Origin of the sequence: Aeromonas sp. R7-1, from assembly GCF_040908115.1 — a bacterium.
Classification (GTDB): Bacteria; Pseudomonadota; Gammaproteobacteria; order Enterobacterales; family Aeromonadaceae; genus Aeromonas; species Aeromonas caviae.
Map to the genome: position 1 here is coordinate 1 of NZ_JBFODD010000030.1, position 57671 is coordinate 57671.

47 protein-coding genes and 1 pseudogene (1 of these 48 running past the window's edge) are annotated in these 57671 nt (G+C 63.0%); 25 read left to right on the forward strand and 23 right to left on the reverse strand.

All coding sequences use genetic code 11. From position 1 onward, the window contains the following. Positions 1–260: pseudogene (gene flaB, locus AB5Y51_RS06475) on the reverse strand (flagellin B); the annotation flags it as partial. Between the two features lie 607 nt (positions 261–867). After that, positions 868–1773: a flagellin gene (locus AB5Y51_RS06480; RefSeq protein WP_368178181.1), complete on the reverse strand. Its 906-nt coding sequence runs from the start codon at positions 1771–1773 to the stop codon at positions 868–870. A gap of 382 nt (positions 1774–2155) precedes the next feature. Between AB5Y51_RS06480 and AB5Y51_RS06485 the strand changes: the two genes are divergently transcribed. Both AB5Y51_RS06485 and AB5Y51_RS06490 read left to right on the forward strand, forming a co-directional pair. Next, positions 2156–2788, forward strand: coding sequence for a trimeric intracellular cation channel family protein (locus tag AB5Y51_RS06485; protein WP_368178182.1), 633 nt, complete (start codon positions 2156–2158; stop codon positions 2786–2788). A gap of 101 nt (positions 2789–2889) precedes the next feature. Beyond that, positions 2890–3282 (forward strand): hypothetical protein, encoded by a 393-nt coding sequence (locus AB5Y51_RS06490; RefSeq protein ID WP_039038657.1) that lies wholly within the window; start codon positions 2890–2892, stop codon positions 3280–3282. Between the two features lie 75 nt (positions 3283–3357). Here AB5Y51_RS06490 and thiI read toward each other — a convergent pair whose 3' ends face one another. Continuing rightward, complete coding sequence (gene thiI / locus AB5Y51_RS06495) at positions 3358–4806, reverse strand: tRNA uracil 4-sulfurtransferase ThiI (RefSeq protein WP_198497997.1); 1449 nt, start codon at positions 4804–4806, stop codon at positions 3358–3360. A gap of 163 nt (positions 4807–4969) precedes the next feature. On the opposite strand from thiI, the gene AB5Y51_RS06500 reads away from it, so the two are divergent. Further along, positions 4970–5929 (forward strand): hypothetical protein, encoded by a 960-nt coding sequence (locus AB5Y51_RS06500; protein ID WP_277856816.1) that lies wholly within the window; start codon positions 4970–4972, stop codon positions 5927–5929. A gap of 88 nt (positions 5930–6017) precedes the next feature. On the opposite strand, the gene pbpC is transcribed toward AB5Y51_RS06500, so the two are convergent. The 3 genes from pbpC to AB5Y51_RS06515 all read right to left on the reverse strand — a co-directional run bounded on the left by pbpC (position 6018) and on the right by AB5Y51_RS06515 (position 13701). Then, positions 6018–8339 (reverse strand): penicillin-binding protein 1C, encoded by a 2322-nt coding sequence (pbpC, locus tag AB5Y51_RS06505; RefSeq protein ID WP_368178211.1) that lies wholly within the window; start codon positions 8337–8339, stop codon positions 6018–6020. A gap of 52 nt (positions 8340–8391) precedes the next feature. Continuing rightward, entirely contained in the window at positions 8392–13236 is a 4845-nt protein-coding gene (locus AB5Y51_RS06510) for an alpha-2-macroglobulin (RefSeq protein ID WP_368178183.1), read from the reverse strand. Positions 13237–13566: 330 nt separating this feature from the next. Further along, a complete protein-coding gene (locus AB5Y51_RS06515; RefSeq protein ID WP_010674281.1) occupies positions 13567–13701 on the reverse strand; it encodes a hypothetical protein in 135 nt (44 codons plus the stop codon). Positions 13702–13731: 30 nt separating this feature from the next. On the opposite strand from AB5Y51_RS06515, the gene AB5Y51_RS06520 reads away from it, so the two are divergent. From AB5Y51_RS06520 to AB5Y51_RS06540, 5 genes are read left to right on the forward strand one after another with little or no spacing between them, the layout of a single operon-like run. Continuing rightward, positions 13732–14826, forward strand: coding sequence for an AI-2E family transporter (locus AB5Y51_RS06520; protein WP_042865259.1), 1095 nt, complete (start codon positions 13732–13734; stop codon positions 14824–14826). A gap of 4 nt (positions 14827–14830) precedes the next feature. Further along, positions 14831–16348, forward strand: a complete 1518-nt coding sequence (locus tag AB5Y51_RS06525) for an efflux transporter outer membrane subunit (protein ID WP_368178184.1) — start codon at positions 14831–14833, stop codon at positions 16346–16348. Then, on the forward strand, positions 16341–17432 hold the full coding sequence (locus AB5Y51_RS06530) for an HlyD family secretion protein (RefSeq protein ID WP_368178185.1): 1092 nt from the start codon (positions 16341–16343) through the stop codon (positions 17430–17432). Before AB5Y51_RS06525 ends, AB5Y51_RS06530 begins: the two co-directional genes overlap by 8 nt. Before the next feature lie 8 nt (positions 17433–17440). Then, positions 17441–18469 (forward strand): hypothetical protein, encoded by a 1029-nt coding sequence (locus AB5Y51_RS06535; RefSeq protein WP_368178186.1) that lies wholly within the window; start codon positions 17441–17443, stop codon positions 18467–18469. Between the two features lies 1 nt (position 18470). Then, positions 18471–18899, forward strand: a complete 429-nt coding sequence (locus tag AB5Y51_RS06540; RefSeq protein ID WP_039038648.1) for an ion channel — start codon at positions 18471–18473, stop codon at positions 18897–18899. 109 nt (positions 18900–19008) lie between these two features. On the opposite strand, the gene AB5Y51_RS06545 is transcribed toward AB5Y51_RS06540, so the two are convergent. Next, complete coding sequence (locus AB5Y51_RS06545; RefSeq protein WP_323923127.1) at positions 19009–20697, reverse strand: FAD-dependent oxidoreductase; 1689 nt, start codon at positions 20695–20697, stop codon at positions 19009–19011. A 134-nt stretch (positions 20698–20831) separates the two neighbouring features. Here AB5Y51_RS06545 and AB5Y51_RS06550 point away from each other — a divergent pair, with 134 nt between their 5' ends. The 3 genes from AB5Y51_RS06550 to AB5Y51_RS06560 all read left to right on the forward strand — a co-directional run bounded on the left by AB5Y51_RS06550 (position 20832) and on the right by AB5Y51_RS06560 (position 25425). Next, positions 20832–23771 carry a GGDEF and EAL domain-containing protein gene (locus AB5Y51_RS06550; protein ID WP_302097579.1) on the forward strand — a complete coding sequence of 980 codons (2940 nt, stop codon included), beginning with the start codon at positions 20832–20834 and terminating at the stop codon, positions 23769–23771. Positions 23772–23846: 75 nt separating this feature from the next. Then, positions 23847–24689: a pyruvate formate lyase 1-activating protein gene (gene pflA / locus AB5Y51_RS06555; RefSeq protein WP_081332104.1), complete on the forward strand. Its 843-nt coding sequence runs from the start codon at positions 23847–23849 to the stop codon at positions 24687–24689. Between the two features lie 94 nt (positions 24690–24783). Continuing rightward, the gene (locus AB5Y51_RS06560) at positions 24784–25425 is read left to right on the forward strand and encodes an energy-coupling factor ABC transporter permease (RefSeq protein WP_048207373.1); all 642 of its coding nucleotides are present in this window, start codon (positions 24784–24786) and stop codon (positions 25423–25425) included. A 58-nt stretch (positions 25426–25483) separates the two neighbouring features. Here the strand turns inward: AB5Y51_RS06560 and AB5Y51_RS06565 are convergent, their stop codons facing one another. From AB5Y51_RS06565 to AB5Y51_RS06580, 4 genes are all read right to left on the reverse strand, one after another. Continuing rightward, positions 25484–26176 (reverse strand): ABC transporter permease, encoded by a 693-nt coding sequence (locus AB5Y51_RS06565; protein WP_010674270.1) that lies wholly within the window; start codon positions 26174–26176, stop codon positions 25484–25486. Positions 26177–26179: 3 nt separating this feature from the next. Then, a complete protein-coding gene (locus AB5Y51_RS06570) occupies positions 26180–26920 on the reverse strand; it encodes an ABC transporter permease (RefSeq protein WP_010674269.1) in 741 nt (246 codons plus the stop codon). Positions 26921–27025: 105 nt separating this feature from the next. After that, positions 27026–27799 (reverse strand): ABC transporter substrate-binding protein, encoded by a 774-nt coding sequence (locus tag AB5Y51_RS06575; RefSeq protein ID WP_010674268.1) that lies wholly within the window; start codon positions 27797–27799, stop codon positions 27026–27028. A 65-nt stretch (positions 27800–27864) separates the two neighbouring features. Further along, positions 27865–28635, reverse strand: coding sequence for an ABC transporter ATP-binding protein (locus AB5Y51_RS06580; protein WP_010674267.1), 771 nt, complete (start codon positions 28633–28635; stop codon positions 27865–27867). Between the two features lie 532 nt (positions 28636–29167). Here AB5Y51_RS06580 and AB5Y51_RS06585 point away from each other — a divergent pair. After that, complete coding sequence (locus AB5Y51_RS06585) at positions 29168–30070, forward strand: lysine exporter LysO family protein (protein WP_041215456.1); 903 nt, start codon at positions 29168–29170, stop codon at positions 30068–30070. Positions 30071–30152: 82 nt separating this feature from the next. On the opposite strand, the gene iadA is transcribed toward AB5Y51_RS06585, so the two are convergent. Further along, a complete protein-coding gene (gene iadA / locus AB5Y51_RS06590) occupies positions 30153–31283 on the reverse strand; it encodes a beta-aspartyl-peptidase (protein WP_368178187.1) in 1131 nt (376 codons plus the stop codon). A 58-nt stretch (positions 31284–31341) separates the two neighbouring features. Further along, complete coding sequence (locus AB5Y51_RS06595; RefSeq protein WP_368178188.1) at positions 31342–32121, reverse strand: ABC transporter substrate-binding protein; 780 nt, start codon at positions 32119–32121, stop codon at positions 31342–31344. A 65-nt stretch (positions 32122–32186) separates the two neighbouring features. Here AB5Y51_RS06595 and AB5Y51_RS06600 point away from each other — a divergent pair, with 65 nt between their 5' ends. Together AB5Y51_RS06600 and AB5Y51_RS06605 are read left to right on the forward strand one after the other, a co-directional pair. Continuing rightward, positions 32187–32510, forward strand: a complete 324-nt coding sequence (locus AB5Y51_RS06600) for a hypothetical protein (protein WP_201894842.1) — start codon at positions 32187–32189, stop codon at positions 32508–32510. Continuing rightward, complete coding sequence (locus AB5Y51_RS06605) at positions 32507–33118, forward strand: ACP phosphodiesterase (protein ID WP_139700976.1); 612 nt, start codon at positions 32507–32509, stop codon at positions 33116–33118. The genes AB5Y51_RS06600 and AB5Y51_RS06605 overlap by 4 nt, the downstream gene beginning before the upstream one ends. Before the next feature lie 38 nt (positions 33119–33156). On the opposite strand, the gene AB5Y51_RS06610 is transcribed toward AB5Y51_RS06605, so the two are convergent. The 3 genes from AB5Y51_RS06610 to arsC form a co-directional block, all read right to left on the reverse strand. Beyond that, positions 33157–34227 carry a linear amide C-N hydrolase gene (locus AB5Y51_RS06610; protein ID WP_053059802.1) on the reverse strand — a complete coding sequence of 357 codons (1071 nt, stop codon included), beginning with the start codon at positions 34225–34227 and terminating at the stop codon, positions 33157–33159. 248 nt (positions 34228–34475) lie between these two features. Further along, positions 34476–34850, reverse strand: coding sequence for a DUF2069 domain-containing protein (locus AB5Y51_RS06615; protein ID WP_010674261.1), 375 nt, complete (start codon positions 34848–34850; stop codon positions 34476–34478). After that, positions 34847–35197 carry an arsenate reductase (glutaredoxin) gene (arsC, locus tag AB5Y51_RS06620; protein WP_048207368.1) on the reverse strand — a complete coding sequence of 117 codons (351 nt, stop codon included), beginning with the start codon at positions 35195–35197 and terminating at the stop codon, positions 34847–34849. Before arsC ends, AB5Y51_RS06615 begins: the two co-directional genes overlap by 4 nt. 60 nt (positions 35198–35257) lie before the next feature. Here arsC and AB5Y51_RS06625 point away from each other — a divergent pair, with 60 nt between their 5' ends. Then, complete coding sequence (locus AB5Y51_RS06625) at positions 35258–35737, forward strand: TlpA family protein disulfide reductase (RefSeq protein WP_368178189.1); 480 nt, start codon at positions 35258–35260, stop codon at positions 35735–35737. 133 nt (positions 35738–35870) lie between these two features. Here AB5Y51_RS06625 and AB5Y51_RS06630 read toward each other — a convergent pair whose 3' ends face one another. After that, entirely contained in the window at positions 35871–37325 is a 1455-nt protein-coding gene (locus AB5Y51_RS06630; protein WP_223918331.1) for a M48 family metalloprotease, read from the reverse strand. 127 nt (positions 37326–37452) lie between these two features. Here AB5Y51_RS06630 and AB5Y51_RS06635 point away from each other — a divergent pair, with 127 nt between their 5' ends. The 3 genes from AB5Y51_RS06635 to AB5Y51_RS06645 all read left to right on the forward strand — a co-directional run bounded on the left by AB5Y51_RS06635 (position 37453) and on the right by AB5Y51_RS06645 (position 39799). After that, complete coding sequence (locus AB5Y51_RS06635; protein WP_183148679.1) at positions 37453–37722, forward strand: sulfurtransferase TusA family protein; 270 nt, start codon at positions 37453–37455, stop codon at positions 37720–37722. 22 nt (positions 37723–37744) lie between these two features. Next, positions 37745–38815 carry an AI-2E family transporter gene (locus AB5Y51_RS06640; protein WP_029314318.1) on the forward strand — a complete coding sequence of 357 codons (1071 nt, stop codon included), beginning with the start codon at positions 37745–37747 and terminating at the stop codon, positions 38813–38815. Positions 38816–38989: 174 nt separating this feature from the next. Continuing rightward, positions 38990–39799, forward strand: a complete 810-nt coding sequence (locus tag AB5Y51_RS06645) for a MipA/OmpV family protein (RefSeq protein WP_368178190.1) — start codon at positions 38990–38992, stop codon at positions 39797–39799. 66 nt (positions 39800–39865) lie between these two features. Here AB5Y51_RS06645 and AB5Y51_RS06650 read toward each other — a convergent pair whose 3' ends face one another. Continuing rightward, on the reverse strand, positions 39866–40672 hold the full coding sequence (locus AB5Y51_RS06650; RefSeq protein ID WP_368178191.1) for an alpha/beta fold hydrolase: 807 nt from the start codon (positions 40670–40672) through the stop codon (positions 39866–39868). A 156-nt stretch (positions 40673–40828) separates the two neighbouring features. Here AB5Y51_RS06650 and ppk2 point away from each other — a divergent pair, with 156 nt between their 5' ends. Then, positions 40829–41659, forward strand: coding sequence for a polyphosphate kinase 2 (gene ppk2 / locus AB5Y51_RS06655; protein ID WP_368178192.1), 831 nt, complete (start codon positions 40829–40831; stop codon positions 41657–41659). Between the two features lie 125 nt (positions 41660–41784). Here ppk2 and AB5Y51_RS06660 read toward each other — a convergent pair whose 3' ends face one another. From AB5Y51_RS06660 to yejK, 5 genes are all read right to left on the reverse strand, one after another. After that, a complete protein-coding gene (locus AB5Y51_RS06660) occupies positions 41785–42921 on the reverse strand; it encodes an ABC transporter ATP-binding protein (RefSeq protein WP_039038631.1) in 1137 nt (378 codons plus the stop codon). 70 nt (positions 42922–42991) lie between these two features. Further along, positions 42992–43882: a maltose ABC transporter permease MalG gene (gene malG, locus AB5Y51_RS06665; protein WP_010674251.1), complete on the reverse strand. Its 891-nt coding sequence runs from the start codon at positions 43880–43882 to the stop codon at positions 42992–42994. 12 nt (positions 43883–43894) lie between these two features. Beyond that, positions 43895–45550 (reverse strand): maltose ABC transporter permease MalF, encoded by a 1656-nt coding sequence (gene malF, locus AB5Y51_RS06670; RefSeq protein ID WP_039038629.1) that lies wholly within the window; start codon positions 45548–45550, stop codon positions 43895–43897. 73 nt (positions 45551–45623) lie between these two features. Continuing rightward, positions 45624–46805 carry a maltose/maltodextrin ABC transporter substrate-binding protein MalE gene (gene malE / locus AB5Y51_RS06675; RefSeq protein WP_010674249.1) on the reverse strand — a complete coding sequence of 394 codons (1182 nt, stop codon included), beginning with the start codon at positions 46803–46805 and terminating at the stop codon, positions 45624–45626. A gap of 395 nt (positions 46806–47200) precedes the next feature. Then, on the reverse strand, positions 47201–48250 hold the full coding sequence (gene yejK, locus AB5Y51_RS06680) for a nucleoid-associated protein YejK (protein ID WP_368178193.1): 1050 nt from the start codon (positions 48248–48250) through the stop codon (positions 47201–47203). A 73-nt stretch (positions 48251–48323) separates the two neighbouring features. Here yejK and AB5Y51_RS06685 point away from each other — a divergent pair, with 73 nt between their 5' ends. The 6 genes from AB5Y51_RS06685 to AB5Y51_RS06710 all read left to right on the forward strand — a co-directional run. Beyond that, the gene (locus AB5Y51_RS06685) at positions 48324–48551 is read left to right on the forward strand and encodes a YejL family protein (RefSeq protein ID WP_039038627.1); all 228 of its coding nucleotides are present in this window, start codon (positions 48324–48326) and stop codon (positions 48549–48551) included. Positions 48552–48594: 43 nt separating this feature from the next. Continuing rightward, a complete protein-coding gene (locus tag AB5Y51_RS06690; protein ID WP_010674246.1) occupies positions 48595–50442 on the forward strand; it encodes a DUF3413 domain-containing protein in 1848 nt (615 codons plus the stop codon). A gap of 250 nt (positions 50443–50692) precedes the next feature. Then, positions 50693–52861 (forward strand): TonB-dependent hemoglobin/transferrin/lactoferrin family receptor, encoded by a 2169-nt coding sequence (locus AB5Y51_RS06695; protein ID WP_368178194.1) that lies wholly within the window; start codon positions 50693–50695, stop codon positions 52859–52861. Further along, a complete protein-coding gene (locus tag AB5Y51_RS06700) occupies positions 52861–54903 on the forward strand; it encodes a prolyl oligopeptidase family serine peptidase (RefSeq protein ID WP_368178195.1) in 2043 nt (680 codons plus the stop codon). The genes AB5Y51_RS06695 and AB5Y51_RS06700 overlap by 1 nt, the downstream gene beginning before the upstream one ends. Positions 54904–54932: 29 nt before the next feature. Continuing rightward, positions 54933–57344 (forward strand): proprotein convertase P-domain-containing protein, encoded by a 2412-nt coding sequence (locus tag AB5Y51_RS06705; RefSeq protein ID WP_368178196.1) that lies wholly within the window; start codon positions 54933–54935, stop codon positions 57342–57344. A gap of 50 nt (positions 57345–57394) precedes the next feature. Further along, positions 57395–57671 carry the start of a DUF1566 domain-containing protein gene (locus tag AB5Y51_RS06710; protein WP_039038622.1) on the forward strand. Its footprint extends 1091 nt past the window's final position, so 277 of the gene's 1368 nt are visible here — the first part of the coding sequence; it begins with the start codon at positions 57395–57397; its stop codon lies off the right edge, out of view.

Consider the following 57671-nt stretch of genomic DNA (forward strand, 5'->3'; position numbering starts at 1 on the left):
CCTGTCACTTCGTCCATGGCCCCTTCAGCGGTCTGCGCCAGAGAGATGCCATCGTTGGCGTTGCGGTTGCCCTGGTCCAGGCCGTTTACCTGGGAGGTCAGACGGTTGGAGATCTGCAGACCCGCCGCATCATCCTTGGCGCTGTTGATGCGCAGGCCGGAGGCCAGACGGGTGTAAGAGGTATCCAACGACTTGGTGGTGTTCATCAAGTTACGCTGGGCGTTCAGTGATGAAGTGTTGGTGTTGATAAACATGGCCATAAAAGGTCTCTCCTGATGAACAAGGAACTGCGGGCCCTGTGTGTTGTGTCATACACAATCAGGTTCCCACCGTTCAGATGGACAGATTGAACGGTCTGTCTCATCTGGCGGGTCAGCTGTTTGAACGGACATCGGACCCGCAGTTGCGCAAATGTTGGTTTTCCGAACACCCCTCGATTTGCTTCATCTTCTGTAACGGCCTGCCTCTCAGAACCTTTAAAACAATTTATGCATACCAGATCACTAAAGTGAGAAAGCGGAGCCTTGGTAGCCCATCGGCCACTTCATTTCCCCCTCCCTTGCTCCTCTCCCGCCTTTTTCATATCTGATGCCATAAATTGGCATGGGTTGTGCAGTGTTCTCTGTGTCGCCATTTTTTCGGCGCCCATAAAAAAGGCCGACAATGTCGGCCAAAGAAGAGCTTACGCTCAGGAGAACAACCTCGAGGGTGACAGAGTGAACGATCTGCGCAACACTCGAGGGGTATACCAATAAGAGAACTTCTCTTTCGATAGAACAAGGCGTAAATCCGAACACCCCATTGTTCCATCTTGTTTACCAGGGCGGCCTGAACAACCGCCCTTTTCTTTTTCTCGGCATCAGGACCTTAGTTCTGCAGCAGGGAGAGTGCAGACTGGGGACGCTGGTTGGCCTGGGCCAGGATGCTGGAAGCCGCCTGTTGCAGGATGTTCTGCTTGGTCATGTTGGCGGTCTCGGTCGCAAAGTCTGCATCGCGGATACGGGAGCGAGCGGCAGAGACGTTTTCCGAGATATTAGCCTGGTTGCGAATGGTGGAGTCCAGACGGTTTTGCACCGCACCCAGTTCGGCACGCTTGCTGTCGACCACGGTCAGCATGGAATCAACCGCAGCCAGCACGTTTTGGGCGTTGGTCTGGGTACTGATGCTGATACCGCCAGCTGCAGCTCCGTTAGTGAAAATGGCATCGACCGCAAGGGTACCACCACTTGCTGCCGTTACCGTGGTGTTCGCTGCCGCTGCGATTCCAGAGATACTGAAACCGTTGGCCTGACTCAGGCTGAAGCTGATGGTCTGGTTGGCATCAGCACCTACTTGGAAAGTACCGCTAAATGAACCATCAAGCAGCTTGGTCCCTGCGAAGGTGGTTGCAGAGGAGATACGGTTGATCTCGGCCCCCAGCTGATCCACTTCTTTTTGCAGGGCTTCACGATCCTTGGCGGAGTTGGAACCGTTGGCGGATTGTTGAGCCAGGGTACGCATGCGTTGCAGCATACCGGTCACTTCATCCATCGCCCCTTCAGCAGTCTGAGCAAGGGAGATGCCGTCGTTGGCGTTGCGGTTGCCCTGGTCCAGACCGTTGATCTGGGAGGTCAGACGGTTGGAGATCTGCAGACCTGCCGCATCGTCCTTGGCGCTGTTGATGCGCAGGCCAGAGGCCAGACGGGTGTAGGAGGTATCCAGGGATTTGGTGCTGTTCATCATGTTACGCTGAGCGTTGAGCGATGAAACGTTGGTATTGATATACAGACTCATGATTTTTCTCCTAAGCTATTAAAATTTAACTTTAATTCACTCAGGCTTTATTGTGTTTTGTGCCTGATATGTTTAGTTAACGGCGCCTTTTCACAAGACTTTAATTTCTTTTTTCTGCCTTTATGGCAGTAATCGCCGCCTAACCTATATATCGGCCTCTATTCCTCACCCTTGAGAAAAAAATCGGGATTTTTTGTCACCTGACAGCCCGCCCCCCGGGCCATAGTGGCCGCAGCCCGCATCAGACAAGGCGGGAGCGTGATCTTCACCCAGCCTTCAGAAACCGGCGCTGGCTCCCACTTTTGCACGCCAGCATTGCTCATCCCCACACCTTGCCCCTAAAATCGCCGCCCCATCATCTATTGGACGTGAGTTGTTCTCCATGCAGACACTGGTTGAGCAGATTGTTTACATCAGCGACATGTTTGGTACTGCGGTATTCGCGTTTTCGGGCGTATTGGTGGCGGGCCGCCTCAGGATGGACGGCTTTGGTGTCATGGTGCTGGCGGCGGTTACCGCCATCGGGGGGGGCACCATCCGCGACATGATCCTGGGGGCAACCCCGGTCTTCTGGGTGCGCGACCCCCTCTATATCTGGGTGGTCATTGCCACGGCGCTCATCGGCATGTGGATGGTCAAACGGCCCCGCCGCATGCCCTGGTATGTGCTGCCGGTGGCGGACGCCTTCGGGTTGGCGCTCTTTACCGTGATCGGGGCACAAAAAGCCCTCAACTTTGGTACATCTGGGCTTATCGCCGTATTGATGGGCACCATGACAGGGGTCGCTGGGGGCATGATAAGGGACGTGCTGGCCCGGGAAGTGCCCATGGTGCTGCAAAAGGAGATCTACGCCACCGCCTGCATTCTGGGCGGTATCCTCTATACCCTGTCGCTGGAGGTCGGGGTAGAGAGGGTCAGCGCCATGCTCATCAGCATGCTCGGGGTGTTTGGTCTGAGGGTGGCGGCCATCTACTGGCACCTCTCCCTGCCCACCTTCTCGCTGCAGCGCAACTGAGAAGCCTCAGAGTGGGCGAGATCCCATCCCGGCAGGGACAAGATTGAACCAAGCCGGCTTTTCTGTTGTCATACAGGGGTCGTTTCAAGCCGGAAAACCTCATGCAAAAACTTGGGCTCATTACCACACTTGTTCTGATGATGGTGGCAGCGGCTCATGCGGGGGCACAGGCCCTGTTCGGGCGTCTGGCATCCACCCCGGTGCAGCAGTTCAACCAGCAGATCCGTCAGGCGAGCAGCAGTCAGCAAGGCTGGGTCAACGACTATCGCGAAGTGGCTCGCCGCTTCGTGGGCCATAAAGATGTACCCACCCGTATCCATGCTCAACAGCTGGACAACGATCTGGTGCTCTCGGTGGCCCTTGATGGCCAGCGTAGCGACATGCTCTACATCCTGACCCTGTTTCGCAGCAACAACCTGTGGCAGATGCGTCAGGCCGAGATGGGCTGGCGCTGTCAGGGTCAGGAAACCTTCACCCCGGTCCCCTGCCCCTGAGCGTCTACCTTCATCCGAGTGAAATAAAAAATCCGGCGCCTTGGCCGGATTTTTTATACGCGTCTTGCCGTCACATCACGGACGGTAGACCTTGACGTTGGCAAAGCCCTTCTCTTTCAGGTAAAGCGCCTGCAGTTTGCTCATCACGCCACGATCGCAATAGAGCAGGTAGGTCTTCTCTTTCGGCAGGTCACCAAAGGCGGTAGCCAGCTTGAAGAAGGGGATATGAATGATCTCGCGCCCTTCCACCACCAGCGGCTTGTCGTCATGCTCCTCCATGGAGCGAATGTCCAGGATCACCTCGTCGTCACCGCTCTCGGCGGTGGTCTCCACCTCCTGCACCTCGGCGGCGGTCTCTTCACCGATGCGACGAATGTCGAGGTAACGGGCCTCGGCCACCACCTTGTCCAGAATGGCAAAGTCGAAGTTCTCCTCTTCCGCCTCGATGCGGGAGAGCTCGGCCTTCACGGTCGGCTTCTTGGAAATCACGCCGCAATACTCCGGCATGGTCTCCGCGAACTCCAGGGTGCCGATGCGGCGGGCTTCGCTGATGATGTCCGGCTTGTCCCAGGTGATGAGCGGGCGCAGGATCACCTTGTCGGTCACCCGGTCGATGACGTTCAAGTTGGTGAGGGTCTGGCTGGAAACCTGGCCAACGCACTCGCCGGTCACCAGGGCCGGGATCTGGAACTCGTCGGCCACCTTGGCAGCGGCACGCATCATCATCCGCTTGAGCACCACCCCCATCTGGCCGTTGTCGATCTTCTCGAGGATCTCGGCCACCACGGGCTCGAAGTCCACCGCGGTGAAGCGCACCCGGTGGGAGGAGCCGAAACGGTTCCACAGGTGATAGGCCACCTGCTTGACGCCAATCTCGTGAGCCGCCCCACCCAGATTGAAGAAGCAGTAGTGCACCCGGCAGCCGCGCTTGATGAACTGGAAGGAGGCGACACCCGAGTCAAACCCGCCGGAGAGCAAGCTCAGCACATCTTCCTGGGTGGCGATGGGCATGCCGCTCAGCCCCTGGTGGATGGCGCTGACGATGAAAAGCTCCTCGCCATCGATCTCGAGGTTGATCTTCACATCCGGGTTCTTGAGGCGCACGCCGTTGCTCACGCAGTGCTGGTTCAGACCGCCGCCCACGTAGCGTTCAATCTCCAGCGAGGAGAATTCGTGCTTGCCGTGGCGCTTGGCACGCACGCAGAAGGTCTTGCCCTCGAGCTGATCACCCCAGACGGCTTTCACCTGCTCGAAGATGTCGTGCAGGTCGGTAAACTTGCTGGCCTGCACCTCGAGGAAGGCCTGAATGCCGGGGATGCAGGCAAGGGCTTCGATGGCCTGCTCGCGGAACTGGTCATTGCGGGAGCTCACGATCAGCTTGTCCCAATCCATCCGCACCCGGGCATCGTCGTCGAAGCGGCGCAGGACATTGCGGATATTGCCCTGCAGGATCTTGATAAAGCGCTGGCGAACCGACTTGCTCTTGATGGTGATTTCAGGGAACAGCTTGATAATGAACTTCATGGTAATGACTCGGTGGCCTTGATTTAAGGGCGCGAATTATATCAGAACTTTGTGACCAGCGCCTACTGCATGAGCGGCCGCTCACATTCCCCCACGCAAAGTTTGCCGCATCCGGGCAATCATGCGTATATTCCCACCCCTGCATCCTGGCAACACAGCATCCATGAAAACCCATATCTACTACCCCGGCATGGAGGTACGCGACGAGCTCTGGCTCAAGTTTGCCCTGCTCTATCTGGAGCGGCTCGCCTTCGTCTTCACCGTCAGTGAGAAGAGCGGTCTCACCGCCCTGCTGGAGACCCTGCGCCAGCAAACCGACCTGCTGGCCGAGCCGCCACGACCCGCCTTCTTCGCCCATATCACGCCCCAGGTGGAGAGCCAGATTGCCGGCCTGGTCGCCCCCGATTTTGTCCGCCACAAGGTGTTTGGCAACAGGGAGCTCATCGCCCGCTGGCGTTCAGCCCCCAACCACGACTGCTTCTGCCCGGTTCAGGCGGGACTGGAGCGGCTGCACGGGTTTTGTCTGACCCACGGCTTTGCGACGCAGGATGAAGGGGGGATCAGAATGGCGCGCCGCTTTGCCAACCTGCTCTCCATGCGCCTCGCCCGTGAGTGGGCACTCGCCAATGACGGGGCGCTGATTACCGATCACGACTATCTGGATCGGCTGCTCCATCTGCTCGAATCCCGCTACCACAACCGGGGCGGCCAGGACTGCTTCCACCTCGAGATCCCGCTGCAAGTGCCCACTCACCTGGCCGACATCCCGTTTGCAGAGCTCATTGCCCTGCGGGGGCGAAGCGGCTTTCGTCAGCAGCTCGCCGAGTTCCATCAGGCCCTCGATGCCCTGCTCGCCATGCTGGGCAGCGGCTACGCCGAACCCGCCGTGTTGACCCGCTTCGAGCAGGCCCAGCAGGGGTTCACACCCTTGCTGGGACCCGAGACCGTCACCCTGCCGCTCACCACGCTCGTCAGTACTGGCTTACCGGCCATGGCGATGATCCACCACCTCAAGGGGAGTCACCCACAGAGCGACCTGGTGTTTCATCCCATCAAGAAGAGCCACTTCCACCAGCGCAAGAGCCGGCATTTCTTCACCCGGCTGGGGCAGGTCAAGCCCTGACTCCCCGCCTCTGCCGGGGAATCGACAATCAACTGACGGCATCGGGACCATCACCGATGCCGTCAATATTCTGGCGCTCACCACGCCCTCAGGAGGGGTTTTCCAGCCGAAACTCGATGCGATCGCTGTTTCCCGCCTCATCCACCACCACCAGCTGATAGCGGCCCGCCTTGCTCACTACTTGATCCCCGTCCCAGCGCAGCCGCTGGCCGTTGAGAAACCAGGCCGGCTTGCCGACACCGCCGAGCACCTTGGGCTGCAACCGATAGCGCTGACTGCGGATAAGGTTGCCCTCCCCCAGTGCCAGGATGCGGATGGGGGCCTGCTGCTCGGCGCTCTGTCCCTCCCCCGCGCAGCCCCTGGCAAGCAGCGCCTGACGCCGCTCGCCCGGTGAGCGCCATGGCTCCAGCGACAGCGGCCAGAGCGCTCTAAAAGCGGATTGTGCCGCATCGTGGCAGCGGGTCAGCGTCGGCTTGCCGTCGACAGTGAGCGCAACCTGGCGCAGCGGCGAGGGCCAATCCATGGGATCCGGCAAGGTGGGAGGGTCGCGCCCTTCCAGCAGCCAGGCGCTCTGATGCTGCAAACAGGCCTCTGGCAGGGTCGCGCTCGTCTTGCGCCCCAGCGGCCAGCAAACTTCGGCCTCGCTCACCGTGTTGGGTTGTGCCGGCAGGGGGCTGTTGTCCGAGAGCCGCGAATAGACAGAGAGCAGCAGCGGCACTGCCGCGCTCTGTCCATAAAAGCCGGGCATGGGGGTGCCATCGGGGCGCCCCAGCCAGACGCCGATGGTCCAACGACCGGAGACCCCCATGGCCCAGCTGTCGCGATAGCCATAGCTGGTGCCGGTCTTCCAGGCCAGTCGATTGACCCGGCCAGTCGCCTCACTGGCAAAGGGCTGATCCGCGCGCCCCTGGGCGCTCAATATCTGCCAGATGATCCAGGCGGCCCCCGGGCTCAGCAAGGGGCGTGACACCGCCTGCTGCCCCGCCAGCCAGACCGGCATCGCCACCTGCCCCTGCCGGGTCAGTGCGCTGTAGAGCGCCACCAGCTGCTCGAGCCGAATGCCCGCCGCCCCCAGCGCAATGGCCGGATTGGGCTTGCCTACGAGCGCCAGCCTCACCCCGGCGTTGTCGAGACGGCTGACCAGTTTGTCGGGCCCGAGCGCCTCCAGCACCTGCACCGCCGGCACGTTGAGGGATTGCTGCAGCGCCTGAGCGAGCGTCACCGGCCCCTGAAAGGCACCGGAGAAATTGGCGGGGCGATAATCAGACCCCAGTCTCGGCGCATCGGAGAGCAGGGAGGCCGAGTGCATCAACCCCTCGTCCATCGCCAGACCGTAGATAAAGGGCTTCAGCGTAGAGCCGGGGGAGCGGATCGCCTGCACCATGTCGAGGTAACCGTGGCGGCGCAAATTGCCATACTCGGCGCTGCCCACATAGGCGCGCACCGCCATGGTTCTGTTGTCTACCAGGAGCAACGCCGCTGAGGTCTGCTCGGGGAAGCGGCGGATATAGCTCGCCACCCGCCCCTCCAGCCAGCGCTGCAGATCGCCGTCGATGGTGGTATGCACCAGGGCCCCGGCCTGATGGTCGGCGGCGAGGCGGGCAAAGAGCGGCGCCTCCATCGGCGTGAAGTGACCGCGGGCCAGCACAGGCTCGATGCGTCCCTCCAGCCACACCTGTTCGGGCCAGACCCCCTGCGCCACCAGCCGCTGCATCACCTTGTCGCGAGCCGCGCGAGCCCGTTCGGGATGCCGGTCCGGCCGGTTGCGGCTGGGGGCCTGAGGCAGCACCGCCAAGAGCGCCGCCTCGGCATGGGTCAGCTTGGCCGCGCTCTTGCCGAGATAGGCAAAACTTGCGGCCTGCACCCCCTCCAGATTGCCGCCAAAGGGTGCCCGGTTGAGGTAGACGGTAAGCAAGGTGCGCTTGTCGTAGTGCCACTCCAGTTGCAGCGCGCGCGCCATCTGGCGCAGCTTGCCGGGCACGCTTCTGTGGTAGGGCTCGATAAGGCGTGCCACCTGCATGGTGAGGGTCGAGCCCCCCGACACGGCGCGCCCATAGCGCAGCCACTGCCAGACCCCGCGCACCATGGCCACCGGATTGACCCCGGGATGGTGCCAAAAGTAGCGATCCTCGTAGCCCAGCAGCGCCTCGATATAGCGGGGGGAGACCTGCTCCAGGGTCACGGGGTAACGCCACACGCCGCTGGTATCGGCAAAGGCACGCAGCGGTCGCCCCTTCATGTCGAGCACCACCCGTGCGTAGGCAGGGTCGAGCGGCGGCGGCGGGAAAATACGATCCAGCGCCAGCAATGACAGGAGCAGTGCTACAACACCCAGCACCGAAAAGCGCAGCCAACGTGGCAGGCGACCAAGCCAACGCAAGCCAGCGTGGCCAGTGCGACCCAGGCTCAGCCAGCCACGCTGCCAGAAAGTGAGCGGGCGAACCCGCTCAAGGGAGGGTTTGTTACTCAGAGATGATCACCTCATGGATATCCTCACCCACGGCACGCAGCTCGGGTCGGTACATATCCTCCACCTGGGTCGGCGGCACCTGATAGCGACCCGGCGTCACCGCCCGCATCAGGTAGACCAGTTGCTGGTTACTCCCAGCGCTCAGATCCAGCGCCGCCGTGTAGCGGTCATCGCGAAACTCCTGATGCTTGAGGTAGTCGTTCCACTCGCTCTGCCACGCCGGTTTCCCCTCGATGGAGAGCTCTTCGAGCTTGATGCTGTTGCCAAGGGCCGGATTCTCCAGCTCAAAGCCGGCGGGCACCATCTCCACCAGCAGGGCATCGGGCACCGCCGATTCACTGCTGACATTGAGCCGCACCACCACCAGATCGCCCACCTTCACCTTGGTGGGATCAAACGGCTGACCGTCGCTGTTGAACCAGCTGCGGGTCACGCTTATCCCCTGACTCAACCGGGTAGGAGCCTGTTCGGGGTAGCCGATCACAGTGCGCTGCACATAGAGGGAGCCCTTGCCCTCGTTGGTGACGGCGCTCGCCGCCAGCGCCTCAGGGGTGCCCTGCTGCAGCGGAGCCGAACCGCTCAGGGATCCACTGCCAAGAGAGGAAGCCACCCTGGCCTGCCAGTCGACGGCCGGATCGACGCGGGCGAGTCGCAGCAGGGCGAGCCGCTCCTGAGTGCTGAGCCACTGACGATGGGCCAGGGTATCGGCCACCTTGGCACTGAGGGCCGGCCAGCGCTCCGCAGCCAGCTTGTGTTGGCGCAACAGGGAGAGCTCAAGGGCCTGATCGCGCAGCGGCGAGCCGTAATCCCCCAGATAATCGTCCCCGCGCTCGGTCGCCAATGCCCGGCTGAGGGCCTTGGCGGCATTCTGCTCATCCCCCATGGCCGAGAGCGCCAGCGAGAGGTGCAAGAGTGGCAAACCGGAGCGGGCGTGATCGGCCTGCTGCTCCCAGATAAGGCGCAGGGTAGCGAGCGGCGCCTTGCCCACCCGGGCCAGCACATAGGCGCTGTAGGCCTGATAGGCCAGCCGGCTGTGCTCGGGGGCACTGCTCCAGCGCTCGCCATACTGGCTGTCGGTGAGATAGCTCTGCAGCCGGTTCAGCGCCTGATTGAGCATCACCTCCGGCACGGCATCGCCCGCCTCCTTGCGCGCCAGCAGGTAATCGGCGGCATAGGCGGTGAGCCACTGCTCCTCGTCGGAGCGGCCATCCCACAGACCAAAGCCGCCGCTCGGCAGTTGCAACCGCTGCAGCCGTTGCAGCAGGGCGCGTTGCACATCCGCCTCGCTCGCCGCTTTCTTGCCCTCTGCGGGTTTGCTCCATGCGATGCGCTCATCCGCCGTGGTCAGCAAGTAAGGCCAGGCACGGGACAGGGTCTGCTCCAGACAGGCATAGGGGTAGTCGGCCAGCGCCTGCCACTGGGCTGCTGGATCCCAGGGCGGGGTGCCGGAGAGGCTGAGCAGCCCCTGCAGGTTGGCGCGATCCAGCCCGGCCAGCTCAGCTGGCGCAAAGCTCATCTGCTGACCAGGAGCCAACATCTGGTAGCGCTGGCGAGTCTCGGCCGGCCAGGGGGAGCGCAGCGGCAAAGTCCAGTCGCGGCTGATGGCAAAATCCTTGCCGCTGGCCGCCAACTGCAGGCTTGCCACACCGCTCGCCCCGGTCACGGTGAGCGGCAGGGTCAGCCACTGCTCTTCGCCATTTTTAAGGGAAAGGGTGCCGGGCAGCTCGCCGTTTGCTTTCAGCCCGCCGTTGAGGGTCCAGACAAGGGAGAGGGTCTGATCCTCACCGCTCATGTTGCGCAGCTGCACCAGGGCCCGGGTCTCATCCCCTCTGGCGCCAAAGCGCGGCCAGCCGATCTCTGCCACCAAGGGCGCCACCACCTTGACGGCGCGCTCGGCCTCACCGACCTGCTGTTCGTTCCAGGCCAGCGCCATCAGCGCCAGCTCGCCGTTGAAGTTGGGCAGCTCGAGCGGGATCACCGCCTTGCCACTCTCATCAAAACTCACCTCGCCGCTCCAGAGCGCGGCAATCTCGACCCGGCTCTCCAGCGCGCCGCCCTTTTTCAGCGGCGCCCGGTCACCCCCGTAGTTGAGGCGAGCCAGCTTGCCATCCTGCGGCGGGATCACCTGGCCGTAGTTGTCGAACAAATCCTGGGCGTAGCGCTTGCGACCAAAGAAGATCTCGAACGGGTCGAGGGGTTGATAATCGCTGATATTGAGCACACCCCGATCCACCGCCGCCAGCACCACGCGGCCCTGACTGTTGGGGGTGGAGGTGGCGGTCACTTCCAGCCGGGTGAGCGGCACCGCTTTGTCCGGCGCGCTCAGGGTAAGCGGCAGACGGCGCGCTTCCCGATCCAGGGTGAACGGCACCAGCCCGACCGAGCGCAGGCTCTGCACACTCTTTTGGCTCACCGGCTTTGAGTCACTGTCTGGCGCGGCGATCTGGGCCGAGATATGCAGGTCATGGCGCTGCCACTCGGGGCTGACCGGGATCTCGAATTCGCCTCGGGCATCCTTGGCATCGTTGCCGGCCCCCTTGAGCTCGATGCGCTGCCACCAGCGCAGGCCGTCACCATCTTCCACAAGCAGCAACCCCTTGCCGGGGCGCGGGGCCACCAGGGTCACTTTGGCCTTGTCACCCGCCTGATAGGCGCGCTTGTCGAGGGTGATGGCAATCTTGTCGGGCCGTGCCTGCTCGCCACCGCCGCCCCAAGCGTAACTGCCTATCTCCACCCGCAGGCTGGATTGATGGCCCTGACTGTTCTCCACTTCCAATCGATACCAGCCCGCCGCCAGTTGCAGCGTGAGCGGGGTCGGCCCCTTGCCATCCAGCTGCAGGGTCTGCTCCTGTTCCAGATAGGGCTGGCTGTTGAACTCGTACTTCCACCCCTCCCCATCGGCGTAGTGCCAGTAGTAGTCGCGGTACTCGTTGATGAGGCGCACCTTCACCGACCCCGCCACCGGCTGGCCTTGCTCATCGAGGTTGAGGATCTGGAAGGGGAGCGGCTTGCCCCCTTCCACCCGCTCCGCCACGAAATCGGCCTTGAGCGCTGGCCACTGGCTGCCCGCGGGCCAGCCATACTGGGTGCGGCTGCGATTGACGGCGCGGCCACCGGGTTCGGAGAGCGACACTCGATAGGCCACCTCCAGCGGCCCGAGGGCGCGCACCCCATCGAGCTCATCAGCTAACGAAAACGTCCCCTGCCCCTGCGCATCAAGGGTGAGACTGAGGGGCTCAAGATCCCTGGCCTGCTCGGCGAGCAGCACGTCACCCAGAGTGAACTCCTGCCACTGGGTGAAGGGCATGGTGGCGCGGCTTAACTTCACCTCCGCCTTGGCTTTGGTGGCACTGGCTGGTGCGCCGTAGAGATAGTCCCCTTGCAGCGGCAGAGTGAGGGCGGCGTCCAGACTCGTCACTTCCCCATCCGGCCCCTTGCCAAGCTGCAGTTTCAGGCGCTCCGGCAAAAACTCCTCCACCAGGAAAGGCCACTCGAAACGGCTGCCGGCGGCAGTCTTGAGGTTGATGGTCCAGCGCCCGAGCGGCGCATCATCCGGCAGATGCAGGCCGTAGTGGGCCGCGCCCAAATTGTCCGGCAGCAGGCGCTTTTGTTCGAGCAGTTGGCCGTCCGGCTGTTTCACCTCCAGCTCCACCGCCATGCCCGGCAGCAGCTGGCCATCCTGCCCCTTGAGCAGGATCTCGCTGTCGAGCCGCTCGCCGGGGCGATAGAGATCGCGCCCGCTGAACAGATAGAGCTGTTGGGCCTGCCAGGGCTGGGTGCCGAGATCGAAGGTGGAGAGATCGAGGGCCGCCCCATCGAGGCGCAGCACCGCCAGATGGTTGCCCTGCTCGGCCAGCAGCAGGCGAGCCCCCTGCACCTGATCGAAGCGGCGATGACCTTGGGGGTCGGTGGTTTGCACCTGCAGCCGGTTGCCCTTCTGGTCGAGCAGGGAGAGCTGCACATCCTTGAGGGGGTCGGCGCTGGCCAGGGAGCTGACGAACACCTCCAGCTCATCGCGGTAACGGCGGGCACTGAGCCCCATGTCGCTCACCGCAAAGTAGGTGGTCTCCTTGCGCCAGTCGTAGTTGCCAAGGGGCGACATCACCGCAAAGTAGACGCCAGCCTCCGCCAGCTGCGGCTCCTTCACATTGATGAGGCGGGTCTCGCGCCGGTTGGCATCGAGCTCCAGCGCATAGCGGCCGCTGAACACCCGCTTGGCCCGCTTGGTGATCTGCTCAAGCTCCCAGTTGCCCATGCCGGCACCGGGGCGATACTCGGCCAGGAAACGGGGCAGATACTCCGCATCGACCCGGAAGAAGTCGATATTGACCTCATCCACATTGACCGCGCTGATGGGCAGGCGCAGCTCGTCGCGCAGCGGCAATACCATGCCGCTCGCGGTAAACGACGCCCCCGCCTCCAGCGGCCGGGTCTTGAGGGTCCAGCGCTGGGGGGATGGGCCCAGCCCAGCCTTGAGGCTCACCTCGTAGCGTTTGTCGGGTTGCACGTTCGGGAAATAGAGGGTGCGACCATCGTCGGCGAGGATCCACTCCCCCTGCACCTGCTTGCCCCCTTCACTCACAGAAAGCCAGCTCTGCCAGTTTGCCTTGGGCGCCAATGGGCCGGAGAAGACCAGCGCCAGCGCCGGGGCATCGCGATATTGGCGAGCATTGGCTTGCACGACTGAACTCGGCTCCCCCGCCTCCTGCCGGGCAGTGGAGCCGGTGGTCGGAACCTGGCTGACAGGCTTGTCGGGGCCGCAACCGGCCAGCAGCAGCGCCGCCAGCCAGGCCACACGGGGAAGACGAGTCACGGGGCAGGAGAGAGAGAGGTGCATGGTGTTCATCCCGGGTTGGATCGCCGCAGCGCAGGAGCCAATAGAATAAAGCGTCACTCCCGGGAACACCAACTGCCATATCGGGCGGCATCGGCCAACAGAGATGGGCGCATCGCCTCGAACGGGAGCGCGACGCTCCGTGAACCGCGAGGTTTATTCGAGACCCTGCATGCGATGTCCTGTTCCATGAAAGAGGATTGTCGTGATTTTCTGAACCCAGGCTAAACCGGGCACCACTGTTCACTTGTGCGTGATCGGGCCATTCATTATGCTCGGCCCTGCTCAATGCAGGCCTTCCAATCAACGACATATCAAGCAGATAAATATGTTTTAAGCCTTGAACACCTGTGCCATACATAACGTGCAGGTGCGCTCGATGTATGCCTCAACCATTGAAAACAAACTTATTAATTGTCCATCGACCAGAATGCCGACCTTGAGTTCACACAGGGTCAGCGGGGTCATGCATCCATCCCTCTCTGGAGTCATATCAGCATGGAAAATAACGATCTGTCCCTCGTCGAAAAAAGATTGGTTGCCAGATTCCTGGACATGTTCATCAAATTTGGCCTTATTCTGGCGCTAGGCTCGTTCTGCTTCACCGTGTTCTCCCCCTTCATGAACATGATGCTGTGGGCCCTGATCCTGGCGGTCACCCTTTACCCCCTCCATCAGCGCTTTGCCGCCCGACTCGGGGGAAAACAGGGCCAGTCGTCCACCCTGCTGGTCCTGCTGGGCATCCTGCTCATCGTGGCCCCCACCGTGGCCATGCTCGGCTCCCTGGGAGACAGCGTCAGCGCCCTGATAGACAAGGTAAACAACAACACTCTAGTGATTCCGGCGCCTTCCGCCGACATCGCCAGCATCCCGCTGATCGGTGCCAAGCTGCACGCCTTATGGACCAAGGCATCCGTGGATCTGCCGAGCCTCCTCATCAGCTACAAGCCGCAGCTCGGCGACATGGCCAAGCAGACTGTCACCATGCTCGCCAGCATGGGGGGCGGCCTGCTGGGCTTCGTCGCCTCTTTCATCGTGGCCGGCATCATCATGGCCTGGGGTGCACCGGGTGCCATCAGCGCCGAGCGCATCGCCATGCGCATCACCGATGAGCGCAAGGGCCTCGCCCTCACCAAGCTGTGCACCAGCACCATCCGGGCCGTGGCCATGGGGGTCATCGGGGTCGCCTTCATCCAGGCCCTGCTGGCCGGCGTCATCATGTCCCTCGCCGGGATCCCGGCGGTCGGCATCTTCTTCGTCCTGGCGCTGATCCTGGGCATCGCCCAGGTCCCCGTCATCCTGGTCACGGGACCGGCCATCGCCTTCATGTGGATGTCGGGGGATCACGGCACCCTGCTCAACGTCATCTACTCAGTGCTGCTGGTCGTGGCCGGCATGGCCGACAACGTGCTCAAGCCGCTGCTGCTGGGGCGTGGCGTCGATGCGCCCATGCCGGTAGTGCTGCTGGGGGCCCTCGGCGGCATGGCCACCAACGGCATCCTCGGCATGTTCATCGGTGCCACCCTGCTCTCCATCGGCTATCGCATCTTCATGGCCTGGGTCAACGACGGTCTGGCCAACGCGGAAAAATAACCCCATGGCCGACGCACTTTCTCTCCTTCGCCCCCTGTTTGCAGGGGGCACCTGCCTGCTGCTCGGTGCCTGTACTCTGCTCGGGCCCGATTATCAGGCCCCCGGTGTCGAGGAGATGGCCAACTGGCACAGCGCCAGCGAGGGTCAGCAGGCGGTGACGGTGACCGACTACCGACGATGGTGGGACAACTTGCACGATCCCGTGCTGAGCGCCCTGGTGGAGGAGGCCTTCCTCAAGAATCCGGACGTGCGGATCGCCGGCCTGCGGATCCTCGAGGCCCAGGCCCAGCTTGGCATCGCCGAGAGCCTGCTCGGCCCCCAGGCGACGGTGGGAACGGCAGAATTCCTCCAGGCAGGTCAGACCCGGGGCGGCCACAGCAGCGCGGGCAGCAGCTACGGCGCCGGCTTCAACCTCGGCTGGGAACTCGACTTCTGGGGCAAGTTCCAGCGCGGAGTCGAGGCGGCGGATGCCAGCTATTTCGCGACCCTGGCCCAGTATGACGACATCCAGGTGTTGATGGCCGCCCAGGTGGCCCAGCTCTATGTGAGCATCCGTACCCTGGAGGCCAGGCTCCAGATCGCCCGGGAGAATGCCCGCATCCAGCGGCGCAGCCTGGAGATCACCGAGCGACTGTTCAAGAGCGGCAACAGCGCCGAGCTGGACGTGCAGCAAGCCAGGACGCAGTACCTGGGCACCCTGTCAGGCATTCCCCAGCTCGAGACCAGCCTGCGCCAAAGCCAGAACGCCCTCTCGACCCTGCTCGCCAGAGCCCCGGGTCCCCTGCCCGAGATGGCCTCAGACACCGGCAAGATCCCCCTGGGAGAGCTGGCCCTGGTCACCGAGATGCCCGCGGATCTGCTGCGCCGCCGTCCTGACGTGCGGGTGGCGGAGCGTCAGCTGGCCGCCCAGTCGGCCCTCATCGGGGTGGCCGAGAGCGAGCTCTACCCCTCCATCACCCTGCTCGGCACCCTGGGGGTCAACGCCACCAATGGCGAGAGCGGCACCTTCTCCTGGGCCGTCGGTCCTTCGCTGAGCTGGAACCTGCTGGATCAGGGACGGCTCGGCAACCAGATCCTGGTGCAGGACGCCCGCTTCCAGCAGCTGCACGAACGCTATCGCGACAGCGTGTTCAAGGCGGCCCGCGAGGTGGATGACGCGGCCGTGGCCTATGCCAACGGCCAGGAGGAGATCGCCCTGCTGACCCAGACCGGCGAAGCCGCCCGCCGCTCCCTCGAAATCGCCAACACCCAGTACCGCGAGGGGATGGCGGACTTCCAGCGGGTGCTCGACTCCCAGCGTGCCCTGTTCAACCAGCAGGAGCGCCTGGTCAACAGCCGTGGTGCGCGGATGCGCGACCTCATCACCCTCTACAAGGCACTGGGTGGCGGTTGGGAACAGGGGCGCGAACGTCCCCTGGTGACCCCCAAGGTGGAGGCTCAACTGCGCACGCGCGCCGACTGGGCCCCCCTGCTCGACGCAGCCCACTCCCCCATGACACAGAAGGCAAACTCCCATGACTGACACAGCCTCTCCCGGTCAGGCCAGCCGCCGCGCCACCCTCGGGCTGCTGGCCGCGATCCTCCTCCTGCTCACCTGGTATCTGCTGGCGGACAGGTTGACCCCCTACAGCTCCCAGGCCCGGGTGCAGGCCTTCGTGGTCCCCGTCGCCGCCGAGGTGTCCGGCCAGATCAAGCGGGTCTATGTCCACGACAATCAGGACGTGGAGGCCGGCACCCCCCTGTTCGAGATCGATCCCGAGCCCTATGACATCGCCCTGGCCAAGGCCAGATCCGACTACCAGACGGTGCTGAGCGGCGTCAAGGCGAACACCGAAGGGGTCAAGGCGGCCGAAGCCTCCCTGATGGCCATGCGCGCCGCCTATGACAACGCCGCCAAGGATGCGGAGCGCCAGGAGCGGCTCTATCGGGAAGATCCGGGGGCCATCTCGGTGCGTCGCCTGGAGGTGGCCCAGGCCAGCCGCGAGACCGCCAAGAGCCAGGTGGCGGCAGCCGAAGCCGACGTTCGCCGCGCCATCGAGGCCGCCGGGGCGAGCGGCGATGACAACTCCCAGCTGCTCAGTGCCCGCTCGGCGGTGCACAAGGCCGAGCTGGATCGCCAGAACACCCGCGTGGTGGCGCCGGGTCGGGGGCTCATCACCGACCTCAGCACGGATGCAGGCCAGTTTATCGGGGCCGGCGCACCGGCCATGACCCTGATCGCCATCCACGACGTCTGGGTGTCGGCGGATCTGACGGAGAACAACCTCGGCAACATTCGACCAGGGGACAGGGTCGCCATCCTGCTCGACAGCCTGCCCGGACAGCTGTTCAAGGGGGAGGTTCGCAGCGTCGGCTACGGGGTGAGCGATGGCAAGAGCCAGCCCGCCGGCGCCCTGCCCACGGTGGACAACAACCGCGACTGGCTGCGCCAGGCCCAGCGTTTCCCGGTCAAGGTCGCCTTCCAGAGCGACGACTTTCCGCCGGTCGAGGCGCTGCGGGTCGGCGGCCAGGCCGATGTGCTGGTCTACACCGGCGAGAGCGGGGTGATGCACTTCCTGGGAGCGCTCTATATCCGGCTGATGAGCCTCTTCTCCTTCCTCTATTGAGGCGCCAGATGCATAACGCCGACAGGGCTGTACTGCGCATTGGCACTGGCATCGGGCTCGCGACGGGGATCTGTTACGGCCTGGCGCTGCCCATGCCCCACCTCGGGGTCATCATGGCCTGGGTGGTGCTGTGCCGACCCGGCGAGCCGCTCAGCCTTGGCAAAGGGTTGCTGGGTGGCGCTCTGCTGCTGGCCGTGATGGTCGGCGGCGTGCCGCTGGTGCCCCTGCTGACCCACTATGCCCTGGCGGCCGTGCTGCTCGTCGCCCTGCTGCTCTACCTGCTGATGCAGCAGGCGATGGCCGGCAAGGGCGCCGCCGCCATGCTGCTCATCATGGCCATCACGGTGATCCCGGTGGCCGGTCTCATCGAGCAGTCCCTTGCCATTGCCCTTGCCCAGATGATGGGACTGGGGATCCTGATAGGCACCCTGGTCAACCGCCTGGCCCACGCACTCTTCCCTCCCCTGCAGGTGGCGGGAGCGGCGGCAAGACCGGTGCCATTGCCCCCCGAACATCCCGAGCGGCTGGCGCTGCGCGCCGTCGCCATGGTGCTGCCGGTGTGGCTGCTGGCCCTCGGCAATCCGGCGTTCTACATTCCGGCGGTGATGAAGACGGTTACCCTGGCCCAGCAGAGTACCTCCCTCAACGCCAGACAGGCGGGCCAGGAGCTGGTGCTCTCGACCCTGATGGGCGCCCTGCTGGCGTTCGCACTCTGGCTCGGGCTCAGCCTCTGGCCCTCGCTCCTGATGCTGGTACTGATGCTGGCCCTGATGACCCTCTGGCTGGCGCGGCGCCTGGTGCGGCTGGTGGTGGGGCGTTTCCCGCCATCCTTCTGGAGCAACACCTGGATCACGGCGCTCATCCTGTTTGGCCCGGCCATCGAGGACAGCGCCACCGGCAAGGATGTGTGGTTGGCGGCCGCCATGCGTTGCGGCCTCTATCTGGTGGTGGCCGGCTATGGCTGGCTCTGTATCTTGCTGCTCGAACAGTGGTGGCCTGTCGGCCGCCCACTGGCAGAAGCCAAGCTAGGAGATTGATATGTTAACGATTTTTTTGGTCGGCATCCCGGTGATCCTGGTCAACATGCTGCTGCAATCCCTGGTATCCGTCTGGTGCATCCGTTTCTACGTCAAGCGATTCAATGAACGCGAGGGGGCCCTGGCCGGCATGCTGGCCCTGTTTGGCATCATCACCCTGGTGATGCTGGGCAACCTGGCCCAGATCGGCGTCTGGGGCGGGCTCTTCCTGTGGCTCGGGGAGTTCGATACCCTGCAGGAGGCCGTCTATCACTCCGGGGTCAACTTCGCCACTCTGGGCTATGGCGACATCGTCATGAGCCCGCAGTGGAAGCTGCTCGGCCCCCTGGAGGCAGTCAACGGTGCCCTGATGATAGGCCTCTCCGGCGCCTCCATGCTCGCGGTCTTGCAGCACCACATTCGCAAGCAGTTCGATGACGTGACCCCCTGACAGCGAGGGGCCACCTGCGGCAAACCCCTGCGGCAACAAAACGGGCCACTCTTTGGAGTGGCCCGTTTGCATACAGAGTGATCAATCGGGCCATGTCAGCCTGGAGGATCTACTCGGCGATCACCGTCTGCCAGGTCTTGAAACCGCCGGAGAGGTTCTTGACCCGAAAACCGTGCTGGCTCAGCAGACGGCAGGCCACGTGTCCCCGCAGTCCCACCTGGCAGCTGATGAGCAGCTCTTTATCCTTGGGCAACTCATGGAGACGGCTGCGCAGCTCGTCCAGAGGAATGTGCAGCGCCCCCGGAATGCGCCCCAGCTTGTCGAGTTCGGGGCCGTTTCGCACATCCACCACCTGCTGATGGGGGTGGCGAGCCTGCACCTCGGCTGCGTGGCAGAGCAGGGTGTCCCCCTTCAGATGGTTGCTCGCCACGAACCCGGCCATGTTGATCACATCCTTGGCCGAGCCAAAGGGCGGCGCATAGGTGAGCTCCAGATCCTGCAGATCAAATACGGTGAGACCGGCGCGCTGGGCCACCGCCAGCACGTCGATGCGCTTGTCGATGCCATCCTTGCCGATGGCCTGGGCGCCGTAAATCTTGCCATCGGGGGCAAACAGCAGCTTGAGGCTGACCGGGTGGGCGCCGGGATAATAGCCGGCGTGGCTGCCCGGGTGGACATAGACCTTCTCGAACGGCAGCCCCAGCTGCACCAGCCGCTTCTCGTTCAGCCCCGTGCTCGCCACCGCCAGATCGAACAGCTTGCAGATGGCGGTCCCTTGCGTCTTCTTGTAGGTTTCGCTTCGCCCCAGCATGTTGTCGGCGGCAATGCGCCCCTGGCGGTTGGCCGGGCCCGCCAGCGGGATCAGCACGGACTCGCCGGTGACGAAGTCGGTCTCCTCCACCGCGTCCCCCACCGCGAAGATGCAGGGATCCGAGGTGCGCATGCCCGCATCCACCTTGATGCCGCCCCGCGGTCCCAGCACCAGCCCCGCCTTGGCGGCGAGCAGAGTCTCGGGCTTGACGCCGATGGCGAGGATCAGCAGGCCGGTGTCGAGATGAGAGCCGTCGCTCAGGGTCAGGCGCAGTCCACCCCGCTGGGCGGTCGCCACGGCGGCGGTCTTCTCGGCAGGCACCTCCAGGCTTTCGATGGCAGCGAGGCCGGTACGCAGGCGAAGATCGACCCCCTCTTCGCGGATGCGGGCGTGGAGCAGGTTGGCCATCTCCTTGTCCACCGGCGCCATCACCTGATCGGAGAGCTCAAGCAGGGTGACATCCAGCTTGCGCTGGTGCAGCGCCTCCATCATCTCCAGCCCGATGAAACCGCCCCCCACCACGGTGACGTGGCGGGGCTTGTCGTGCGCCAGCGCCGCCAGGATGCGATCCATGTCGGGAATGCTCCGCAGGGTGTGTACCCCCGGGCTGTCGATGCCGGGGAAGGGAGGCCGGATGGGGGCGGCGCCCGGGCTCAGCAGCAGCACGTCGTAGGCTTCGCGCCGCTCTTCGCCGGTGAGCAGGTTGCGCACCAGCAGGCTCTTGCCGGCCCTGTCTATCTCGATGACGTCGTGAAACACCCGCACATCCACGTTGAAACGGCGCTTGAAGCTTTGCGGTGTCTGCAGCAGCAGGGCATCCCGATCCGGGATATCCCCCCCGATGTGATAGGGCAGACCGCAGTTGGCGAAGCTCACGAACTCGCCCCGCTCGAACATCACGATCTCCGCCTCTTCGCTCAAACGGCGGGCACGGGCGGCGGCGGACGCTCCCCCGGCCACACCACCCACAATCAGGATCCGTTTCATCTGCAAGACTCCACTCAACAGGAAATGACCAATAAATTAGACTTATCTAATTTAGAACTCAATGAAATTTTGTTTGCCACGGATTTGCAGTATTCTTGCCCTCCGACAATTGCTCAACAGGATAGTGTCAGTTCATGTCGTCTACCGCGCTCAGCCATCTTCCGACCGCCAGCCAGGCGCCCCTGTTTTTCCGCCTGGATACCCGTAGTCAACGGCTGGTCGCCCTGACCGATGTGATGCAGACGCCGCTCCACTGGCTCGACGAGCCCCGCAGTGCCTGGCCGGCCCAATTGCCGGACGCCCTGCGCCAACCCATCGAGCAGCGGCTGGCCAGCGGCAAGGGGGGCAAGCTGGTGCTGCGCTTTGACGCCCTCCTCTGGCACATTTCCCTCTCTCACGAGCAGGACGCCTTCTGGCTCATCTGCCTGCAGACCCAGTCCCAGGAGAGCGCCGCCAGCCTGTCCCTGCAACTGCCGCGCCTGAGCCAGATGGCCAGCCAGCAGCAGTATGACGCCATGCTGGAGAGCCTCAAGGAGTGCCTGGGGGCCGATCGCCTGATCCTCTGGCACTACCAGGCCCATGGCGCCCTGGGCGGCGAGCAGCTGACCCCGGTGTTCACCCTGGGGGTGGACGCGCTCGGTGCCATTCGCGGAGACAGCCGCTACATCCGAGCCCTGCGCGCCCGGGGCGCCCTGAGCTTCTCGGAGGCGGCCCACCAGCCCATGTTGAGCCAGCACTACTACCTGGCCGATGCCAATGTCTGCTCCCGCCTGGACGGCGCCTTGCTGGAACAGGAGAAGCTCATCGGCGTGCTCAGCCTGGAGTATGCCGAGAGCACCCTCATCAGCGATGACACCCTGCAACTGGTGCGTCATTGCGCCCGCTTGCTCGGCCACTGGCAGCCGGACCCCGTGGCGACCGACGCCCCGGACCTCGCGCCTCCCCCGGGGCTGGCCAACCTGACCGGCAACGATTACTGCCGCGCCCTGCTGCGCTGGGCAATGGGCCTGAGCGGTGCCCACATGGGCTGGATCGGCGAGTTTCAGCCTCGCGGCCAGGATCTCTGGCTCATTCCCCGCTGCGTGGTGGAGGGGGAGACCTTCGCCGTCGTCAAACCCATGCCCATGGACATCGGCCCGGGCCGGGAGATCTTCCAGCACGGGCAGAGCCTCTACGTGGAAGATCTGGCCCTGCGCTATCCCCAGTCCAGCCAGCTGCTGGCCCTCGACGCCAAGGCCTATGTCGGCATCCCCTTCCCGGGGCCAAACGGTCTCCCCCTGGGGCAGCTCACCCTGCTGCTCGCCACCCCTCTGGCCGATCCCGCGTCCCTGCTGGACGTCCTCTACGAACAGCGCGAACGGGCCGCCAGCGAGTTGCAGCGCCTGGCCAATGACGATGCCCTGCGCCTGGCCGAAGTGGCCTTCAACACCCACGACGGCCTGCTGGTGATGGATCACGGGGGCATCATCCTCAAGGTCAATGCCTCCTTCAGCCGCATCACCGGCTTTGCCAGCGAGGAGATGCTGGGCCTGCACATCGACGCCCTGAGGCCCACCTACTATGGCGACACCCTCAAGGAGGAGGTGATCGCGGCGGTCAACCGGCAGGGATACTGGCTCGGGGAGGAACAATGTCTGCACAGGGAGGGACACCTCTTCCCGGTGCGGCTCATGGTGAGCGGGGTCAAGGACGAGGAGGAGGAGATCAGCCACTTCGTCTGCAGCTTCCACGACATCACCCAGGAGAAGGAGACCGCCCGCCACATCGAGCGCCTCGCCTACTACGACGACCTGTGCGATCTCTACAACAGGCGCAGCCTGACCGACATCATGCAGCGCACCCTGCAGACCCCGAGCGGCCAGTGGGGGGCCCTGCTGCTGCTGGATCTGGACAACTTCAAATCCATCAACGACTCCCTCGGTCACGCCTGCGGCGATCTGCTGCTCCAGGCCGTGGTGGTGCGACTCAAGTCCCTGCCCCAGGAGAACCTGGTGCTCGCCCGCACCTCGGGTGACGAATTTGCCCTGCTCTTCACGGCGCTGGGCCAGGGCTATATCACCGCCAAGATCCTGGCGGAGCACTTTGCCCGGGAGCTGATGGGGATCTTCCGTGCCCCCTTCGACATCGGCGATCACAAGCTGCACTGCAGCGCCTCCGTGGGGATCAGCCTGTTCAGCGATGACGACAAGGATCACCTTGTCCTGATGCAGCAGGCCGATACCGCCGTCCACATGGCCAAGCGCGCGGGCCAGGGCAACCATATCTTCTTCAGTGAAGCCATGGCGGAAAAAGAGAAGAGCAAGCTTTCTCTCAACAACCAGCTGCGCGATGCCCTGCGCAACAACGAGCTGGTGCTGCACTACCAGCCCCAATACCGGGTCGACAACGGCACGCTCTCGGGCATAGAGGCGCTGCTGCGCTGGCAGAAGGCCGACGGCACCATGGTGCCCCCCGGGGAGTTCATCCCCATCGCCGAGGAGACCACCCTGATCCAGGAGATAGGCTACTGGGTGATGAAGACCGCCTGCGCCCAGTACAGCTTCTGGCTCAACAACGGTCTCGCCATCCCCCATCTGTCGGTCAACGTCAGCGCCCGCCAGTTCCACACCGCCGGTTTCGTGCAGCAGGTGGAGTACATTCTGCGGGACACCGGGGTGCCCCCGTCGCGCCTGCTGCTGGAGATCACCGAGTCCGTGGTGCTGGAAAACCGGCTGGAGAGTATCGCCAGGATCCGCCAGCTCAAGGCCCTCGGCCTGCTCATCTCCATCGACGACTTCGGCACGGGCTACTCGTCCCTGGCCTATCTGCGGGATCTGCCCGCCGACGAGGTGAAGCTCGACAGAAGCTTCATCCAGACCCTGGTCCACAGCGAACAGGACAAGGCCATCGTCAAGGCCATCCTGGATCTCGCCCGGGTGTTTCGTTTCACCGTCACCGCCGAAGGGGTGGAGGAAGAGGAGCAGCTCGCCGTGCTCAAGGCCCTGGGATGCCAGCATTATCAAGGCTTCCTCACCAGCCGGCCGCTCCCCGTCAAGGCACTGGAGAGCCTGCTGGGTGCCACCCCTGCGGGCTAAACTGGTAGGATTTATAGGGCTTTCTGTCATAAAATAACGACCGCTCGAACCTTGTCCGCACCATTGGAGTCGTCTATGTCAGTCATTAACCGGATCCCCGCCGTTGAATCCAAGGGACCTGCCACCCCCGGCACGCAGCGGATCCCGACCGTTGAAGCCAGCGACACCGGCACTACCGACATCATTGGCCGGATCCACTCCGTCGAGACCTGCGGGACCGTCGACGGCCCCGGCATCCGCTTCATCGTGTTCATGCAGGGCTGCCTGATGCGCTGCAAGTATTGTCACAACCGGGACACCTGGGACACCCAGGGCGGCCGCGAGGTCACCGTGCCCGAGCTGATGAAGGATCTCACCAGCTATCGCCACTTCATGAATGCCTCCGGCGGTGGCGTGACCGCCTCCGGCGGCGAGGCCATGCTGCAGCAGGAGTTCATCGCCGAACTGTTCACCGCCTGCAAGGCCCAGGGGATCCACACCTGCCTCGACACCAACGGTTTCGTGCGTCACTACGACGAGCTGCTCGACCGGGTGCTGGACAACACCGATCTGGTGCTGCTCGACATCAAGCAGATCAACGACGAGAAGCACATTCCCCTCACCCACGTCAGCAACAAGTACACCCTGGAGTTCGCCCGCTACCTGGCCTCCCGCGGTCAGACTATGTGGATCCGCTACGTGGTGGTACCCACCTGGTCCGACGATGACGAGAGCGCAGAAGGACTCGGCCAGTTCATCGCCGAGCTGGGGGACTGCGTCGAGAAGGTGGAGCTGCTGCCCTACCACGAACTTGGCAAGCACAAGTGGGACGTGCTGGGAGATACCTATGATCTGGTCGGCATCAAGCCCCCCAGCAAGGAGACCATGGACAGGGTCCAGGGCATCCTTGGCAAGTATCACCCCAACGTGAAGTATTGAGACAGGAGGCCGCCCGGCAGAGGGCGGCCTCTTTTCATTGCGCTGGCGTTCGCCACGGCGCCATCACCGACAGCCGCATCCGGGGGAACCGCTCATGAGTGAAGGACAAGTTGCCGCCCTCCTGCTCTGGCTGGTGCTGCTCGCCTTCAGTCTGAACGCCTCCCTGCTGCGCACTCTTGGCGCCCACCCGCTCTATCAGCATCTTTGCCTCGGCGGCGCCATCGTGCTGGTACCGCTGTGGACCTTGCGGGCCGGGTTGCACGAGGGGCTCGAGATCCACTTTCTCGGCCTCACCAGCCTGACCCTGTTGCTGGGCTGGCGCCTCGCCCTGCTTGCCCCCTGCCTCACCCTGCTGATCCTCGCTTACTTCGGGGTCATCCCCCTGACCGACATCGGCTGGCAAGCCCTCATCGGCGTCGCCCTGCCGGTGGCCACCAGCTGGCTACTGTTTCTGGGGAGCTGGGCCTGGCTGCCTCGCCACCTCTTCGTCTATCTGTTCGTGGCAGCATTTCTCGGGGGGGCGCTGAGCATTTCGGCCAAGGTGATCGCTAGCGCCCTGCTGATGGGGGTGAGCGGCACCTACTCCTGGCACACCATCAGCGCCGACTACCTCTCCATCTGGCCGCTGCTGCTCTTCCCCGAGGCGCTCCTCAACGGCATGACCATGACCCTGCTCGCCGTCTATCGCCCCCACTGGGTCAACACCTTCTTCGACAGGGAGTACCTGGGGCGCTGAGCCTGCCCATGGTCCATAAAAAAAAGCCCGCAGTTGCGGGCTTTTTCTCTGCTGGCAGTCAGACGCTGCGCGGGCGCAGGTGGGCATGCCAGCGGGCTTCCCACTTCTTGAACAACCAGACGATGACGAAGGTGAGCAGCATGTAGAGCAGACCTGCGGTCAGGAACGCCTCGAACGGGCTGTAGTAGCGGGAGTTGATGATCCGCGCCGCCCCCGTCAGATCGACGATGGTGATGATGCCCGCCACCGCCGACCCCTGCAGCATGAAGATCACCTCGTTGCTGTAGGCCGGCAGCGCACGGCGAAACGAGTTGGGCAGGATGATGCGGGTGAGGGTCTGCCAGCGGGTCATGCCGAAGGCGCTTGCCGCTTCTATCTGCCCCTTGGGCATGTTCATCACGGCGCCGCGCACTATCTCGGCGGTGTAGGCGCCGGTGTTGAGAGTGAACGCCAGCAGGGCACAGAACCAGGCTTCCGAGAAGAGGGACCAGGCCGCACTGTTCTTGAGCCACTCCCACTGGGCGGCACCGTAGTAGATGATGAAGAGCTGCACCAGGAGCGGGGTGCCACGGAAGAAGTAGATATAGGCCCAGATTGGCCCCTTTATCAACCAGTTGCGACTGTTGCGCAGTATGCCCATGGGCACCGCCAGCATGAGCCCCAGCATGAGCGAGGCGGCCACCAGCCAGATAGTGGTATAGAGCCCCTCCCAGTAGGTGGGCCACTCCTTGAGAATGATCGAGAAATCCATGGCTTACCTCGTCTTGATGGCGTAGTGACGCTCGGCCCACTTGAGCGCCGAGGTAGAGACTGCGGTGAAGACCAAGAAGATCAGCGCCACCGCCATGTAGAAGGTGAAAGGCTGCTGGGTCGAGCCCGCCGCGAGCGACGCCTTTCGCACCATGTCATCGAGCCCGATGATGGAGACCAGGGCCGTGGTTTTCAGCAGCACCAGCCAGTTGTTGCCAAACCCGGGCAGGGCGTGGCGCATCATCTGGGGAAAGAGGATCCGCACAAAGACCTGGCTTGCCCGCATGCCGAAGGCTCGGGCCGCCTCGAGCTCCCCCTTGTCCACCGCCAGGATGGCGCCGCGGAAGGTCTCGGTCATGTAGGCGCCGAAGATGAAGCCGATGGTGGCGACCCCGGCCGCAAACGGGCTGATGTCGATGTAATCGGGCAGCAGGGAGACCCACTCCTGGTTCGGGTTGCTCGCCAGCAGGTGGTTGTTGTAGGCCTCGTTGACCCAGGTGCAGATCCCGTTGATGAGCACCTGGCCGCCGAAGAAGAGCAGCATCATCAGCACCAGATCCGGGATGCCGCGAATGACGGTGGTGTAGGCCGCCGCGATGCCGCGTGCCCACTTGTAGGGAGAGAGCTTGGCCAGGGCCCCCAGCATGCCGAGCACCAGGGCCAGCAGCAGGGAGGCGAGCGCCACCTCCAGGGTGATCCAGGCCCCCTCCAGCAGAGAGGTTTCGTATCCTTTCAAATCAAACATATGCAATGCAGCTCCATCGCAATCGGGCCCGTCACTCCCAGCGGAAGGCAACGGGCCCGATGACTACTGACGGGATCAACCTGTCGTTGTTCGCCTGACGTCGGCTTACTCGCCGTACACGTCGAAGTCGAAGTACTTGTCGTTGATTTCCTTGTACTTGCCATTGGCACGCAGGGCCAGGATGGCGGCATTGAATTTCTCTTTCAGATCCTTGTCAGCCTTGCGCACCGCGATGCCGGCACCCTCGCCAAACCACTTGGGATCGGTCAGTTTCGGGCCGATGAACTCGAAGGCATCGCCCCCTTCCTTCTTCAGCAGGCCGTCGCTGATGGCGGCGGAGTCGGCCATCACGTAATCGACACGGCCGGATTTCAGATCGAGGTAGGCTTCATCCGCAGTGCCGTAGCGCTTGATGGTGGCATTGGGGAAGTTGTCGGTGATGTAGGTATCCATGGAGGTGGCACGCTGCACGGCGATGGTCTTGCCGTCCATGAAGGCCTTGTCGAGCTGGATCTCGGTCCCTTTCTTGGCGGCGAAGCGCGCCGGGATGTGCTGGTACTTCTGGGTGAAGTCCACCTTCTTCTTGCGCTCTTCGGTGATGTCCATGGTGGCGATGATGGCGTCATACTTGCGCGACAGCAGCGCCGGAATGATGCCGTCCCAGTCCTGCTTGATCAGGGTGCACTTCACTTTCATCTCTTCGCACAGGGCGTTGGCGATGTCGATGTCGAAGCCTTTCACCTCGCCGCTCGGCTCGGTCCAGGAGAAGGGGGGATAGGCCCCTTCCACCCCGATCCGCACCTCTTTCCACTCCTTGGCCATCAGGCTACCGGAACACAGGGCCGTCATCACGGCAGTCGCCAGCATCAGCTTGTTCATGTATCTCTCCTTGATAAACACGTCGATCGTTGAAAGTACGGATGGTTGAAATTGAATCCCGTCCATCAATAGATGGACGAGATGAATTGCTTGAATCGCTCCGACTTGGGATGGGCGAAGATCTCCTTGGGATTGCCCTCCTCCTCCACGCGCCCCTGGTGCAGGAACATCACCTTGTTCGACACGTCGCGGGCGAAGGACATCTCGTGGGTCACCACCATCATGGTACGCCCCTCTTCCGCCAGCTCTCGCATCAGGCCAAGGACCTCCCCCACCAGTTCAGGGTCGAGGGCCGAGGTAGGCTCGTCAAACAGCATCACCTCGGGCTCCACCGCCAGCGCCCGGGCGATGGCGGCCCGCTGCTGCTGACCGCCGGAGAGGTGACCGGGATAATAGTCGCGACGCTCCCACAGCCCCACCCGGTTGAGCAGATGCTCCGCCTTGGCGATGGCCTCGGCACGGGGCACCTTGAGCACCTGGATGGGCACTTCGATGATGTTCTGCATGATGGTCATGTGGGACCAGAGATTGAAGCTTTGAAACACCATGGCCAGCCGGCTGCGGATGCGCTCCACCTGGCGCATGTCTTCCGGCAGGCGTTCGCCGGAACGGCTGGTTTTCATCCGGATCAGCTCCCCGTGGAGGGAGACGCTGCCCGATGAGGGGGTTTCAAGCAGATTGATACAGCGTAGAAAGGTCGACTTCCCCGAACCCGAGGAGCCGATGAGGGAGATCACATCCCCCTTGTGGGCCGTCATATCGATGCCCTTGAGCACTTCGTGGGTGCCAAAATACTTGTGCAGATCACGAACTTCCAGTGCGGCAACGTCGCTCATCCATTACAACCTTGTCTGTCCCTAGACGCCGCTTCGGCGTGACTCCACCATCGTCCATTTAACAAAACGTTAACCGATGGCAACCTTCAGCGAAAATATCATTGAGGTAGTGAAAAAACAATACAGAACCGAGGTATTTGGTGTTTTATCTGTATTTTTATTGGCCTATTGAGTATTTTTCAGCACTTTGTCTGCATAAAATCCATTTTTTGTCGCACCTTACCTACCGCTCTTTTATACCCGCAGCGCACTGGTAGCAAGCATATTTCACCATATCCGCCAGATGTCATCCAAAAGGACTTTATTCACCCGGGCAGATTCCCCTTCTCTCGTCATTTCATGGGGATGAAATTGATTTCTCAGGTGATGTGGCCCTCTTTCCCCGTTTGCGTACAGAGCCGACTGTCATCAAAAAACACAACAATATGATAAAAAAGTCCCGTATGGGCCATGCTGATGCACAGATCCGTGACACAGGTGCAACAAGTCGTGATAAGGTGCCGTTTTTCCACGTTTTGTGATCGAGGCCCCGATGTTGCTCAATGTGTTGCTGATCCTGCTGCCGCTCGTGATCGGCTATCTGGTTCCCCTCTCTTCCGCCCGTCTGATCAAACTGGTCAACCAGTCCCTGGGCAAGATGGTCTACCTCATCCTGTTCCTGATGGGGCTGGGGCTGGCCTATGTGGAGAACCTGGGCAGCAACCTGGCAGTGATCTTCAAGGTGGCAGGGGTGATGCTCGCAGCCATTACCCTGTGCAACCTGCTGGCCCTGTGGTGGCTGGACAAGCGCAGCCCCCCCACCCACGAGGCCAGTGACGGCAAGATGCCGAGCAAGCTGCACCTGTTATGGGAATCCCTCCAACTCTGTTTCGTGGTGCTGGGGGGCGTCTTGCTGGGGCTGGTGGTGGACCTGCGCGCCCTGCCCATCGACAAGTTGAGCGAGTGGGCCCTGATGCTGCTGCTCTTGCTCATCGGCATCCAGATGCGCAACTCCGGCATGCGCCTGCGCCAGATCCTGCTCAACCCCTGGGGCATGAAGATCGCGCTCACCGTCATCCTCAGCAGCTGGCTCGGCAGCCTGCTGGCCGCCCAGCTGCTCGGCATGCCCTTTGCCCATGGCCTCGCGATGAGCTCCAGTTTTGGCTGGTATTCGCTCTCCGGCATCCTGGTAGCGGACAAGCTGGGCCCGGTGCTGGGCTCCGCCGCCTTCATCAATGATCTGGGGCGCGAGCTTATCGCCATCCTCATCATACCGGTGCTGATGCGCCGCCACCCCAGCGCCGCCATCGGCTACGGCGGCGCCACGGCGCTGGACTTCACCCTGCCTGTCATCCAAAAATCCGGCGGCATCCAGGTGGTGCCGGTGGCCATCGTATCCGGCTTTATCCTGAGCCTGCTCGGCCCCATTCTGATCCTGGGGTTTCTCGCCATCTGAGCCCCATGGCACGACAAAGCCCGGCACTGCTGCCGGGCTTTTTGTTGATGAACTGAGCGGGCTGGATGACAGGCGCCGGTATTCAGGTGCGCCACCGCCCCCCACTCATCACCCGCTCGATGGCGAACGTATCAGGATCGATCAGCAGCAGATCCGCATCCTGCCCTACCCCCAGGGTACCCTTGCTCGCAAGCCCCAGCGCCCTGGCCGGATTGGCCGTCACTACCGCCAGTGCCGTCTCCAGCGCCACCCCCTTGCCGCAGGCCGCCACCACCTCCTGCCACAGGCTCCCTATCTGGCCGCAGCGCAGCTCGATGAGTCGCCCCTCGCCGTCAAAGCGCGGCAGACTGGCGTTGGCGTCCGAGCTGAAGCTGATGCGATCCACGGGCACGCCCGCCGCCAGCAACGCCACCAGGGCGTCGGCCGCGAGCCGCTCCCCGTCGTCCAGCAAGTCCGGGAAGCTCGACGTGGTGAGGTCGACCCAGCCGCCTGCCCGACCCCACTCGATGGCCTCGGCAAAGAGCCAGGTATTGCGGTTGCAGTGGGTGGGGTAGAGCTGGCGAAGCGGTATGTCGGTGCCGTCCCGCAACGCCCGCAGGGGCGCCAGCGCCCCGCGGCCATCCCCCAGGTGAAAGAAGCTGACGCCACTTTTACCCGACAACAGCCCGGCCACCCGCGCCTCGCTCGCCAGCCGCGCCAGCTCGTCGTGGGTGGGGGCGCTGGACCTGTGATCGCTGATGGCCACCTCCCCCACCCCCAGCACCTCGGGGATCAGCATGATGTCCGACTCCACCGTGCCGGTGAGGGTCTTGACCGGCAGGTGGTAGGATCCGGTGTACATGAAGGCGCTCACCCCGGCGGCGCGAAACTCGCGCACCTTCCCCAGCACCTGGGCCGGGCTGCGGGTCAGGCTGTCGGTGCCGAGGGCCGCCACGAGCGTGGTAACCCCCGCCGCCAGAGCTTCCCTTGCCGAGAGCTCCGGCGTGCGAAAGCCGAAGCCTCCCTCGCCGCCGCCCCCCGTGATATGGGCGAGCGGGTCTACCAGTCCGGGCACCAGATAGCGGCCGCCAGCGTCCACCCGCGTCAGTGGCCAGTCGACCGGAACCGTCAGTCCCTTGCCCATCCAGGCGATGCGGCCATCCGCCACCAGCAGGTCCTGCTGGCCGAGCGGGGCCGGACTATGGATCTGCGCACCCTCGATCAGGGTCAACATGGGGTCTCTCCTTGCTGCATGAAAAAGGAGGGAGCAGGCTCCCTCCGACTGTTACCCATCAACCGCCATAGATATCGTACTTGAAGTACTTCCGGTTGATCTCCTGATACTTGCCGTTGGCGCGCAGGGCCTTGATGGCGTCGTTCAGCTTGGCCCTGAGATCCGGATCCCCCTTGCGCACCGCGATCCCCATGCCATCGCCAAACCATTGACGGTCGGTCAGGGCCGGCCCCACATAGTCGAACTTGTCGCCCCCTTCCTTGCTAAGCAACCCCTGTTCGATGGCCGAGGCGTCGGCCAGCAGGGCCAGCACCCGTCCCGCCTTCAGGTCGAGGTAGGCTTCATCGGCACTGCCGTAACGCACTATGGTGACGCTGGAGCCGAAGTTGTCGGTCAGGTACTTGTCGTGGGTGGTGGCCCGCTGCACGCCGATGCGCTTGCCCGCCATCCCTTCCGGCGTCAGCGTCAGTTCGGTGCCCCTGGCCGCCACGAAGCGGTTGGGAATGTGGGCATATTTCTCGGTGAAGTCGACCTTCTTGCGCCGCTCGTCGGTGATCGACATGGCAGCGATAATGGCGTCGTACTTGCGCGACAGCAGGGCCGGGATCATGCCGTCCCAATCCTGGGCCACCAGCTCGCACCTGACGGCCATCTGCTGGCACAGGGCGTTGGCAAGATCGATGTCAAATCCCTTGATCTCTCCGGACGCATCGGTCCATGAGAAGGGTGGATAGGCCCCCTCCACGCCAAAGCGTACCGTCTTCCACTCCTTGGCGGTGACGGGGGTGGCGAGCAGACAGGCAGCAACAAAGGCTGACAGGGTCAGTGTGGTCTTCATCGTGAGTACTCCATTACATAAAAAGCGCACAGGCGCGGTCAAGGCATCGCAGGCAGAGGCAAGCGATGGCCAACAAACGGCAAATTGCAGATGAACGGGATTACGCCGCCATGGGCGTCAATGAACTGCTCCGGGGCCTCGACCTATTCGTCGAACCACTCGGAGAGATAGAAAGGCTTGAAGTAGAAGGCCAGAAAAAAGCCTCTGGCTTTGCGCATCATGGTGATTTGTCGCGTCCTGTGACAAAGATGGCAAGCACCTTACCACGCCTCAATTTTGCCCGGCAAGGGGACTTGGGGATGAAACATCCTGCCCATGGTCAATCCGGCCACGATTCGTTAGGCTCGGATCACCCGTTCACGCCCAGGCACGCGAGCCCCATCCCATGAATTTTCTCGCCCATCTCCATCTGGCGGCCCATACCGGCAGCTCCCTCACCGGCAACCTGCTGGGGGACTTCATCAAGGGCCCGCTGCCGACGGGTCTGGCTGACCACTTCGACGAGGGGATCTGGCTGCACCGCAAGATAGACGCCTTCACCGATGCCCACCCGGCCCATAGGGCCGCCGTGGCGAGCTTCGCCCCCCCCTGGCGCCGCTTCGGCGGCATTGTGGTGGACATGCTCTACGATCACTGGCTCAGCCAGCACTGGCAGAGGTTCAGCGCCGCCTCCCTGCCCCGCTTTCTGGCGCAGAGCTATGGTCAGCTTCTCCTGGATCATCACAGCCTGCCACAGGGCCTGCCGATGGCCCTGCGGCGCATGGCCGAGCAGGACTGGCTGGCCTCCTACCAGTACCGGGAAGGGGTGGGGGCGGCCCTCAACGGCATCGGTCGTCGGCTGCGCCGCCCCGTGCCGCTCGGGGAGGCGCTCCACGCCCTGGATCAGGCTCGCTGGACCGAGGCCGAGCACGCCTTCCTGCACTTCTACCCGGAGCTGATGCGCTTTTGCGAGGCGCAGATCGCCGCCCACCGCACTGCCACCTCATCTCCACCATAAAAAACGCCCCGAGCGGGGCGTTATCATCGGGGGAACGCTCAAGCCTTGGGGCTGGCCGGCAGGAAGCGAAACGCCTTGGCCGGGACGAATTTCTCCGCCGTCTCCCCCGCATAGAGCTGCTGCTCGGTCAGGGGCAACTTGCGCACCGGGGCCCCCGCGGTGAGATCCAGCTTGTCCATGCTCACCCAGAAGGTGTTGGGCAGATGGGTCAGCTCGAAGAAATAGCGGCGATGCTGCTGATCCGCCACGCTGCGCCACAGGGTAGTGGAGATGTTGGGCTGATCCGGGGTGCTGATCCCCATGGGTACCGAGACGTTGCGCATCACGCTCATCACCCCGGCCACCGCCTCGTTGGCCTGGTCGGTCTTTGGCAGGGTCTTGATGTAGAAGGAGGCGCGGGCAAAACGGTCCGCCGAGCGGTTGGTGCCGGGCAGCATGGTGAGACCGCCAATCTCCTCCCAGTAGTCGTTGAGAGCCAGTTGCTTGTCAAAGGTCGGCGAGTTGGTCATCACCTGATAGCTGCGGTCGTGGTAGATCTGCAGCTTGCCCCCCACGTACTGGAAGATGGCGGAATCGCCGCTCGCATCGGAGAGGGAGAGGTGCAGCTGGCCCGGCTTGCCATCCGGGGTCAGGGTGGTCACCACATAGAACTCGTCCTTCGACAGGGCCTCGACCGCCTCGGCCACGGTGGCGAAGTTGTCCAGCGCGTACTGGGCCCAGAGCGAGATGGAGAGAGTCTTGCGCGGATCCTTGTCGCTCGGGGTCACATACTCGGACTCGGTCAGATAGAGCAGGTTGGCCACCAGCCCCTTCTCGTTCATGCCGTCGGCGGTGCCTGCATCGAAACCTGCCGCCACCACGGAGCCGTAGCGCGACGTCCACGTCATGGAGTGCGCGCCGGCCTCCCCTTCCCGCGCGATGCCACGGGGCAGCGCCCAGAGATTGGTCGGCATGGCGCTGCGCCAGTCCATGGTGCGACCGGTCACCACCAGCGCTCCCTCCCCCTGATAGACGGCGCGGGTACAGGCATCGGCGAGGGAGCTGACGGAGAGGGAGACGGTCAGGGCCAGCAGGGTCTTGTGCAACAGGGGGGAACGCAGGATTGTCATATGGATCACTCGAGTCTGGTGAAAACACAAGCATACCCCTTTTTGCATAACAGGGGCTGACTGAGGCTGGCAAGCCAGGTGGCAGATCTGTCAACAGAGGCGCTTCCCTGCCAATCAGCGATCAATATCCATAAATTAATCAAAGAGATAAGCAAGCCACTTCGGGGCGATACGGCAAGATGCCATTCGCTGGCTTGCGTCGGTTTCAGACACATACCCTGCCCGCCAGCAGGCGGACAGGGAGGGGCTCAGCCTTCCTTCTTGCGGATACTCAGCCCCAGCTCGCGGCCGCGCAGGCGGGCATAATAGATGGTGCCCACAAACGCCAGGGTGGTGAGCACCAGCTCCACCACCGCCAACCACCGCTCCCCCTCATCCGTGGTGATCAGGGTCAGGGCGTGCAGGAAGTAGGGCATCAGCACGAAGTTGCCCCAGGCGTGGGTGTAGGGATTGCCCTGCACTATGCCCTTGAGGGGGAAGAGCAGCGGCACCGTCCAGATCACCGGCAACAGCCAGGGATTGAGGTCGGGGTGGGGCGAGAGCCAGAGGTGCCAGAGCAGCACCCAGGCCAGCAGGCCGAAAAAACCGGCCAGGGTCAGCAGGCGAGCGAAGCGGGTGCTCACTTGAGGATCTCCAGCACCTGCTCGGGCGGACGACCGATGCGGGCCTGCCCGTTCTTGATGACGATGGGGCGCTCGATGAGCTTGGGGTGCTGGTGCATGGCACGAATGAGGTCATCGCCGCTCGCCTCGCCGAGCCCCAGCTCCTTGTAGAGATCTTCCTTGGTGCGCATCAGCTGTCGGGGATCCGTGAAGCCAAGCTGACTCAGGAGGGTGCGGATCTGTGCCTCGCTCGGGGCCTGCTCCAGATAGAGCACCACCTCGGGGGCGACCCCGTGCTGTTCCAGCAAGGCCAGGGTTTCACGGCTCTTGGAGCAGCGCGGATTGTGGTAGATTTGGGTCTCGCTCATGATAACTCCCTGATTAATCGCAAGATGGGACAAGAAATGGCGCTATTGTAGGGGAAACGGATGGTCAGGGTAAGCGGGAAGGCTATGGAAATGAAACGGATCTGTTGGCTGATTGTGGCAACCCTGCTGGGGGCCTGCAGCCCGGCACCCGACTTCACCGACGGCGCGGGAAAGAAGGTCAGCCTCGCGGATCTCGGTGGCAAGCCGCTGCTGGTCAACTACTTCGCCCCCTGGTGCGCCCCCTGCCTGCGGGAGATGCCCCTGCTGGCAACATTGCACCAGGAAGGGCGGATCCGGGTGATCGCCATCAACTATGACCCCGCCTCCCCCGCCGAACTGACCGAGCTGGCACAGCGCCACGCCATCAGGGTTCCCCTGATGATCCCGGATGACGACGCCCGCCTCCCGTTCCCAAGGCCCGGGACGCTGCCCACCAGCTATCTGCTCGATGCCAGGGGCACGCTGCTGGAGACCCTGGTGGGGGAGCTGGACGAACAGAAGCTCGCCGAGATAAAACGCCGCGTGGCGAGCGCCCCATAGCAGAGCCATCCATCACATTCATTTCTTCATCATCAAGATGCGTTGAAACCGATGAAAGGCCCTATTTTAGCCTGCAAAACAAGGCGGGGTGCCCCCAAAGGAGCACCCCGCCTGCCATCAACCCGCTCCGGACTCAGCCCTTGAGGCTGTCCAGATCCTTCTTGGCCCGCTCCAGCTGGGTGATGCGCGCCTCGATGCGGGCCAGGGTCAGCTTGTCGCTGGTGGTGCCCCGCGCCACGATCAGTTCGTCGATGGCCGCCTGATAGTCCCCGCGCAGGGAAAGGGTCTCCGCCCGCGCCATGTGCAGGTCCGTCATCCTGCCCGCCTTGCGGTAGGCGTCCGACAGCAGGCTCCAGGCCAGGCTGTTCTCGTCGTGTTCACGGGCATAAGGGTCCAGGATGGCGATGGACTTCTTGTAGTTGCCCCCCTCCAGATAGGCGTTGCCGAGGTTCACCACCACCACCTCGTTGTCCGGCATCCGGGTGCGGAAGCGCTCCAGTCTGGCGATGGCCTGGGCGCTGCGCCCCTTGGCGAGATCGATGTCGGTCAGGGCATCCACCACGAAGAGATCCTCCGGGTGACGGGTCGCCAGCTCCTGCATCAGGGTGTCAGCCTCGTCGGTGCGCTTGAGCTGCAACAGGGCCAGCGCCTTGCCATAGATGGCGGCATCCTTGAGGGGGTAATCCCCCTTCTGCAGGCGGCTGTCGAAGTAGGTGAGCAGCGCCTGGGGCGTCTCGGTACCATAGCGCACCTGGATGCGCACCTTGGCCAGCCAGAAGTCCAGGCTCGGCGGCAGGGCGCGCGCGCCATAGCTCCCGGCCCGGGCACGGGCTTCGCTGATCCGGGTCTCCGGTAGGGGGTGAGTCAGCAGCATCTCCGGCGGCTTGCTGGCATAGCGGTACTCCGCCGCCAGCTTCTGGAAGAAGTTGGCCATGCCCATGGGATCGAACCCGGCGTCATACAGCGTCTTCATGCCGATGCGATCCGCCTCGTATTCGTTGTCCCGGGTGTAGTTGATGGCCGACTGCATCGACAAGCCAAGCGTGGTCTGCAAGGCCGCGATGCCGGCGGTGGGGTTGATCACCGCGAGTGCAATGGAGCCCACCAGGCCGGCCAGGGTCATGGCGGAGCTGCTCGCCTGTGCCTCCATGTAACGGGCGATGTGACGCTGGGTCACGTGGGTGATTTCGTGGGCCAGTACCGAGGCCAGCTCGCTCTCGCTCTCGGCGTAGAGGAAGAGGCCGGTGTGCACCTTGACCCGGCCACCGAGGAAGGCCGCCGCGTTGATGCTGGGATCGTTGATGAGGAAGAAGGTGAACGGGAAGCGCACCCCGTCGGCATTGGTCAGCAGCCGCTGGCCCAGATCGTCGATGTATTCGTTGAGCACGGGGTCATCGATGATGGGCAGGCCCGCCCGGGCAAAACGCATGAAGGCGTTGCCGTAGCGCACCTCCTGCTCGATGGGCAGTGCGGCGACCCCGGCGGTACCGATGTCGGGCAACTGGTTGCTCCCCTGGGCGTGGAAGGTCGCCCCCATCAGGGTGACCAACAGGGGAAGCGATGCTATCAGGGGGGAAAAACGTGCCACGTTATCTCTATCTCCAATCAGACCCCAGCGGGCATCGGCAGAATACCCTTGCCATTCAAGGCCCACAAGCGTTGTTTCATCCTCTCATCACGGCCATAATGACCGCCACGCACGCGATGGAGTTCTCATGGAACAGCTCGACCTGACCCCCTGGCGTTGTCCCGAGCCCCTCATCCGGCTCAAGCTCTGGTTGCGCCAGGCCCGGCCCGGTCAATCCGTGTGCATCCAGCTCGGTGATGCAGGCTCCCGGCAGGACATTCCCGCCTATCTGCGCCGTCAGGGTCACCATGTCCAGACCCGGGAAGAGTCAGCTGCCCGCCTCTCCCTGCTGCTCGTCGTTGCCTGTCCCCCCCAGGACGCCCTGCTCGCCCCCGAGCCCATGCCACCCACCCCGTGAGCCGCCATTCAAGGAAGCCTCGATGTTAGATGTATTGAAGCGCTGGTATCAGACCCGTTTTTCCGACCCCGATGCCGTCACCCTCTTCCTGCTGCTGGTCTTCTGCTTTGCCGTGCTCTGGCTGTTTGGGGATCTGCTGGCACCGCTGCTGGTGGCCCTGGTGATGGCCTATCTGCTGGAGTGGCCGGTGAGTCGCCTGCAACGGGGCGGTCTTTCTCGCACCGTCGCCACCAGCCTGGTCCTGCTGCTGTTCATCACGGTGACGACCCTGATGCTGCTGGGCCTCATCCCGACGCTGGTGAGCCAGGGGGTCAACCTGGCCAAGGAGGCGCCCGCCATGCTGGCCCATGCCCAGGACTATGTGCGCACCCTGCCGGAAAAATACCCCGAGATCATCGACGTCAGCCTGGTGGAAACCATCATCGACAACATTCGCCAGCGCATCCTGACCGGCGGCGAACAACTGGTGAGCGCCTCTTTGAGCTCCCTCATCAACGTGGTGGCCATCCTCATCTACGCCATCCTGGTGCCCCTGATGGTCTTCTTCATGCTCAAGGACAAACAGGTGCTGATGGGAGGCCTGCGCCGCTTCCTGCCCCGCAACCGCACCCTGGTGAACCGGGTCTGGGTGGAGATGAACGACCAGATCATCAACTACATCCGCGGCAAGGTGATCGAGATCGTCATCGTCGGCATCGCCACCTATGTGCCCTTCGCCCTGATGGGATTGCGCTACTCCGCCCTGCTGGCGGTCGCGGTGGGCTTCTCCGTGCTCATCCCCTATATCGGTGCCGCCGCGGTGACCGTGCCGGTGGCCATGGTGGCCCTGTTCCAGTGGGGGCTGACCCCCGACTTCGCCTGGCTGATGGTGGCCTATTTCGTGATCCAGGCCCTCGACGGCAACCTGCTGGTCCCCCTGCTCTTCTCCGAGGCGGTCAACCTGCACCCGGTGGCCATCATCATCGCCGTGCTGGTGTTTGGCGGTCTGTGGGGCTTTTGGGGCGTCTTCTTCGCCATTCCCCTCGCCACCCTGGTCAAAGCGGTGCTCAACGCCTGGCCCAAGCGGGAAGATCTCCCCCGCCCCGCCCCCTGACCCTGGCAAGGGGCGAGGCCGGGTCTCGCCCCTTCCAGATACCGGCCATCAGCAGCACCTCCGTGACGCTGGCTCATGCTTGCCTTGTCGGGTTTAATTGAAAGCCGACATCCGTTTGACTTGCTACGCTGGTCTGGTTCGTTACCACTGCCTACCCACCGACAAGGATCTATCATGTCCCCACTCCCTGCCCTGCGCCATGCCTCTCTGGGTACCTTTCTGGCACTGCTGCTCTGCTCACCCGTCCGGGCAGACCTCGACATCGGGGCCCTCAGCACCTTCTCCAGCGACAGCCCCGACAGCCCCATTCCCAAGGGGTTGGTGCTGGGCGGGGCCGTCATCGGCGGTCAGGCCCGTTACCAGCACCAGGACGACACCCTGATGCCCATCCCGGGGGCCCTCTATTTTGGTGACAACCTGATGTATCTGGGGGATCGGGCCCGCTACTACCTGAGCCGGGATGGCAACCTCTCGACCTATGCCTTCGGCCGGATGCGCTTTGGCAACCTGGACCCGGACGACGATCCCTTCCTCCATGGCATGGAGAAGCGCAAGGGGCAGTTCGAAGCGGGGTTCGGGGCCGATCTCATCACTCCCTACGCCCTCTGGAGCGTGCGGGCCACCACGGATGTGACCGGCACCAGCAACGGTCAGGAGCTGATGCTGTGGGCCAACTTCCCCATCATCCGCGGCCCCCTGCTGCTGATGCCGGGAGCCGGCGTCATGCTGCGCAGCCACAACCTCGCCAACTACTACTTCGGCGGTGTCTCGCAAGACGAAGCGAGGGCGGACAGGCCGGCGTGGAACACGGGCACCACCCTCTCCCCCATGGTCTCCCTCATCGGCAGCTATCGCTTCAGCGCCAACTGGATTGGCGGCTTTGGCATCAACTACGAACGCTACGACGACGACATCGCGGACAGCCCCATCGTCCAGCATCAGGGAGAACTCTATGCAGGCTTCGGGGTGGGCTACATCTGGTAGCCCCATCCGGGCTCGACAACAAAAAAGGAGCCCATGGCTCCTTTTTTACCGCTATCCGGCGCAGCGTCACCCTGCCACTTCGGCGAGAAATGCCGCCAGCGCCCGGTTGATGAACGCGGGGTTCTCCAGGGTCGAGATGTGACCGGCCCCCGGGATCTCCCTGAACGGGCACCCCAGCACCTCTGCCATCAGATACCCCTCCAGCACAGGGCGAGCCTTGTCCTCGCACCCCGTCATCACCAGTGCGGGCAGCCTCATCTCTTCGAGCCAGTCGATGCGATCCTCCCGGGTCACGAAGCTGCGCCCCACCGCCACCAGGCTCGCCACCTTGTCGGCGGGCCATTGGGCCAGCCGGGCCTTGAAACCGGCCATCAGGGCCGCGTCCGGTTGATGGGCAAAGAAGAGCGGCGCCACCTGATCGGCGATGGGCGCAGGCACGGCGCCGACCTGTTCGATCATCGCCAGCATGCCGAGATAGCGCTCGCAGGTGATCTGGGGTTCAAGGCCGACGAAGCTGTCCATCAGCACCAGGCCCTTGAGGCGAGCAGGCGCCATGCGCGCCAGCTCCACGCCCCACATCCCACCGATGGAGAGCCCCACCAGCACGCACTCGTCGATGCCAAGGGCATCGAGCAGCGCCAGGTGATCCCGGGCCAGGGTCGCCAGGGTGCAGGGCCCCTCGGGCAGCACATCGGAATCCCCGTGACCCCAAAGCTCGGGCACGATGCAGCGATACTGCTCCTTGAGGGCCTCGATTTGCGGTGCCCACATGGCACTGTCCCACAGGTAGCTGTGGCCAAAGAGCAGTGCCGGACCCTGCCCCTCGTCCAGATAGGCCATGCGGCGGCCCGCTATCTCCATAAACTGCTTCATGTTTTCTCCTGTTGCCAGCGGCGATGAAACTGGCTTTCCTGTTTTTCTGTTGCCAGCGGCTGATGAGGCGGCAGTGTAACACGCCACCCTTGGCAGGGGTGCCCGCCTGGTGCAAGCTGGAGAGACTCACAACGAGGAGTCACCAAGGAGAGGATGATGGCCAAGGAAAAGAGCAAGAAACGCCCCCGTCTGGACAAGAAGACCTACGAACATCACCTGGCCCACCTGCAGGAGGAGCTGGTCAAGTTGCAGGAGTGGGTCAAGCAGGAGGGGCTCAAAGTGGTGGTGCTGTTCGAGGGGCGCGACGCCGCGGGCAAGGGGGGCGTCATCAAGGCGATCACCGAACCCCTCAACCCCCGGGTCTGCCGGGTCACCGCCCTGCCCGCCCCCTCGGATCGGGAGCGTACCCAGTGGTACTTCCAGCGCTACGTGGCGCACCTGCCCTCGGCGGGCGAGATGGTGCTGTTTGACCGCTCCTGGTACAACCGGGCCGGGGTCGAACGGGTGATGGGCTTTTGCAGCGACGAGGAGTATCGCGAATTCCTGCGCGCCTGCCCCGAATTCGAGCGGATGTTGATCCGCTCCGGCATCACCCTCATTAAATACTGGTTCTCGGTCAGCGACGAAGAGCAGGAGAAACGGTTCAAGGAGCGCATCAACACTCCCATCAAGCGCTGGAAATTCAGCCCCATGGATCTGCAATCCCGCTCCCGCTGGGTCGAGTATTCCCGCGCCAAGGATGACATGTTCACCTACACGGATACCGAGGATTGCCCCTGGTTCGTGGTGGACGCCGACGACAAGCGCCGCGCCCGCCTCAACTGCATCTCCCACCTCCTTGGCAAGGTGCCCTACGAGGCGATCCACTACGAGCCCATCACCCTGCCTCCCATCAAGACCGAAGGGTATGAGCGCCCTCCGCTCACCAGCCAGCACTTCGTGCCGGACGTCACCGCCGCCCTCGAGTCAGACAAGCACGGGCAGTGACGGCCCCGGCCAGCCGCCCCTGCTGGCCGGGCCCGGGCTTCGGATGACGAGCAATAAAAAGCCGGTCTTGCGACCGGCAAAAGGCATTGAACGTATAGAAAGGAAAACCTGGCACTCTCGCCCTCTCAGGCGCGGATATATTTGGCCGTGCGCGGGAACGCCTGCTCTTTGGCATCGAACAGGTAGCAGGCTTCGGCCGGGATGCCGACGCTGTACTCCTGGCCGGTGGCCACGTCGATGTCGGAGCTCGCCTTGACGGTGAAGTCATGACCATCCACGTCCATGTAGACGAAGGACTCGGCCCCCAGGTGTTCGGCAACCTGCACCACGCCGCTCACGCGGCTGTCGGCATGGGCATGACCCAGCGGCACCAGGTGCTCGGGGCGAATGCCCAGCTCCACCTTGTCGCCCACCGCGCCGCGACGGGCATCCACCCGGGCACGCACGGTATCGCCGGAGGTGAGCTTGACCAGGCACTCCTGCTCGCCGATCTCCACCAGCTCGCCCGCCAGGAAGTTCATCTTGGGGGAGCCGATGAAGCCCGCCACGAACTTGTTGTCCGGGTTGTGGTAGAGCTCGAGGGGGGTGCCGAACTGCTCCAGGTTGGTGGCCGCCTCGCCCTTGAGCGGGCTCAGCACCACGATGCGGTTGGCCAGCGTCATGGCCTCCACCTGGTCGTGGGTCACGTAGATGATGGTGGAGTTGAGCTCCTTGTGCAGCTTGGCGATCTCGATGCGCATCTTGACCCGCAGGGCGGCGTCGAGGTTCGACAGGGGTTCGTCAAACAGGAACACCTGCGGCTGCTGCACTATGCTGCGGCCGATGGCCACCCGCTGACGCTGACCGCCAGAAAGGGCCTTGGGCTTGCGGTCCAGCAAAGGCTCGAGACCCAGGATCTCGGCGGCGCGCATCACCCGCTTGTGGATGTTCTCCTTGTCCATCTTCTTGAGCTTGAGGCCAAAAGCCATGTTCTCGTAGATGTTCATGTGCGGGTAGAGGGCGTAGGACTGGAACACCATGCCGACGTTACGCTCCACCGGCGGCACGTCGTTCATGTAGCGCCCGCCGATGGTCAGCTCGCCGCTGGTGATGTCTTCCAGACCCGCGATCATCCGAAGCAGGGTGGACTTGCCGCAGCCGGACGGGCCGACGAAGACGATGAACTCCCCTTCCTTGATGTCCAGGTTGATACTGCGCAGGGTGTCCTTGTGGACAGCCGGGTCGTAATTTTTGCGAACGTTGTTGAGTACTACTTCAGCCATGTCGAGCTCCGCTCTTGAATCTTTGCAAATCGTGATGACGGGGGGAGCCAGCTCCCCCGGCCATGAACCGTTAACCTTTCACGCCGCCTGCGGTCAGACCGCCCACCAGCCAGCGCTGGGCGAGCAGGAAGACGACCGTGATGGGGAAGCCTGACAGCACGGCGGCTGCGGCGAAGTCACCCCACAGGTAGTTCTGCGGATAGAGGTACTGCTGGGCCCCGACCGCCAGGGTCAGATTGTTCACATCCTGCAACAGGATGGAGGCCATGGGCACCTCGGTGATGGAGCCGATGAAGGCCAGGATGAACACCACCGCCAGGATGGGCACCGACAGGGGCAGCAGGATCAGGCGGAACGCCTGCCACGGAGTAGCGCCATCGATGGCCGCCGCCTCCTCCAGGGAAGAGTCGATGGTCTCGAAGTAGCCCTTGATGGTCCAGACGTGCAGGGCGATGCCCCCCATGTAGGCCAGGATCAGGCCGCCGTGGGTGTTGAGACCCAGCCAGGGGATGTAGTCACCAATCTTGTTGAAGAGCGCGTAGATGGCCACCAGTGCCAGCACCGCCGGGAACATCTGGAAGATCAGCATGCCCTGCAGGATGGTGGACTTGCCACGGAACCGCAGACGGGCGAAGGCGTAGGCACAGGTGGTGGAGAGCACCACTATCATCAGGGCGGTGATGCCCGCCACCTTGATGGAGTTCCACAGCCAGGTCAGCACCGGGAACGGCGGCGGCGTGATGCTGCCATCGGCGTTGGTGATGGACATGCCGAGCGCCAGCTTCCAGTGATCCAGGGTCGGATTGGTGGGGATGATCTCCCCCACCGAGAAGTTGCCGTTACGGAACGAGATGGCGATGACCATGATCAGCGGGAAGATGATCAGTGCCAGGAAGCCCCACATCACCAGGTGGGTTGCCCACACCCGGTATTTGACTGATTTGGGTTGTACGATTGCCATGTTGAAGCCTCCTTACAGTTGCTTGTCGGCTTTGGACAATTTCAGGTTGAGCAAGGCCAGCGCACCCACGATGAGGAAGATGGCTGTGGCGATGGCACTGGCCAGACCGTAGTCCTGACCACCCGAACCCTGGAACGCGATCCGGTAGGTGTAGCTCACCAGCAAGTCGGTGGTCCCGGCCGGCGTGGTGGCACCGATGATGTCCGGCGCCCCGTTCGTCAACAACTGGATAAGTACGAAGTTGTTGAAGTTGAAGGCAAAGGATGCAATCAACAGCGGTGTCAGCGGCTTCATCAAGAGCGGTACGGTGATCTTGAAGAAGTTCTGTACCGGCCCCGCCCCGTCCATGGCGGACGCCTCGTAGAGATCTTCCGGAATGGCCTTGAGCAGGCCCATGCAGAGGATCATCATGTAGGGGTAACCGAGCCAGGTGTTGACGATGAGGATCATCACCTTGGCCAGGAAGGGATTGGTGTACCAGTCCGGCTTGATGCCGAAGGCCGCTTCCAGGAACAGGTTGATTTCACCGAAGTTCTGGTTGAACAAGCCCTTGAACACCAGGATGGAGATGAACGCCGGTATCGCATAGGGCAGGATCAGCATGACCCGGTAGAAACCACGCCCCCTGAGCTGCTCCCACTGCACCAGACACGCCAGCACCATGCCGATCGCCAGGGTGAACGCCACCGAACAGGCGGAGAAGATCACGGTCCAGACGAAGATCTGCATGAAGGGACTCTGGATACCCGGGTCCGTCATGATGCGCATGAAGTTTTTCCAACCCACGCTCACCACGAAACCGGGGGCAACGCCCTTGCCGACGAAGTGACCTTCCGCATCGATGTACTGGTAGAAGCCGGTGTCACCGTTGGGCAGCATCAGCTCGCCGCTCTGGTTGTCACGCAGCAGGTTGCTGTCCTTGATCATGACGCCGGACTTGAGCACGGCGCCGTCGACCAGCTGGGTATAGAGCTGTTTCTGGGCGGCGAACTTGCGCAGGCTGCTCAGGGTCAGATGGATATTGCCTTCGGGCAGTACCACATCCAGGGCACTCAGGTGGGTGCGGTGATCGACGATGGCACGAATGGGTGCCGCCTCGCCGACCATGGCCCCGTCCAGAGGCTGCAACTGAACAACCTGGGGCTCGTCACGGACCCGTCCTTCACGGACGGCCAGGGTACGCGCCTTGTTGTTCAGCAAGGTAAGGGGTTGACTGATAAAGGATTGGTCGTCCTGTTTCAGCAGCAGCTGAAACTGATTGTTCTCACCACCCAGGAGGGTGAAATCGAATTCACCGCCGGTCACCTTGTAGGTTTTTTTCAGATGGTAATCCCGTGCCTGCTCAAGGGAGAGCAAGTTGGATCCCGAATAGTTGGTGAAGGCGATGCCGATCGTGTAGGCAAGAGGGAAGATGATAAAAACAACCATGCCTGCCACACCGGGGAAAATATAACGGTGGGCATAGGTCTTCTTGTTCATGAAGACATAGAGACCGACGGAGACCACCACCAGATCGAGCAGGGCAAATACCCACTCGCCGCTGGCATACATCATCACGGCCGCATAACCATTAAGCACTGCGATCAGTGCCGCCATGGTCCATTTCAGCCAGACGTACTTGTCTTTCTTCGGACCGGCATAGGATTCGATAGAAGGTACTACTTCCATGCCAATTAACCTTTATTGCGCCAAGAGAGATTGAGAGAGTGGGAGGCCCGAAGGCCTCCCGGGTAGTGCATGCTTACTGGACGATACGCTTGGCAGCGGTATCCAGGGCTTCGTCAACACCCTGACGGCCAGAGGTGACGTTCTTGAGGGCGGTTTCGAAGGAGGACCAGAAACGGCTCATCTCGGGCACGGACGGCATCGGTTCGCCGTTCTGGGCGTTCAGCATGGTGGCCTTGATGTTGGGGTCGGCTTCCAGGGTCTTCTGGAAGGACTTCAGGGCCACGGCACCCAGCGGCTTGTCGGCGTTCATCGGCGCCAGACCGGCATCGGTCAGCAGGTAGTTCTCGAGGAACTCGATGGCCAGATCCTTGTTCGGGCTGGCGGCGTTGATGGTGGCACCCAGTACGCCAACGAAGGCCTTGGCCGGCTTGCCTTTCAGGGTCGGCAGCTGGGCTACGCCATACTTGATGCCGCTCTTGTCCAGGTTGCTCCAGGCCCAGGGACCGTTGATCATCATGGCCACTTCGCCCTTGTTGAACTTGGCGTCCATCACACCGTAGTCGATGCCCTTCTCCAGGTGACCGGATTTGATCATCTCGGAGATGTAGCCGACGCCGGCCTTGGCACCTGCGTTGTTCACGCCGGTGTCTTTGACGTCATAGCCGGTGGCGGTCTTCTTGAAGGCATAACCACCGTTGGCAGCTACCAGGGGGTAGCTGAAGTAGGGGGTGTCATAGGCCCACATGATGGCGCGCTTGCCATTTTTCTTCAGGTCTTCGTCGATCTTGGCGATCTCTTCGAAGGTCTTCGGCGGGTTGGGCAACAGATCCTTGTTGTAAATCAGGCTGACGGCTTCTACCGCGACCGGGTAGCCATAGGTCTTGCCATCGACGGTCATGGCATCCCAGGCGAATTGCTCGAACTTGGCCTTGGTGGCGGCATTCGGGGTCACGGGAACCAGCAGACCGGACTTGACCCACTCACCGTAACGGTCGTGAGCCCAGAAGAAGATGTCCGGGCCGTTGCCGGTGGCGGCGGCTTGCTGGAATTTGACTTCAACCTGATCCGGGTGGGCAACGGTGACCTTGATGCCGGTCTCGGCTTCAAACTTCTTGCCGACTTCGGCCAGGCCGTTGTAGCCCTTGTCACCGTTGATCCAGATGGTCAGCTGACCTTCATCAATGGCAGCAGTGGCAGAGCAGGCCACGCCCAGGGTAGCCAGACCGATCAGGGATGACAGCAATTTCTTTTTCATGAGCCTTTCCTTGTATTAGTTCCGCGCTGTAAGAGCATTGTGTGCAGATGAATATTATCCCAAGCAGTCAATGCCTCACATGACACGCCTCGCATTTTTGAAATGCAATTACGTATTTTCTTCCAGAAAGTTATGAAAACATTTTCTTATTTCAGCGACTTAGGAAGGGATATCCCCATATTTTTGCCAAGATATGGAAATTAAATTACAGAAAGGAAATTAATTTACGTCACTGAAAGGGATTTCACCCCACTGAAAACCCTTTCATTCCCGATATTTTGTTCAATGTGTTAACAAAAGTACTGAGGTGGTTTCCATCTACATCACCCCCTTAAATAAAAAGGCACCGGAGCGGACTCCGGTGCCTTTTTGCAAGAAATGACGGCTGGATCACATTACGACTGGCGCAGCAATTGATCCTTGAGATTGGGCGGGACTCCCCTGATGGTCAGGGTGTCGGTCTGGGGATCGTAAAAGACCCGGCTGTTGAGCAGCTTCTGCTCGAAGCTCAGAGTCAGGCCGCCACCGGAGCCCACAAACTTGGTCAAACCCCGCAGGGTGGAACGGTCCGCCGGGAAGCGCTCCTCCAGCTCGTACTCCTGACCGATGAAGCTGTAAAAATCGAGATCCCCATCACCGGGCAATTCCGCCGACAGCTCCTTGATCTCGATCTCTTCGCCGGCGCTGGCCTGCTCGGTGCAATATTTGAATACCTGCTTCTTGTAATCATTACGCTCGGCCGGTTCGAGTTGGCGGCTGTCGCAGTAATCGTCCACCGCCTGCAGCAACCCCTTGTTCTGGATCTTGGCATCCATGCCCTCCCGGGCCCCCAGCAGATCCATGAAGAAATCCCCCAGCTTGCGACCGACCCGGCCCTTGCTGAAGGTGATATAACGACGCGAATCCCCCTGGGTTTTCCATTCGGTCAGATCGATGCGGGCCACCAGATTGAGTTTGCCGATATCCAGATACTGGATGTGGCGCAGCTCCAGCGCCTCGCTCACGGTGACGCTCTCCTTGCCTTCCAGCAGGGCGATCATCAGGTAATCCACCCCCACATAGTTGTACTTGGAAATCAGCAACACCCCCTGCTCGTCCAGGGCATGCTCCACCAGCTGCTTGACCAGCATCTGGGTCAGGTTGACGGAAAAGGGGACGAACTCGGTCTGCTCCGCCAGCAGCTGCTCCAGGGCGATGCGAAAGGCGGGGGAAGGCTGCTTGGGGGCGTCTTCCCCCTCCGCCAGCTCGGCGACGGCGGCCTCGGGATCGGCGAAGAAGCCAAAGCCCTTTCCCCCCTTGCCGTTGTAGATGCGATGCAGCTCCGCCATCAGCCCTTGTACCGCCTCGTCGGCAGGCAGGGTCTGGCTGCGGGTATCGGCGTGGGGCTGGCCATCGTTGCCCGCCCGCAGGGAGTGAAGAATGATCTTGTCGATATCGAGACTCATGTCACAAAGCCATAGTGTTAGCCGAAAGGGTGAAGTATTATAAGGCGCTTTGAACCGAGGTGAACCCAAGATTATGCCCATCGTATCAAAGTACAATAACGAGCAGTTTGACGCCCTGATGAACGACCTGATCACCGCCCTGGAGAAACACAAGGCACCGGTGGATCTCAGTCTGATGGTCCTTGGCAACCTGACCACCAACATCATCAACGGCATGGCCCCGGCCCAGCGCCAGGCGATCACCGAGAAGTTCATCCAGGCACTCACCGCCTCGGTGGGCCATCGCCACGATGCGCACTGAGTTTCTTCGCATTCTTTGATGTTTTTCAAGCAGATGGATCATTATGGTCGAAACCGGCAACCCCTATCGCGATAATGTCTCTCGCCTGATCACCTGGGGGCATTGGTTCTCCTTCTTCAACATCATCCTGGCCATGCTGATCTCGACCCGTTACCTGGGCGCCATCAGCTGGCCGTCGACCACGCTCGGCGTGACCTATCTCGTCATCAGCTGGATAGGTCATTTCTCGTTCCTGAGCTTCGTCACCTATCTGCTGACCATCTTCCCCTTGAGCTTCATCCTGCCCAGGGAGAAGCCGCTGCGCTTCATTTCATCCATCATCGCCACCCTGGCGCTGGTGCTGCTGCTTATCGACACCCAGGTGTTCCAGCTGTTCAAGTTCCACTTGAATGGCCAGGTGTGGCAACTGCTGCTGGATCAGGCGCAGACCGAAGAGGGCTCTATCTGGAGCATCATCTTCGTGGCGGTGCCCGCCATCTTCCTGCTGCAACTGCTGCTGTCGGCCTATGTGTGGCGCAAGATCAACAAGCGCAAACGCCGCCAGTACGGCAATCAGGTGGGGCTGGCCCTGCTGGTCTGCTTCATCCTGACCCATCTGGTCAACAGCTGGGCGGATGCGACCCTGTATCAACCCATCACCATGCAGCGCGCCAACTTCCCCCTCTCCTACCCCATGACCGCCAGGAGCTTCCTGGCCAAGCATGGCTGGCTCGACCTCGAGCAGTATGAGAAGAAGGCCGAAGATCAGGGAAGCGCTGAGCACCGTCTGCTCTATCCCTTGCGCCCCCTCAGCGTGAGCGCTCCCAGCGATCACAAGAACCTGCTGGTGGTGGTGGTCGACTCCCTGCGAGCCGACATGCTCAACAACATCAACATGCCCAATCTGCAACGCTACGCGGACAACCACTTCAATTTCCGCCAGCACATGAGTGGTGGCAATGATGAAGCCATGGGGATGTTCAGCCTCTTCTACGGGCTGCCCGGCCACTATTACGGGGACATCCGGGCCGACAAGCGCCCCCCCGTGCTGTTCGACGAGATGCTGCGCCAGGACTACCAGTTCGGCCTGTTCGGTGCACTTGAAGATGCCAAGCAGTATCGCCAGAGTCTGCTTGCAGGTCTGCGCAAGCAAGTCTTCGTCTCCCGCCAGACCGATGACCGCAGGCTCATCGACGACTGGCAGCAGTGGCTTGGCACGCGCACCGCGGACAGACCCTGGTTCTCTCTGGTCTATCTCTCTAGCCCGGGGGATTATCAGGTGCCCGCCAGCATCAAGGGTCCCTTCCAGCCCGAGTTGACCCGCTTCAACCCGGCCACTGCCTATCGGCCCGAGAACCTGCAGAAGCTGGAGAACCGCTACAAGAACGCGGTCTTCTATACGGATCAACTGCTGGAGCAGATGCTGACCCAACTGCAATTGCAGGGGCTTGATGATCAGACCATCGTCGTGGTCACCTCCAACCACGGTCAGGAGTTCAACGAGACCCAGAGCAACAGCTGGGGCTATGGCAGCAATTACTCGACCTATCAGGTGCAGGTCCCCCTGGTGCTGGCCTGGCCTGGCGCCGAACCTGCGCCCCAGGCGCAGGCGAGCAGCCACCTGGATCTGGTACCGACCCTGATGAAGAACATGCTGGGTGTACGCAACCCCTATCGTGACTACAGCACGGGGCGCAACCTGTTCGAAGCCAGTACACGCACCTGGCTGCTGGCGGGGGATCAGAATGACTTCGCCATCTATCAGGGCAACACCATCACCCAGTTCAACAAGCAGGGGGACTTCGAGCTGCTGGACCGCGACACCTATCGCCCCATCAAGCACGGCACCCCGGATATGGGCACCCTGATCCAGGTGATGAACGAGCTCAATCGCTTCTATCGCGCCCCCTGATCAGCGCCAGCCCACCTCCTTGAGCCCGCCCCTATGGCGGGCTTTTTCTTGCCCGCACCACGCCCGTCCTCCTGTTTCCCATGGCGTCATTCGCAAACGTACGCCACTACCTTACTGATTTATCTCTCAAAAAAGTTCAATTCGATCAATATCATAAAAACAAAATGATAATGATTGTCATTTATTGATCTGCTTGACTCCCTCTGCAATAATCCGCGCCCTCAGGCTTAAATAATAATTATTCTCAAATATGAAAATTCGACTTCTTCACTACTGGCCCATGCTGCTGTCCGGTACGGCGCTGGCTGCCAGCGATCCCGCCGGGGTCGACACAACGGACATGCCCCCCGAACTCAAGGGGCGGGAAACCATCGTGGTCAAGGGACAGCGCATCGAACAGAAGCTCTCCGACGTGTCGGGTTCCATCACCGTCATCACGGAGGAGGATCTGGATCGCCAGGTTGCCACCGAGCTCACCGATGTGTTCAAGAACGAACCCGGCGTCTCGGTGACCGGCTCCGCCGGGCGCCCCCAGAACATCATCATCCGCGGCATGGGCGGCAACCGGGTGCTCATCATCAAGGACGGGGTGCGGGTCAGCGACGGCTTTGGCGCCGACGACCTCAACGACAAGGTGGGCCGCTTCAGCTTCGATCTCGACGATGTCAAACAGATAGAGGTGGCCAAGGGAGCCGGTTCCTCCCTCCATGGCTCCGATGCCATCGGCGGCACCATCGTCATCAGCACCAAGCAGCCGGAAGATTACCTTCAGAACCAGGATGCCTATCTCGGCAGCAAGGTGCTGCACGATGGCAGCAGTGACAAGCAGAAGCTGAGCGCCACCGGCGCCGCCCGGATACGGGATACCGAACACCTGCTGCGCCTCTCCGGCTGGCAGGGGCATGAGACCGCCAACTACGACGAGAGCCGCATCCCGGCGGATCTGGATGGCATCAGCGCCTCCACCAGCTCTCGCATCCAGCTGAACGAACATCATCTGCTGCGCCTCGAACTCGACTACTTCGAGGACAACGCCGAGCGGGATCAGGGGCCGCGCGAAGTGCCCCAGCCCGATGGCAAGTGGCAGGTGCGCCAGTACCACGAGCAGGGCAGCCAACGCACCCAGGGGGGAAAGCTGGCCTGGGAAGCGAGAAACCTCGACACAATACTGGCTGACAGCCTCACCTGGAGTACCTACGGCAATCACTCGAAAAACACCGCCAACAAGCGCAGTCTGCTGCAAAACGATCTGCTGAGCGGTTATCCGCGCTATCGCAGCGAACGGGAACTCGCCACCTTCACCGAAGACAGGATTGGTACCGAGCTGGATGTGCGCCGGGATCTCGCCACCGGCCCTCTCGCCCATCAGCTCAGTTACGGCATTGAGCTCGAGCGCACCACCCACGAGCGGCCGGTGGAGAAGCTGAGTCTGGAGGCCGGCATTCCCCAACCCGGCCAGTCCGCCCCCTTCAGCCGCGCCCGTACCGACAGGGCCGGGGTCTGGCTCGGCGACGTGGCCAGCCTGGGCCAGTGGCAGTTCACCCCCACCCTGCGCATGGATCACCAGTGGCTCACGCCGCTGGACGGCAGCAACGACAGCAACCACAGCTGGCACCTCTCCCCGAGCCTGGCCACCAGTTACCGCTTCAACGACCAGTGGCGCAGCTGGCTCAGCTATGCCAACGGGTTCCGGGCGCCTTCCTACGACAAGGTGTACGGCAACATCCCCCACTACTTCGCTCTGCCGCCCTTCGAGATCATCGCCAACACAGGGCTCAAGGAGGAAACCAGCCACAGCATCGAGTGGGGGCTGAGTGGCGAGGGGGACAACTGGAGCATCAAGCCAGCGCTCTTCTACAACCGCTACTACAACTTCATCGACTGGCGCGAGGTGGGGCTGCGCCTGAGCGATGGCGTCATCCTGCGCCAATATCGCAACGTCGCCAAGGCCGAAACCTGGGGGGCCGAACTCGCCGCCAGCTACTGGCTGACCCAGGAGTGGGAGCTCGCCACCAAGCTCGGCTGGGTCGATGGCGAGGACAACAAAGGTGAAGCGCTGCGCACCCTGACGCCCCTCGAGGGCAACACCCGTCTTAGCTATCAGGCCAATGAGTGGAGTCTGGGCATTCAGGCGGACTATGCCGCCGCCATGAGCCGGGTGCCCACCTGCGGCAACAGCCTGACCGGCCGCCAGGGGGACTGCCTCGAAAGTGCCGGCTGGCTCAGTTTCGCCCTGACGGCCGACTGGCTGGTCACCGACGCCCTCAAGGTCAACCTCAAGCTCGACAACCTGTTCGACACCCGCTACACCCGCTATCAGGATGTGGCCGGGCTGGAAGCCGGGACCGATGCTTCCCTCTTCACCCAGAGCGGCCGCACCCTGAGTGCCAGCCTGCGCTACACCTTCGTGGGGATCTGATGCACAGCCTATTGATCCTGGCCAGCCTGCTGGCCACGCCGGCCCCCGCCTCTCCCCTGCCTGAGGCAACCCTGGAGGCCGCGCCCCTCATCCCCGAGCGCCCGCAACTGATGAAGGGGGAGATAGCCCGTCTCGATCCCTATGGTGGCTGGCGTGACGACAGCCGCCAGGATCCCGCCCTCCTGACGCTGCTGCGCGAGCAGAACCGCTGGACCGAGCGGCAGCTCGCCGACCAGGTGCCACTGGTGCAGCGCCTGCAGACGGAGTGGCAGGGCCGGGAGCGGGGCGATCCCGTGCCGGACGACTGGCTGAGCCAGGCTGGCAGCCAGTGGCGCATGGAGGCGGACGGCAGCCTGTGGCAACGCAGCGACGCCAATGCCGCCCCCCGAAAGCGGCTGGCTCCCCGCCAGCCGGCCGAGGGGTATTACGAGCTCGCCGCCTGGGCCCTGCACCCGGACGGGCAACTGCTTGCCCTGGCCGAAGACCGCAGGGGAGATCGGGACTACCGCATCACCCTGCTGGATCTGGCAAGTGGCGAGACACTGGCCTCTTTGCCTCACCGCGCCGGCGATCTGCTCTGGAGTCTGGATGGCAAGACCCTCTACACCCTCGCCAACGAGCGCCAGACCCTGCGCCCCTGGCGACTGCTGGCCTGGCAGGATGGCAAGGAGACCCTGGTGTATGAGGAGCGCGATCCCGCCTGGCTGCTCGGCCTCTATCGCACCACGGATCGCCGCCACCTGGTGCTGCAAAGCAACAACCACGACAGCTCGGAGCAATACCTGCTGGACGCGGGTCGGGCCGACCTGATCAAGGGGCGCGAGCGCGGCCTCGAATACTACCTGGATACCCTGGGGGACAGGGTGCTGCTCAAGAGCAACCGGGACGGCGCCCTCGGCCTCTATCAGGTGGCCGACTTGAGCCTGGTGGCGAAGGGAGAGTGGCAACGGCTCTGGTCCGGCGAGGGCCGGGAACTCGAGAAGTGGCGCCTCTTTGCCCAGCACACCGTGCTGCAATACCGCAAGGAAGGGGATGACTGGCTCGATGTGCTGGACGCCAAAGGTGCGTTGATCCACAGCCTGCCGCTCACCGATGGCGCAGGCACGGCTTGGATCCAGGGCAGCCAGGAACCGGCCAGCGACAAGGTGCTCATTCGCCGCCAGGGGATGGCCGAGCCACCTCACCAGCGCTGGCTGGATCTCGCCTCCGGCACCTGGGAGGGGACACCCGAGAGCAGGGACACCTCCCCCTATCAGAGCGAGCGACGCTGGATCGCGGGTAAGGATGGGGTCAAGGTGCCTGTCTCCCTGGTCTGGCGCAAGGGCATTACCCACCCCAGGGCACTGCTGCTCTACGGCTATGGGGCTTACGGCACCCCCATGCGCCCCTACTACCAGCCCCGGGTGCTGAGCCTGCTGGATCGCGGCTTCGTCTACGCCATCGCCCATGTGCGCGGGGGCGGTCTGCTCGGCGAATCCTGGTACCGGGAGGGTCGTGGCCGTGACAAACAGCACAGCGTGGATGATTTTCTCGCCGTGGCCGATGCCCTGGCCCAGGATCCCGCCATCGATCCCGCCCGGCTGTTTGCCATGGGTGGCAGCGCCGGCGGCCTGCTGGTGGCAGCGGCACTCAACCAGGCGCCCACCCGTTTCGCCGGGGCCGTGCTGCAAGTTCCCTTCGTCGACCTGCTGGGCACCATGCAGGATCCCGAGCTGCCCCTCACCCGGCAGGAGTACGCCGAGTGGGGCAATCCGGCCATCCCGGGTGACTATGCCGCGATGCGCCGCCTGAGCCCCTATGACAACCTGCACAAGGCCCCTTATCCCCCCGTCTATGTGACGGGCGGCCTGCACGACAGTCAGGTGCCCTACTGGGAACCCCTCAAGTGGATAGCCCGCCTGCGATCCCATAGCACGGGAACAGGCCCCTATCTGCTGCGCACCGAACTCGACGGCGGCCACCTGGGCGCCCCCCGAACGGCGGCGCTGCGTGCGGCGCAGGAGTTTGCCTTCCTGCTCACCCTGGCGGGCGTCAACCACTGACCCCTTGTCCTCTTTTTCTGGAGTGAACCATGAAACCCTCTTCCCTGGCCCTCTGGCTGGCGGCAACCCTGATCTCATCGCCGCTGCTGGCGGCCGATCTGCAGTTTGTCGATGAACCACCCCTGACCACGACGCCGAAGCGCTGGCTCGAGCAGCGCCTCGGTGTGCTCCTCGCCCCCGATTACGACAGGGCCAGCCTGCTCGGCCACCATTACAGCTTTCGCCAGCGGGTGAACGGCCTGCCGGTGGCCGCCACCCAGGCCGCCATCAGTGTCGACGGGGACGGTCGCCCCTGGCGCCTCTACCACAACCTGCGCCCCTTGCAGAGCACAGCGCCCGGCTGCGATGCCAGCGGCACCCTGGATCCCCTGCTCGCCACCCTGCGCACCGACGGCAACCAGATAGAGACGCTGGGGCCGGTCGAAGCCTGGTACTGGCGAGACGGCGATACCCTGGTGCCTGCCCTGCGCCAGCGGGTGCGCGAGCACAAGGCAGGCAATGCCAAGGCCAGCCAGGTGCAGCTGTTTGCCCGTTGCGACGGGGAGCAGGAGCTTGGCCGTCTCGGGGATCAGGCAACAACCCACCCTCTGCATGTCGCCGACGCAGGCGATCAGCAGGTTCAGGCCCGGGTGTTCGACCCCGATCCCCGCACCCGCCTGCAGGACGCCAGCCTGGTCTGGCACGACGCGCTGGTACTGGCAGAGGCCGCCTACCAGGATCCGGTTCCCCTGCCGGTGAGCCTGCAAGCCGGGCAGTATCGCCTGAGTGGCCCCCATGCCAGGGTGGTGGATGTCATGGCCCCCGAATCGGCCCCCTACAGCAGCAGTGACGTGCAGGGTTTTCGCCTGACCCGTGACGATCGCGGCTTTGCGGACATCAACGCCTACTACCATCTGGATCTCGCCCAGCGCCACCTCAAGGCGCTCGGTTTCACCGATCTCATCCCCGGGGCACTCGACATCGACACGGACGCGGGCTTTCAGGACAACTCCCTCTACGATCCGTTCGAACGCAGGCTGGAGCTGGGTCGCAGCGGCGTGCCCGATGCCGAGGATCCCATGGTCATCTGGCACGAGTTCGGCCACGGGGTGCAGCACCACATCCTGCCGGATCTCGGGGAAGAGGGAGACTGGGGGGCCATCGGCGAGGGCTTTGGCGACTACCTGGCCGCCAGTCATCGTCAGCGCAGCGAAGCCGGTCGCCAGTTCGAACCCGCCATGGTGTTCAACTGGGATGCCCGCTTCACCGACCGCACCCCACGCCAACTCGACGATCTGCGCGCCCGCTACCATCCGGACTACCGCTACCCGGCCCACCGCACCATCAACGGCAGCAACGGGGATCAGCTCTGGGGCACCCCGCTGTTCCAGGCCCTGCTGACGGCGGTGGCCGAGCACGGTGAGGCGGCCAGGGACGAGTTTGATCGCGTCATCATCGAATCCCACTTCGGCCTGGGGCCGGCCATTCGCATGCCGCAGCTGGCCCGGATCACCGTGGATACTGCCGCCCGTCTCTACCCGACGCGAGCCTATGCCCGTCTGCTGGAGCAGGCATTTCGCCAGCACGGGCTGCTGCAAGCTCCCGTCAATATCGCCCTCGCCGAGGGGAGCGCCATCCCGCTGGGGCAGCGCCAGTCGGTGCAGCTGACCCTCAGCAACCCGGGCAAAGAGGAAGTGACCCTCAACGAGCTGGCCCTCACCCTGCCAACCGGGTTGCAGGCCGATCCTGACAACTGGCAACCAGCGACCCTGGCCGCCGGTGCCAGCATGACCACCACCCTGCGCCTGCTGGCCCAGAGCCCGCTCGCCTGCGGCGACGAGGCGAGCCTCTCGGTGAATCTCGCCATGAGCGGTACCAGCCCCACCGAGCGCCAGTGGCAGCAATCCCTGACCCTGCCCATCGGCACCCCCGTCATCAGCCGGGCCAGTGGTCGGTCACAGCGACTGAACGATGCCCAGAGCGAGGAGGTGCGCGGCCTGAGCGAAACCAGCCTGCTGCTGGAGAAGAGCGATGCCCGTGTGAGCGACAGGCTGCAACTGAGCCTGGATCTGCAGCACGAGGCGCTGGATGAGCTGGAGATCTGGCTCAGCTCCCCCGCCGGCACCCGGGTCCAGATCTGGGACAAGGGTTACAGCCCCCTGCCGAGCCTGAAAGGGGTCTTCCCGACCGAGTTGCAGTCCCTGCAACCCTTCAGCGCCTTCGAAGGAGAACCCCTGGCCGGTCGCTGGACCCTGGAGGTGGTGGACAGCAAACCGGGCAATCAGGGTCTCCTGAACGGGTGGAGCATCAGTCAGCGTACCGGCGCCCAGTGCGGCAACACCGTGCCCGTGCCGGATGACGGCATCATCCGCTTCGATACCTCGGACAGCAGTGGCGGGGGGGCCTTCCCTCTGCTCTGGCTGCTGCCGCTGGCCCTGTGGCGCCGTCTGCGTCGCCTCTGACTCTCCCTATATAAAGAAGAGAGGGGCCAAGGCCCCTCCAAGGACACACCATGACCATGAGAATGACCCCGATCGTCTGCCTGCTGGCCCCCCTGCTCAGCGCCTGTGGCGGCGGTTCGGACGAGGCTCCCCTGACCGCGCCGGACTACCGCCTGACGGTCAGCCTGCCCGCTGCGGGCACCCTGTGCATCAACCTGAACCAGAACGACGGCTGCGAAGCCAATGAGCCCGCCGTCAGCGGCGAGGCCGGCGCCCACTCCCTGACCCGGCGCCACCCTGATCTGCTCACCACTCCCCTGCTGTTCATTCCGGCGGATCCCGCCGCCC

Coding starts and splice junctions, on each gene's coding strand:
- AB5Y51_RS06640 (WP_029314318.1), top strand. CDS start 37,745: ATGTTAGATGTATTGAAGCGCTGGTATCAGACCCGTTTTTCCGACCCC.
- AB5Y51_RS06575 (WP_010674268.1), bottom strand. CDS start 27,799: ATGAACAAGCTGATGCTGGCGACTGCCGTGATGACGGCCCTGTGTTCC.
- malF (WP_039038629.1), bottom strand. CDS start 45,550: ATGGAAGTAGTACCTTCTATCGAATCCTATGCCGGTCCGAAGAAAGAC.
- AB5Y51_RS06635 (WP_183148679.1), top strand. CDS start 37,453: ATGGAACAGCTCGACCTGACCCCCTGGCGTTGTCCCGAGCCCCTCATC.
- iadA (WP_368178187.1), bottom strand. CDS start 31,283: ATGTTGACCCTGATCGAGGGTGCGCAGATCCATAGTCCGGCCCCGCTC.
- AB5Y51_RS06570 (WP_010674269.1), bottom strand. CDS start 26,920: ATGTTTGATTTGAAAGGATACGAAACCTCTCTGCTGGAGGGGGCCTGG.
- thiI (WP_198497997.1), bottom strand. CDS start 4,806: ATGAAGTTCATTATCAAGCTGTTCCCTGAAATCACCATCAAGAGCAAG.
- AB5Y51_RS06535 (WP_368178186.1), top strand. CDS start 17,441: ATGCATAACGCCGACAGGGCTGTACTGCGCATTGGCACTGGCATCGGG.
- AB5Y51_RS06600 (WP_201894842.1), top strand. CDS start 32,187: ATGGCCAACAAACGGCAAATTGCAGATGAACGGGATTACGCCGCCATG.
- AB5Y51_RS06650 (WP_368178191.1), bottom strand. CDS start 40,672: ATGAAGCAGTTTATGGAGATAGCGGGCCGCCGCATGGCCTATCTGGAC.
- AB5Y51_RS06610 (WP_053059802.1), bottom strand. CDS start 34,227: ATGACAATCCTGCGTTCCCCCCTGTTGCACAAGACCCTGCTGGCCCTG.
- AB5Y51_RS06685 (WP_039038627.1), top strand. CDS start 48,324: ATGCCCATCGTATCAAAGTACAATAACGAGCAGTTTGACGCCCTGATG.
- AB5Y51_RS06540 (WP_039038648.1), top strand. CDS start 18,471: ATGTTAACGATTTTTTTGGTCGGCATCCCGGTGATCCTGGTCAACATG.
- AB5Y51_RS06595 (WP_368178188.1), bottom strand. CDS start 32,121: ATGAAGACCACACTGACCCTGTCAGCCTTTGTTGCTGCCTGTCTGCTC.
- AB5Y51_RS06550 (WP_302097579.1), top strand. CDS start 20,832: ATGTCGTCTACCGCGCTCAGCCATCTTCCGACCGCCAGCCAGGCGCCC.
- arsC (WP_048207368.1), bottom strand. CDS start 35,197: ATGAGCGAGACCCAAATCTACCACAATCCGCGCTGCTCCAAGAGCCGT.
- pflA (WP_081332104.1), top strand. CDS start 23,847: ATGTCAGTCATTAACCGGATCCCCGCCGTTGAATCCAAGGGACCTGCC.
- AB5Y51_RS06565 (WP_010674270.1), bottom strand. CDS start 26,176: ATGGATTTCTCGATCATTCTCAAGGAGTGGCCCACCTACTGGGAGGGG.
- malE (WP_010674249.1), bottom strand. CDS start 46,805: ATGAAAAAGAAATTGCTGTCATCCCTGATCGGTCTGGCTACCCTGGGC.
- AB5Y51_RS06480 (WP_368178181.1), bottom strand. CDS start 1,773: ATGAGTCTGTATATCAATACCAACGTTTCATCGCTCAACGCTCAGCGT.
- malG (WP_010674251.1), bottom strand. CDS start 43,882: ATGGCAATCGTACAACCCAAATCAGTCAAATACCGGGTGTGGGCAACC.
- ppk2 (WP_368178192.1), top strand. CDS start 40,829: ATGGCCAAGGAAAAGAGCAAGAAACGCCCCCGTCTGGACAAGAAGACC.
- AB5Y51_RS06560 (WP_048207373.1), top strand. CDS start 24,784: ATGAGTGAAGGACAAGTTGCCGCCCTCCTGCTCTGGCTGGTGCTGCTC.
- AB5Y51_RS06520 (WP_042865259.1), top strand. CDS start 13,732: ATGGAAAATAACGATCTGTCCCTCGTCGAAAAAAGATTGGTTGCCAGA.
- AB5Y51_RS06645 (WP_368178190.1), top strand. CDS start 38,990: ATGTCCCCACTCCCTGCCCTGCGCCATGCCTCTCTGGGTACCTTTCTG.
- yejK (WP_368178193.1), bottom strand. CDS start 48,250: ATGAGTCTCGATATCGACAAGATCATTCTTCACTCCCTGCGGGCGGGC.
- AB5Y51_RS06545 (WP_323923127.1), bottom strand. CDS start 20,697: ATGAAACGGATCCTGATTGTGGGTGGTGTGGCCGGGGGAGCGTCCGCC.
- AB5Y51_RS06530 (WP_368178185.1), top strand. CDS start 16,341: ATGACTGACACAGCCTCTCCCGGTCAGGCCAGCCGCCGCGCCACCCTC.
- AB5Y51_RS06580 (WP_010674267.1), bottom strand. CDS start 28,635: ATGAGCGACGTTGCCGCACTGGAAGTTCGTGATCTGCACAAGTATTTT.
- AB5Y51_RS06490 (WP_039038657.1), top strand. CDS start 2,890: ATGCAAAAACTTGGGCTCATTACCACACTTGTTCTGATGATGGTGGCA.
- AB5Y51_RS06695 (WP_368178194.1), top strand. CDS start 50,693: ATGAAAATTCGACTTCTTCACTACTGGCCCATGCTGCTGTCCGGTACG.
- AB5Y51_RS06700 (WP_368178195.1), top strand. CDS start 52,861: ATGCACAGCCTATTGATCCTGGCCAGCCTGCTGGCCACGCCGGCCCCC.
- AB5Y51_RS06690 (WP_010674246.1), top strand. CDS start 48,595: ATGGTCGAAACCGGCAACCCCTATCGCGATAATGTCTCTCGCCTGATC.
- AB5Y51_RS06660 (WP_039038631.1), bottom strand. CDS start 42,921: ATGGCTGAAGTAGTACTCAACAACGTTCGCAAAAATTACGACCCGGCT.
- AB5Y51_RS06500 (WP_277856816.1), top strand. CDS start 4,970: ATGAAAACCCATATCTACTACCCCGGCATGGAGGTACGCGACGAGCTC.
- AB5Y51_RS06525 (WP_368178184.1), top strand. CDS start 14,831: ATGGCCGACGCACTTTCTCTCCTTCGCCCCCTGTTTGCAGGGGGCACC.
- AB5Y51_RS06605 (WP_139700976.1), top strand. CDS start 32,507: ATGAATTTTCTCGCCCATCTCCATCTGGCGGCCCATACCGGCAGCTCC.
- AB5Y51_RS06625 (WP_368178189.1), top strand. CDS start 35,258: ATGGTCAGGGTAAGCGGGAAGGCTATGGAAATGAAACGGATCTGTTGG.
- AB5Y51_RS06485 (WP_368178182.1), top strand. CDS start 2,156: ATGCAGACACTGGTTGAGCAGATTGTTTACATCAGCGACATGTTTGGT.
- AB5Y51_RS06510 (WP_368178183.1), bottom strand. CDS start 13,236: ATGCACCTCTCTCTCTCCTGCCCCGTGACTCGTCTTCCCCGTGTGGCC.
- AB5Y51_RS06515 (WP_010674281.1), bottom strand. CDS start 13,701: ATGACCCCGCTGACCCTGTGTGAACTCAAGGTCGGCATTCTGGTCGAT.
- AB5Y51_RS06585 (WP_041215456.1), top strand. CDS start 29,168: ATGTTGCTCAATGTGTTGCTGATCCTGCTGCCGCTCGTGATCGGCTAT.
- AB5Y51_RS06705 (WP_368178196.1), top strand. CDS start 54,933: ATGAAACCCTCTTCCCTGGCCCTCTGGCTGGCGGCAACCCTGATCTCA.